The organism is Bacillus paralicheniformis (genome assembly GCF_001042485.2).
GTDB lineage: Bacteria > Bacillota > Bacilli > Bacillales > Bacillaceae > Bacillus > Bacillus paralicheniformis.
Map to the genome: position 1 here is coordinate 230,687 of NZ_LBMN02000004.1, position 57,671 is coordinate 288,357.

General features: G+C 46.3%; 56 protein-coding genes and 1 riboswitch (1 of these 57 cut by a window edge). Of the genes, 32 read left to right on the plus strand and 24 right to left on the minus strand.

Annotated elements, in window-relative coordinates; genetic code table 11:
• Nucleotides 1-149: 149 nt before the first annotated feature.
• Nucleotides 150-590, minus strand: coding sequence for an arginine repressor (gene argR / locus ACH97_RS03445; protein WP_048350098.1), 441 nt, complete (start codon nt 588-590; stop codon nt 150-152).
• A gap of 169 nt (nt 591-759) precedes the next feature.
• Nucleotides 760-866, plus strand: a riboswitch (guanidine-I (ykkC/yxkD leader).
• An 86-nt stretch (nt 867-952) separates the two neighbouring features.
• On the opposite strand from argR, the gene ACH97_RS03450 reads away from it, so the two are divergent.
• The 6 genes from ACH97_RS03450 (at nt 953) to ACH97_RS03475 (ending at nt 6,938) form a co-directional block, all read left to right on the plus strand.
• Nucleotides 953-1,789, plus strand: coding sequence for a YitT family protein (locus ACH97_RS03450; protein ID WP_020453462.1), 837 nt, complete (start codon nt 953-955; stop codon nt 1,787-1,789).
• A gap of 204 nt (nt 1,790-1,993) precedes the next feature.
• Entirely contained in the window at nt 1,994-2,551 is a 558-nt protein-coding gene (locus tag ACH97_RS03455) for a YfjD family protein (RefSeq protein ID WP_025810573.1), read from the plus strand.
• 272 nt (nt 2,552-2,823) lie between these two features.
• On the plus strand, nt 2,824-4,743 hold the full coding sequence (ltaS, locus tag ACH97_RS03460) for a lipoteichoic acid synthase (protein ID WP_048350099.1): 1,920 nt from the start codon (nt 2,824-2,826) through the stop codon (nt 4,741-4,743).
• 130 nt (nt 4,744-4,873) lie between these two features.
• Complete coding sequence (locus tag ACH97_RS03465; RefSeq protein WP_020453459.1) at nt 4,874-5,521, plus strand: hypothetical protein; 648 nt, start codon at nt 4,874-4,876, stop codon at nt 5,519-5,521.
• Nucleotides 5,522-5,665: 144 nt separating this feature from the next.
• Entirely contained in the window at nt 5,666-5,935 is a 270-nt protein-coding gene (locus tag ACH97_RS03470) for an excalibur calcium-binding domain-containing protein (RefSeq protein ID WP_048350100.1), read from the plus strand.
• 142 nt (nt 5,936-6,077) lie between these two features.
• A complete protein-coding gene (locus tag ACH97_RS03475) occupies nt 6,078-6,938 on the plus strand; it encodes a glycerophosphodiester phosphodiesterase (protein WP_048350101.1) in 861 nt (286 codons plus the stop codon).
• Between the two features lie 47 nt (nt 6,939-6,985).
• Here ACH97_RS03475 and cimH read toward each other — a convergent pair whose 3' ends face one another.
• On the minus strand, nt 6,986-8,338 hold the full coding sequence (cimH, locus tag ACH97_RS03480) for a citrate/malate transporter CimH (protein ID WP_020453456.1): 1,353 nt from the start codon (nt 8,336-8,338) through the stop codon (nt 6,986-6,988).
• A 605-nt stretch (nt 8,339-8,943) separates the two neighbouring features.
• Here cimH and ACH97_RS03485 point away from each other — a divergent pair.
• A complete protein-coding gene (locus ACH97_RS03485) occupies nt 8,944-11,202 on the plus strand; it encodes a glycosyltransferase (RefSeq protein WP_020453455.1) in 2,259 nt (752 codons plus the stop codon).
• An 18-nt stretch (nt 11,203-11,220) separates the two neighbouring features.
• On the opposite strand, the gene ACH97_RS03490 is transcribed toward ACH97_RS03485, so the two are convergent.
• Complete coding sequence (locus ACH97_RS03490) at nt 11,221-11,769, minus strand: pyridoxamine 5'-phosphate oxidase family protein (RefSeq protein WP_020453454.1); 549 nt, start codon at nt 11,767-11,769, stop codon at nt 11,221-11,223.
• Between the two features lie 91 nt (nt 11,770-11,860).
• Here ACH97_RS03490 and pdxR point away from each other — a divergent pair, with 91 nt between their 5' ends.
• Entirely contained in the window at nt 11,861-13,288 is a 1,428-nt protein-coding gene (pdxR, locus tag ACH97_RS03495; RefSeq protein ID WP_306419669.1) for a MocR-like pyridoxine biosynthesis transcription factor PdxR, read from the plus strand.
• 94 nt (nt 13,289-13,382) lie between these two features.
• Nucleotides 13,383-14,189: a polysaccharide deacetylase family protein gene (locus ACH97_RS03500; protein ID WP_173636669.1), complete on the plus strand. Its 807-nt coding sequence runs from the start codon at nt 13,383-13,385 to the stop codon at nt 14,187-14,189.
• 32 nt (nt 14,190-14,221) lie between these two features.
• Here ACH97_RS03500 and ACH97_RS03505 read toward each other — a convergent pair whose 3' ends face one another.
• The 7 genes from ACH97_RS03505 to ACH97_RS03535 form a co-directional block, all read right to left on the minus strand.
• The gene (locus ACH97_RS03505) at nt 14,222-14,473 is read right to left on the minus strand and encodes a hypothetical protein (protein WP_020453451.1); all 252 of its coding nucleotides are present in this window, start codon (nt 14,471-14,473) and stop codon (nt 14,222-14,224) included.
• Nucleotides 14,474-14,784: 311 nt separating this feature from the next.
• Nucleotides 14,785-14,979, minus strand: a complete 195-nt coding sequence (locus tag ACH97_RS03510) for a hypothetical protein (RefSeq protein ID WP_020453450.1) — start codon at nt 14,977-14,979, stop codon at nt 14,785-14,787.
• Nucleotides 14,980-15,090: 111 nt separating this feature from the next.
• Nucleotides 15,091-15,444: a YxeA family protein gene (locus tag ACH97_RS03515; protein WP_020453449.1), complete on the minus strand. Its 354-nt coding sequence runs from the start codon at nt 15,442-15,444 to the stop codon at nt 15,091-15,093.
• 6 nt (nt 15,445-15,450) lie between these two features.
• Nucleotides 15,451-17,319: an FtsX-like permease family protein gene (locus tag ACH97_RS03520; RefSeq protein ID WP_020453448.1), complete on the minus strand. Its 1,869-nt coding sequence runs from the start codon at nt 17,317-17,319 to the stop codon at nt 15,451-15,453.
• Entirely contained in the window at nt 17,294-18,067 is a 774-nt protein-coding gene (locus ACH97_RS03525) for an ABC transporter ATP-binding protein (protein WP_020453447.1), read from the minus strand. The genes ACH97_RS03520 and ACH97_RS03525 overlap by 26 nt, the downstream gene beginning before the upstream one ends.
• Before the next feature lie 406 nt (nt 18,068-18,473).
• Entirely contained in the window at nt 18,474-19,454 is a 981-nt protein-coding gene (locus ACH97_RS03530; RefSeq protein WP_023856939.1) for a sensor histidine kinase, read from the minus strand.
• Nucleotides 19,451-20,140, minus strand: a complete 690-nt coding sequence (locus ACH97_RS03535; RefSeq protein ID WP_020453445.1) for a response regulator transcription factor — start codon at nt 20,138-20,140, stop codon at nt 19,451-19,453. The genes ACH97_RS03530 and ACH97_RS03535 overlap by 4 nt, the downstream gene beginning before the upstream one ends.
• A gap of 205 nt (nt 20,141-20,345) precedes the next feature.
• Between ACH97_RS03535 and ACH97_RS03540 the strand changes: the two genes are divergently transcribed.
• On the plus strand, nt 20,346-21,392 hold the full coding sequence (locus tag ACH97_RS03540) for a lactonase family protein (protein ID WP_020453444.1): 1,047 nt from the start codon (nt 20,346-20,348) through the stop codon (nt 21,390-21,392).
• 86 nt (nt 21,393-21,478) lie between these two features.
• On the opposite strand, the gene ACH97_RS03545 is transcribed toward ACH97_RS03540, so the two are convergent.
• Nucleotides 21,479-21,826 (minus strand): helix-turn-helix domain-containing protein, encoded by a 348-nt coding sequence (locus tag ACH97_RS03545; protein ID WP_020453443.1) that lies wholly within the window; start codon nt 21,824-21,826, stop codon nt 21,479-21,481.
• Between the two features lie 218 nt (nt 21,827-22,044).
• Between ACH97_RS03545 and ACH97_RS03550 the strand changes: the two genes are divergently transcribed.
• The 4 genes from ACH97_RS03550 to ACH97_RS03565 all read left to right on the plus strand — a co-directional run bounded on the left by ACH97_RS03550 (nt 22,045) and on the right by ACH97_RS03565 (nt 27,490).
• Nucleotides 22,045-23,034 (plus strand): asparaginase, encoded by a 990-nt coding sequence (locus ACH97_RS03550; protein ID WP_020453442.1) that lies wholly within the window; start codon nt 22,045-22,047, stop codon nt 23,032-23,034.
• A 22-nt stretch (nt 23,035-23,056) separates the two neighbouring features.
• On the plus strand, nt 23,057-24,484 hold the full coding sequence (aspA, locus tag ACH97_RS03555) for an aspartate ammonia-lyase (RefSeq protein ID WP_020453441.1): 1,428 nt from the start codon (nt 23,057-23,059) through the stop codon (nt 24,482-24,484).
• Between the two features lie 242 nt (nt 24,485-24,726).
• Complete coding sequence (nhaC, locus tag ACH97_RS03560) at nt 24,727-26,124, plus strand: Na+/H+ antiporter NhaC (RefSeq protein ID WP_020453440.1); 1,398 nt, start codon at nt 24,727-24,729, stop codon at nt 26,122-26,124.
• 34 nt (nt 26,125-26,158) lie between these two features.
• Nucleotides 26,159-27,490 carry an NAD-dependent malic enzyme gene (locus ACH97_RS03565; protein ID WP_020453439.1) on the plus strand — a complete coding sequence of 444 codons (1,332 nt, stop codon included), beginning with the start codon at nt 26,159-26,161 and terminating at the stop codon, nt 27,488-27,490.
• 17 nt (nt 27,491-27,507) lie between these two features.
• Here the strand turns inward: ACH97_RS03565 and ACH97_RS03570 are convergent, their stop codons facing one another.
• The 3 genes from ACH97_RS03570 to ACH97_RS23345 form a co-directional block, all read right to left on the minus strand.
• A complete protein-coding gene (locus ACH97_RS03570) occupies nt 27,508-27,897 on the minus strand; it encodes a DUF1259 domain-containing protein (protein WP_023856940.1) in 390 nt (129 codons plus the stop codon).
• Between the two features lie 84 nt (nt 27,898-27,981).
• Entirely contained in the window at nt 27,982-28,770 is a 789-nt protein-coding gene (locus ACH97_RS03575) for a formate/nitrite transporter family protein (RefSeq protein ID WP_020453437.1), read from the minus strand.
• Nucleotides 28,771-28,933: 163 nt separating this feature from the next.
• Nucleotides 28,934-29,275, minus strand: a complete 342-nt coding sequence (locus ACH97_RS23345) for a hypothetical protein (RefSeq protein ID WP_155121659.1) — start codon at nt 29,273-29,275, stop codon at nt 28,934-28,936.
• A 284-nt stretch (nt 29,276-29,559) separates the two neighbouring features.
• Between ACH97_RS23345 and ACH97_RS03585 the strand changes: the two genes are divergently transcribed.
• The 5 genes from ACH97_RS03585 to ACH97_RS03605 all read left to right on the plus strand — a co-directional run bounded on the left by ACH97_RS03585 (nt 29,560) and on the right by ACH97_RS03605 (nt 36,458).
• Nucleotides 29,560-30,966, plus strand: a complete 1,407-nt coding sequence (locus tag ACH97_RS03585) for a cytochrome ubiquinol oxidase subunit I (RefSeq protein ID WP_020453436.1) — start codon at nt 29,560-29,562, stop codon at nt 30,964-30,966.
• The gene (gene cydB / locus ACH97_RS03590) at nt 30,953-31,969 is read left to right on the plus strand and encodes a cytochrome d ubiquinol oxidase subunit II (RefSeq protein ID WP_020453435.1); all 1,017 of its coding nucleotides are present in this window, start codon (nt 30,953-30,955) and stop codon (nt 31,967-31,969) included. The genes ACH97_RS03585 and cydB overlap by 14 nt, the downstream gene beginning before the upstream one ends.
• Entirely contained in the window at nt 31,969-33,693 is a 1,725-nt protein-coding gene (gene cydD, locus ACH97_RS03595; protein WP_023856942.1) for a thiol reductant ABC exporter subunit CydD, read from the plus strand. Before cydB ends, cydD begins: the two co-directional genes overlap by 1 nt.
• Nucleotides 33,690-35,441 (plus strand): thiol reductant ABC exporter subunit CydC, encoded by a 1,752-nt coding sequence (gene cydC / locus ACH97_RS03600; protein ID WP_023856943.1) that lies wholly within the window; start codon nt 33,690-33,692, stop codon nt 35,439-35,441. Before cydD ends, cydC begins: the two co-directional genes overlap by 4 nt.
• A gap of 165 nt (nt 35,442-35,606) precedes the next feature.
• Nucleotides 35,607-36,458, plus strand: a complete 852-nt coding sequence (locus tag ACH97_RS03605) for an NAD(P)H-hydrate dehydratase (protein WP_020453432.1) — start codon at nt 35,607-35,609, stop codon at nt 36,456-36,458.
• Nucleotides 36,459-36,495: 37 nt separating this feature from the next.
• Here the strand turns inward: ACH97_RS03605 and ACH97_RS03610 are convergent, their stop codons facing one another.
• The 4 genes from ACH97_RS03610 to katA form a co-directional block, all read right to left on the minus strand.
• The gene (locus ACH97_RS03610; RefSeq protein ID WP_020453431.1) at nt 36,496-37,521 is read right to left on the minus strand and encodes a pectate lyase family protein; all 1,026 of its coding nucleotides are present in this window, start codon (nt 37,519-37,521) and stop codon (nt 36,496-36,498) included.
• 335 nt (nt 37,522-37,856) lie between these two features.
• A complete protein-coding gene (gene hemH, locus ACH97_RS03615) occupies nt 37,857-38,810 on the minus strand; it encodes a ferrochelatase (protein WP_048350102.1) in 954 nt (317 codons plus the stop codon).
• 6 nt (nt 38,811-38,816) lie between these two features.
• Nucleotides 38,817-39,233 carry a Fur family transcriptional regulator gene (locus tag ACH97_RS03620; protein ID WP_020453429.1) on the minus strand — a complete coding sequence of 139 codons (417 nt, stop codon included), beginning with the start codon at nt 39,231-39,233 and terminating at the stop codon, nt 38,817-38,819.
• A gap of 114 nt (nt 39,234-39,347) precedes the next feature.
• Entirely contained in the window at nt 39,348-40,805 is a 1,458-nt protein-coding gene (gene katA, locus ACH97_RS03625; RefSeq protein WP_020453428.1) for a catalase KatA, read from the minus strand.
• A gap of 184 nt (nt 40,806-40,989) precedes the next feature.
• On the opposite strand from katA, the gene ACH97_RS03630 reads away from it, so the two are divergent.
• Both ACH97_RS03630 and ACH97_RS03635 read left to right on the plus strand, forming a co-directional pair.
• Nucleotides 40,990-42,588 (plus strand): catalase, encoded by a 1,599-nt coding sequence (locus ACH97_RS03630; RefSeq protein WP_020453426.1) that lies wholly within the window; start codon nt 40,990-40,992, stop codon nt 42,586-42,588.
• 306 nt (nt 42,589-42,894) lie between these two features.
• Entirely contained in the window at nt 42,895-43,326 is a 432-nt protein-coding gene (locus ACH97_RS03635; protein WP_020453425.1) for a hypothetical protein, read from the plus strand.
• A 19-nt stretch (nt 43,327-43,345) separates the two neighbouring features.
• Here ACH97_RS03635 and ACH97_RS03640 read toward each other — a convergent pair whose 3' ends face one another.
• A complete protein-coding gene (locus tag ACH97_RS03640) occupies nt 43,346-44,557 on the minus strand; it encodes an MFS transporter (RefSeq protein ID WP_020453424.1) in 1,212 nt (403 codons plus the stop codon).
• Nucleotides 44,558-44,710: 153 nt separating this feature from the next.
• Between ACH97_RS03640 and sigY the strand changes: the two genes are divergently transcribed.
• The 7 genes from sigY (at nt 44,711) to ACH97_RS03675 (ending at nt 48,991) form a co-directional block, all read left to right on the plus strand.
• Nucleotides 44,711-45,244, plus strand: coding sequence for an RNA polymerase sigma factor SigY (gene sigY, locus ACH97_RS03645; protein ID WP_023856948.1), 534 nt, complete (start codon nt 44,711-44,713; stop codon nt 45,242-45,244).
• The gene (locus ACH97_RS03650) at nt 45,241-45,564 is read left to right on the plus strand and encodes a YxlC family protein (protein WP_020453422.1); all 324 of its coding nucleotides are present in this window, start codon (nt 45,241-45,243) and stop codon (nt 45,562-45,564) included. Before sigY ends, ACH97_RS03650 begins: the two co-directional genes overlap by 4 nt.
• A complete protein-coding gene (locus ACH97_RS03655; protein WP_020453421.1) occupies nt 45,565-45,783 on the plus strand; it encodes a hypothetical protein in 219 nt (72 codons plus the stop codon).
• Entirely contained in the window at nt 45,780-45,992 is a 213-nt protein-coding gene (locus ACH97_RS03660; protein WP_020453420.1) for a PLD nuclease N-terminal domain-containing protein, read from the plus strand. The genes ACH97_RS03655 and ACH97_RS03660 overlap by 4 nt, the downstream gene beginning before the upstream one ends.
• On the plus strand, nt 45,992-46,879 hold the full coding sequence (locus tag ACH97_RS03665; RefSeq protein ID WP_020453419.1) for an ABC transporter ATP-binding protein: 888 nt from the start codon (nt 45,992-45,994) through the stop codon (nt 46,877-46,879). Before ACH97_RS03660 ends, ACH97_RS03665 begins: the two co-directional genes overlap by 1 nt.
• Complete coding sequence (locus ACH97_RS03670; protein WP_020453418.1) at nt 46,876-47,652, plus strand: ABC transporter permease; 777 nt, start codon at nt 46,876-46,878, stop codon at nt 47,650-47,652. Before ACH97_RS03665 ends, ACH97_RS03670 begins: the two co-directional genes overlap by 4 nt.
• Before the next feature lie 109 nt (nt 47,653-47,761).
• Nucleotides 47,762-48,991: a multidrug effflux MFS transporter gene (locus tag ACH97_RS03675; protein ID WP_020453417.1), complete on the plus strand. Its 1,230-nt coding sequence runs from the start codon at nt 47,762-47,764 to the stop codon at nt 48,989-48,991.
• Between the two features lie 40 nt (nt 48,992-49,031).
• On the opposite strand, the gene bslB (ACH97_RS03680) is transcribed toward ACH97_RS03675, so the two are convergent.
• Both bslB (ACH97_RS03680) and bslB (ACH97_RS03685) read right to left on the minus strand, forming a co-directional pair.
• Nucleotides 49,032-49,505, minus strand: coding sequence for a biofilm surface layer hydrophobin BslB (bslB, locus tag ACH97_RS03680; RefSeq protein WP_023856950.1), 474 nt, complete (start codon nt 49,503-49,505; stop codon nt 49,032-49,034).
• 226 nt (nt 49,506-49,731) lie between these two features.
• A complete protein-coding gene (gene bslB, locus ACH97_RS03685; RefSeq protein ID WP_020453415.1) occupies nt 49,732-50,316 on the minus strand; it encodes a biofilm surface layer hydrophobin BslB in 585 nt (194 codons plus the stop codon).
• A gap of 318 nt (nt 50,317-50,634) precedes the next feature.
• Between bslB (ACH97_RS03685) and ACH97_RS03690 the strand changes: the two genes are divergently transcribed.
• The 4 genes from ACH97_RS03690 (at nt 50,635) to ACH97_RS03705 (ending at nt 54,786) form a co-directional block, all read left to right on the plus strand.
• Nucleotides 50,635-51,297 carry a rhamnogalacturonan acetylesterase gene (locus ACH97_RS03690; protein ID WP_041817376.1) on the plus strand — a complete coding sequence of 221 codons (663 nt, stop codon included), beginning with the start codon at nt 50,635-50,637 and terminating at the stop codon, nt 51,295-51,297.
• 114 nt (nt 51,298-51,411) lie between these two features.
• Nucleotides 51,412-53,127, plus strand: coding sequence for an ABC transporter ATP-binding protein (locus ACH97_RS03695; protein WP_020453413.1), 1,716 nt, complete (start codon nt 51,412-51,414; stop codon nt 53,125-53,127).
• A gap of 144 nt (nt 53,128-53,271) precedes the next feature.
• The gene (locus ACH97_RS03700; protein WP_020453412.1) at nt 53,272-53,580 is read left to right on the plus strand and encodes a PadR family transcriptional regulator; all 309 of its coding nucleotides are present in this window, start codon (nt 53,272-53,274) and stop codon (nt 53,578-53,580) included.
• A gap of 12 nt (nt 53,581-53,592) precedes the next feature.
• Nucleotides 53,593-54,786: a chromate transporter gene (locus tag ACH97_RS03705; RefSeq protein ID WP_020453411.1), complete on the plus strand. Its 1,194-nt coding sequence runs from the start codon at nt 53,593-53,595 to the stop codon at nt 54,784-54,786.
• A 42-nt stretch (nt 54,787-54,828) separates the two neighbouring features.
• Here ACH97_RS03705 and prpB read toward each other — a convergent pair whose 3' ends face one another.
• The 3 genes in view from prpB to mmgD are tightly spaced (at most 36 nt apart) and all read right to left on the minus strand, a layout consistent with a single transcriptional unit that may run on beyond the window.
• Nucleotides 54,829-55,746, minus strand: a complete 918-nt coding sequence (gene prpB / locus ACH97_RS03710; RefSeq protein ID WP_020453410.1) for a methylisocitrate lyase — start codon at nt 55,744-55,746, stop codon at nt 54,829-54,831.
• A 12-nt stretch (nt 55,747-55,758) separates the two neighbouring features.
• Nucleotides 55,759-57,198: a bifunctional 2-methylcitrate dehydratase/aconitate hydratase gene (locus ACH97_RS03715; RefSeq protein WP_020453409.1), complete on the minus strand. Its 1,440-nt coding sequence runs from the start codon at nt 57,196-57,198 to the stop codon at nt 55,759-55,761.
• A 36-nt stretch (nt 57,199-57,234) separates the two neighbouring features.
• Nucleotides 57,235-57,671: the end of a citrate synthase gene (gene mmgD, locus ACH97_RS03720; protein WP_020453408.1), read on the minus strand. The gene runs 679 nt beyond the window's last position; only the last 437 of its 1,116 coding nucleotides appear in the window; its start codon lies beyond the right edge, outside the window; the stop codon is at nt 57,235-57,237.

Consider the following 57,671-nt stretch of genomic DNA (forward strand, 5'->3'; position numbering starts at 1 on the left):
AAGCAAAAACAAAAATGAATAATTATGATAAATCGAAAATGAGTCCTTGCAGGAGCAGAGAATAGAACGTATAAAACGTGTATATTTTTAAAGGGGATTTTTTGAAAAAATTTTTTTTGAGGGAAAAAAAGCTGATCCGGATGGCCGGATCAGCATAAGTGATCACAAAATGATTGGGCTGCCTCAGGCGATTGGGAAATCACAAGGCATGTATCGTTCCCGCATATACAGCCCAGCATTTCCGGGCTTCCCAGCTTATCAAGAAGGACGCCGATGGCATGGGCGTTGCCGGGCATTGTTTTAATAATGATCAAGTGGTCCGTCCGATGCACATGAAGGACAACGTCGGAGATTTTATCTTTTAATATTTTGGAAGGGTTGATGGATAAGGAAGCATTTGTCGTGTAGACAAGCTTTCCGTTTTCACCGGGCTGTTTCACAAGATACATTTCTTTAATATCGCGGGAAATGGTAGACTGCGAAACGGCGATGCCCCGTTTTTCCAGCAGGGATGCCAGCTGTTCCTGATTTTCTACCGGATGTTCGAGAATGGTTTGCTTGATGAGCCATTGCCGTTTTTGTTTGTTCATAAGAGCGCCTCCCAGGCAAAACACGTATATCTATTATTATAGGACGGTTTTATCGTCGGCAGATGGAAGCTATTTTACAAAAAAACAAATCTTTCAGTCTGTTAAAGGGGTTGATAGACCCCAAAATTTCACTTATAATGCTTGAAGATGACAAATTGATAACAAAGAAAAGGTGGTTTTCTAGGGTTCCGCAGTGGGTTCCGCGCTGGTCTGGTCCGAGAGAAAACACATAGCGAAGATATCGTTATGACACGGTGGGATAAAAGCCCAGGAGTTTTTGCTCTTAATCAAAGAGCTTCTCTCCGGGGCTTTTTTACTTTTTACAGGAAATCGACTACGAATAAGGAAGGGGATGCAGTTTTATGAAAAAGAAAGCAATGGATATGATCCTGATTGTTATAGGCGCATTTTTCTTTGCGTTAGCCGTGAATCTGTTCGCCATCCCGAATGACTTGGGAGAAGGCGGCGTCACGGGGATCACGCTGATTTTATACTACGTTTTTGAATGGTCTCCGGGCATCACAAACTTTGTGCTGAACGGCATTCTTCTGATTATCGGCTATCGCTTTTTGGATAAAAAAACGACGATTTATACCATCATTGCGGTGGCGGCCAATTCATTTTTTCTGCATGTTACTGAAGATTGGACGGTACCGGCTGATGAAGTGATCATCAGCACGATCTTTGCCGGGGTATTTGCCGGCGTCGGCATCGGCATGATCATCCGTGTCGGCGGAACCACTGCCGGGTCTGCGATTCTCGCGAGAATCGCCAATAAATATTTCGACTGGAACATCAGCTATGCCTTGCTGATGATCGATTTAGTTGTCGTGTTCAGTTCCTACTTTATCATTGGTGCTGAAAAGCTGATGTTTACGATTGTCATGCTGTACATCGCCACAAAGGTCATGGATTTCATTATCGAAGGGCTCAACACGAAAAAAGCGATCACGATCATTTCTGAGCATAAAAACGAGATCGCCGCGCAGGTCAATACCTTGATGGACCGCGGCGTCACGATATTAACGGGACGCGGACACTATACGGGCGATTCCAAAGAAATTCTATACATTGTCATTAATAAACAAGAGCTGTCCATGCTCAAGAAAATTATAAGAAGCACAGATAAAAAAGCATTTGTCATCATCCACGATGTCAGGGATGTATTCGGCGAAGGATTTGTTGATATTTCAAAATAGGGGAAGGCTGCCGGCAGATGGCCGGGAGCCTTTTTGTATTCATCGGGTCGTGATTAGGGACAGATCGTCTGCTGATTGGACGAATACGTGATCATTCACACTGCAAGTTTTATGCAGAAACCGGTTTCTGTGGTAAGGTAGATTGTGGCATGAATATCATTAATATAGAAATCCGCTTGCTGAAGTAAAGGAGGTCTATTATTTTTGGAACAGGAAGAAAAAAAACCAATTGATGTGAAAAGCCGAATGTTCTTTAGAGTATGGGCTTTTGCGGGGACGGCAGGTTTCGGATTGGTCGGATTGTGGCTCTTTTATGAAGCAATAAAACTCGAATCGAAATATTCATTGCTTTACCTGGGAGTCGGACTTTTCGGGATCATCTATGGTTTGATTACTTTTCTAATGATATTTCCGGCATTCACGAAAAAAGGAAACATCATCTTCAGCATGATCGAGGGAGAAGGCGGGCGGCTGTTCTCAGGGAAGAAATCTGTATTGTTCAAGGACATTAAAAGCCTTAAAATGGCGCAGCACCGCTTCAGCCCGAAAGGCATTTTCTTTATGGATATACTGATAGAGACGCGCGGGAACGGCATGGTGCGGATTCCGACGTACAACATTCTTCCTGAACCGGCATTTTATAAAGCGGTCGAGCTATACATTCTGCCCTATATGACGGAGGAAGCGCGTGCGGACTGGATCGGCCGGTTCACAGAAGCTCAAAGAAAAGCTTATTTAAATGAATTTCATAAAGATATTTAATCGTCCGGGAAAGAGCAATTTTCGAGATGAATGAAAATAACTGAAACCTTTGGGGAAATTCATTCGTCTTAATTAGAGGCCGTAGTCTTAAATGCGGAATTTTTTTACGCAGACGTGGACTGTTTGAGTGAGGGAAGCTGGGGGATTTTCATCGTGGACGTGCTTGAAAAACCGCCGAGACTTTTAGTAGAATGATATATTATCGTTTCCTCACGCTTCATTGACTGAAACAGAAAGCGGTCTGAAAAAAGTTTAAAAAGGTAGAGGTTATCATGAAAAAAATATTCTCTCATAAGCTAAGCTTTTTTGTGTTAGCTGTTGTTTTTGTATGGGCTAAAACCTATGCTTCCTACTTTTTAGAGTTTAATTTGGGTGTGAAAGGGTCTACGCAGCACATGCTGCTGTTTATCAACCCATTCAGCTTCACGATTGCTGCACTCGGTTTGGCTTTGTTTGCTAAAGGCCGTCGGTCGGCGATATGGATCATCATCATTGATGCTGTGATGACGTTTGCTTTATATGCAAATATCCTGTTTTACCGTTTCTTTGATGACTTTTTGACGTTTGCAAACTTAAAACAAGCCGGAAACCTCGGCAACATGTCGGATGGCGTTTTTGACATCATGGCATTTCATGACGTTATCTATTTCGTCGATTTGATCATTCTGATTGCATTATGTGTGAAGCTGCCTGAACTGAAGGCGGCACAACTGAAAAAAAGATGGGCTGCAACTGTCGTTATCGGCGGAGTGGCGCTGTTTTTCATCAACCTTGCAGTTGCTGAGACAGACCGTCCGGAGCTTTTGACAAGAACATTTGACCGAAATTATATCGTCAAGTATTTGGGGCCTTACAATTACATGATCTATGATGGTGTTCAGGCTGCCCAAAACGCGAGCCAAAAGGCATATGCGAGCAGCGACGACCTGACGAGCGTCATTAACTATACAAATTCGCATTATGCAAAACCGAATGACGAGTATTTCGGCGCAGCAAAAGGTAAGAACATCATCAAGATTCATTTGGAAAGCTTCCAGACGTTTTTGATCGATTATAAGCTGAACGGAAAAGAAGTCACGCCGTTCTTGAACAAGCTGGCGCACGGCCAGAATGACATGATGTATTTCGATAACTTTTTCCATCAGACCGGTCAAGGTAAAACCGCGGATGCCGAATTGATGATGGACAACAGCCTTTACGGACTGCCTGAAGGCAGCGCGTTTGTAACAAAAGGGCAAAATACGTACCAGTCCCTGCCGGCGATTCTGAACCAAAAAGAAGGCTACACAAGCGCCGTGCTCCACGGGGATTACAAGTCATTCTGGAACCGCGACCAGGTGTATAAACAAATTGGCTATGACAAATTCTTCGATGCCAGCACATATGACATGTCAGAGGAGAATCTCGTCAACCTTGGCTTGAAAGACAAGCCGTTCTTTGAAGAATCAATTCCGAAGCTGAAATCGCTGAAACAGCCGTTCTATGCGCATTTAATCTCGCTGACAAACCACTATCCGTTCATTTTGGATGAAAAGGATGCCACCCTTGAAAAGGGAACGACGGGAGACAAAACGGTAGACGGGTATTTCCAGACGGCGCGTTATCTTGACGAAGCGCTTGAAGATTTCTTTAAAGAGCTGAAAAAATCGGGATTATATGATGATTCCGTCATCGTCATCTATGGCGACCACAACGGAATCTCAGAGAACCACAACCGTGCGATGAAAGAAGTATTAGGAAAAGAGATTACACCGTATCAAAACGCGATGAATCAGCGCGTACCGCTTATGATCCGCGTTCCGGGCAAAAAAGGCGGAGTCAATCATACGTATGGCGGCGAAATGGATGTCATGCCGACACTTCTTCACCTGCAAGGTATTGACAGCAAAAAATACATCAACTTTGGTACAGACCTCTTTTCTAAAGACCACGACGAAACCGTGGCTTTCAGAAATGGAAACTATGTAACGCCGAAGTACACGATGATTGATACGACCGTATACGATACAAAGACAGGAAAAGAGATCAAAGGCAACCAGGAAACGGAAAACCTCAAATCACAGGTGTCCGAACAGCTGGATCTGTCCGACCAAGTACTCTATAAAGATCTGTTAAGGTTCCACGAAATTTCAGACTTCAAACCTGTTGATCCATCAACGTATCATTACGGAAAAGAAAAAAACGGCGAGTAAAAACGAAAAGCCGCCTGACTGCTTTATGAAGCGTCGGGCGGTTTTTTTGTGAGGCTGGTCCGCCGTTGTTCTAAGAAGCCGGCCCGGCACATAGATTGATAGGAAAGAGGACAGAACAAGGATAGAGGATGTGAGAACGTTGACCAAATCTCAGTATTTTTTTAAATTGCATCCTTTAATGGTGCCGGCCGGCTGGACAGTGAAAGAAAATCATTTGTATCAAAAGCCGATTCGCGATCCCCGCCGTACGCTCTTCACCTTGGAGAATGAAACCTCCGGTAAAATGGTACAAGTTGAATATGCTGGAGAACTGAAGTACGTTATCAGGATGCTAAATGCTGATCAAACGCTGGTCAGTGAAGATTCAGATACGCCGTATGAACAGCTGGTCGAACGGTTGGAAGATAGGATTCGCGCCTCTGGCGGCGCCCGCAATTTGCTGAGGCTTAGAATCCCGGCCGGTTGGACGGTTGTGCATCACTCATTAACCGATACAAACCCCGATGAATTGGCGCCTGACAGCAAGGCCTGGCGGTCAGATTTCAAACGGGATCTTTTGAAGCTGCGGCATGAGGAAGAATGCCTCCTCCTCGATATAGAGTGGTATCCCGAGTGCAGTCCGGCCGGCCATTATGCGCTGAAATTGATTAAGAACGGGAACTGGAACAGTCCTTTGGAAGACATGCTGTGCATCCATCCGAAGGAATTGGCCTATGAGATTCACGCTGTTTTGAAAAAGACTTGTGAACATCAATATGTTGATGAAGCCGGCGCATAACGCGGCCGGTTTTTTGTGTGAAAAGTCCTTTGTCCAATACATACTTTTTATTCAATAAAATGTCATATTTTTCTTGAGTGAATAAGAAAAATATTTTATTATGGTAAAAGATACATAAGAATTAGACGAAAGGGGTCAAACGGGATGAAAAAAATAGCAGCGGGTCTTTTGTCTGCCGGTCTTATCATCGGTTTTTCCTGGGGTGCCGGCGATGTGGCAGAAGCAAAAACGAAGGTAAAAACGTACAAAAACTGCAAAGCTTTAAATAAAGACTATAAAGGCGGCGTCGCACGTTCGAAGTCGGTCAAAAACAAAGGCGGAAAAACGAAGTACAAGCCGTATGTTTCAAAAGCGCTTTATGACGCCAATAAAAAGCTGGACTGCGATAAAGACAAAATTGCCTGTGAGCGCTGATATATCCAAAAAAAGATCTCTTGCTGAGGGGGTCTTTTTTTGTTTATCAGGAAATTTATGAAAATTAAAGACTGCTGAAACATAATCTTAACAGTGCGAACCTATACTTTGGCAAGAGAAGAGCAAAAGGGGAGTGGATGATGTGTCAGCTTTATTAAAGAAATTGATGTTATCTTCATTGATCGGGGTTTCTATCGGGTCAGCACTGTTTGCAACGGACGCGGGAGCGCAAGAGCCGGCGGCGAAGCCTAAAAAAGTGGCTGTCATTGCGCACAGAGGTGCTTCTGGATACGCGCCGGAAAACACGATGGCTGCCTTTGAAAAGGCGCATCAGATGAAAGCGGATTATATCGAGCTGGATGTTCAAATGTCCAAGGACGGGGAGCTTGTCGTCATTCATGATACAACTGTAAACCGTACGACAGACATCGGCTCAGTGCTGCCGGTCGCCGTAAAGGACTTGACGCTTGCCGAGCTGCGCAAGCTTGATGCTGGCAGCTACTTCGGGCCGCAGTTCGCCAGGGAACGCATTCCGACATTTGAAGAAGTGCTTGACCGGTATAAAGGAAAGATCGGAATGCTGATCGAATTGAAAGAACCTGCACGCTATCCGGGAATCGAAGAAAAAGTATCAGCGGCATTGAAAGAGCGGAGAATGGATAAGCCTAAAAACGGAAAAATCATTGTACAATCGTTTGATTTCAACTCTGTATACAAAATTCATCAGCTGCTCCCATCAATGCCGACAGGTGTCTTAACGTCAAAAACAGCGGACTTAACAGATGCAAAGCTCAAGGCATTTTCCGGCTATGCCAAATATGTGAACGCCAACTTAAAAAATGTGGCCGCTGATCCTACACTTGTGCCGAGAATCCATGCGTTCGGCATGAAAATTACGCCATGGACCGTCCGCTCCCGCGATGAAGTGCCTCCGCTTTTAAAGGCTGGCGTGGACGGGATTGTGACAGACTTTCCCGACTATGTTCCGAAAAAAGTACGCTAGATACTAAACAGAAGGCCTGCAGTTTGCTCTGCAGGCTTTTTCATTCATCAATAAAACTGGGCTAACAGCAGCAATGTCAGTGTAACGGTTATCGCTCCGCCGATTCTTGTGGATACCTGAGCAAACGGCATGAGCTCGAGGCGCTCGGCGGCGCTGAGAATGGCGATGTCCCCCGTTCCGCCCTGACCTGAATGGCAGGCATTGATAATCGCGGTTTCGATCGGGTACATGTTCAGCCACTTTCCTGTAAAAAAGCCGACGGCTATCATCGTGATCACGACAGATACGATCGTAATAATATTGGCAATATTAAAAGCAGCGATCAGCTTGTCCCACGGTGTCATGGAGACGCCAATGGCAAAAAGCAGCGGATATGTCACAGCAGTTGAAAAGAAACGTGACACGCCGTAGGCGCCGTTTTCCAAATTCGCCGGAGCCAAACGAAACAGTTTCACGGCAACAGCCAAGAGAAGCATCATGACGGGTGCTGGAAATCCGAACAAGTCATGTGAAAGCATACCGACCAAATATAATGAGACGGCAAGAATGCCTCCCGATGCAAAGTGGGAAAGGTTAAAAACGCTTTCTTTGTCTTTGTCGCGGCTTTCAAGCGGCAGTGCGTCCCCACTTTCGAAACGGTCGACTTTTCCGTTGCCTGTCCATTCAGGCTTTTTCTTCCCCATTACATTTAAAACCCCGGACAAAATGACAGCGCTTAAGCTTCCGAACATAATGGAAGGAATGACAAGTGCAAAAGCTTCCCCTTGTGACATGTGCATGATTTCCGAATAGCCGATGGACAGCGGAATGGCTCCCTCGCCAACCCCTCCGGCCATGATCGGAATCACAATGTACAGCAGCGTATGCTGAAATCCGAGGCCGAGCATTGTACCAACTGTCAGACCGACTGCCGCTGCGGCAATTGTCCCTGCGATCAGCGGAATGAAAATTTTAATGAACGCCCTGACCAGCGTTTCTCTTTTCATCCCTAAAATGCTTCCCACTACAATGGCTGAGATAAACAAATAAAGAAAGTTTGAGTTTTCTGTAAATTCAGTTGTTGATTTGATAATGTCATCGGGAATGAGATGGTAATAGACGATAGCTGAAGGAATAAATGTCGCAAGTATAGCGGCACCGCCGACAGAACGAAGAAGCGGCAGCGACTTTCCGATTTGGGCGAAGGTGAATCCGAAAAAGCCCGTAACCGCAATAGCAGTTAAAATGTCGCTTTTCAGATCGTGCATATAGACAAACGTCACAATCAAAGCGAAGAGCAGCAAGTATACGGGCAGCGGAATGATGCCGATTTTAACATTCATTGCTCTTGCAAAAAAATTTTCATCCGGTTCTTTCGTTGTTTGAATCGGTATATGTTGTACCTTTGGTTTTGCTTCCATTTTCTTTCCCCCATCCTTTTTGTTATCCCTTTGCTCTGAGTTATTTAACTAAATTAAGTATACTAAAAAAATCAAAATTCAGACAACCGTGCAGGAAGACCTAGCTGTTTTCACATGATGATCTAGAGCGGGTCCATTTGGTTAAAGACGTGTCTGGACACTGTTTAATGGCCTTGTGCAGGCTTTTTTTGATGCGGTAATTCCCGAATCTCCTTTTACTGGAATCAAAATCGACACAAAAAAGCTGTCAATCCGTCAAAAATAAATCAAACATTTAGGAGCAGAGACCTTTTTTCCTGTGTGAACCGTTGATACATTCAGCTCCCGTCTCCGAAGAGACAGAGGACGTCTGCGACAAAAGATTCAATCTTGAGGTGGCATATATGTGAAGGGTTATCAACGTGAGCCTTATGGATTTTTTGGAAGAGAGTCTATAGTCTTATATTTTTCGCGTTTAAAAGACAATTAGATATGTTTTTTTATTATTTTTAAGGAAATTTAGGTCTAAAGGTGGTAATATATTCGAGTGCAAAAGAATGAAATGAAGGAAAATTTTAGAGAAACCATTCCCGAAGGGTTTTTTATCAGCACATAAGGAGAAGAAAATGGAATTTATCTTACACTGCTATCCCGTCGCAATGATTGCCCTTATTCTCATCGGTTTTTTGGGATCTTGGATGAATCCGCGTTTCAAGAAATTTTTAATCATATTGTGTCTTATGACGAACGGCGTGTATATTGTTTGGCGGTTCGGCTATACACTGCCTGTCTCTCGCCCCGCCGACATCGTGATGGGCGTGATCCTGATTGCAACTGAATGTATCGGATTTTTACAGCTCTTGGTCTTTTATACGCTAGTATGGAAGGAAAGGAAGCGGGAGCCGGAAACGCTGGGCGATCAAGACCATTGGCCGAGCGTTGATATTCTCATTGCAACTTATAACGAGGAGCGCCATGTGCTGAAAAAGTCAGTGGCAGGCTGTCTGAGCCTCGACTATCCAAAAGAGCTTGTCAACATTTATTTGTGTGATGACGGAAGGCGGACGGATATTCAAAAACTGGCTGAGGAACTTGGCGTTCATTACGTTACAAGGCCAAACAATGAGCATGCAAAAGCGGGGAATTTAAACCATGCGATGAGCTGCTCGAACGGGGAACTGATTGTGACGATGGATGCCGATATGGTTCCGCTCCCTTCATTTTTGCAGAAAACTGTCGGCTATTTTAAGAAGGAAAAAGTGGCTTTTGTTCAAACGCCGCAGGCCTTCTATAATGAAGATCCTTATCAGTACAACTTATTTTCCGGTGCGAACATTCCGAATGAGCAGGACTTTTTTATGCGCAGGCTCCAGGCCGGGAAAGACCGTTTTAATGCCGTCATGTACGTCGGCAGCAATACGGTTTTCAGAAGAAGCGCTTTGGAGGAAATCGGCGGTTTTGCGACAGGCGTGATTACGGAGGATATGGCAACCGGAATGCTTTTGCAAACGAAATTTAAATCTGTTTTTGTCAAGGAAGTGCTTGCCGTCGGTCTCTCGCCGGAAACGTGGACGGATCTTTTGAAGCAGCGCGACCGCTGGTGCAGGGGAAACATTCAGTGCGGAAAGAAGTGGAATCCGCTTTTCTTAAAAGGTCTTACACCAATGCAGCGCATTCTTTATTTTGACGGTATTCTCTTTTGGTTTTTCGGCGTTTTTAAGATGGTTTACATCCTGGCGCCGCTCTTGTTTTTGCTGTTTGGCATACATAGCTTAAAGACCGATTTGTGGTCGATCACCTCGTTTTGGCTGCCTGCGTTTTTAGGTTCTTACCTTTCATTTAAAGCCGTTTCGGACCGGCAGCGCAGCATGAGCTGGAGTCATATTTACGATACATCGATGGCGCCGCACATGGCGATATCGGCTTTGTCGGAATTCATTTTTAAAAAGCGGTTTGATTTTAAAGTCACACCGAAGGGCGTCAACACAGATCGGCGAAAATTCAAATATACGACGGCGCTGCCGTGTGCGATTCTGCTTGCAATGACGCTGTTTGCTCTCGGGAAAATTCTTTATGAACTTTGGTTTCTGCATACTTTTGATATGAACGTCACATCGTATCATTTATTTTGGGCTCTCTATAATATGACGGGACTCATACTTGCGCTGCTCGTTGCCTTTGACAGGCCGAGATTTCGAAGCTCTGAACGGTTCACAGTCAACAAGCCGGCGGCTTTTTCCACCGTTTCTGGCGATGAGCACGAATGCGAACTGATCGATGTGAGCGACACGGGCGCGCGTATCAGGCTGCCTTATCAGGCTGATTTGCACATGTACTATCATGTGGACGGTCTGATCATAGATGCGGTCGGAAAAGTGCCGGCTAGGGTGATGTGGACGACAAAAGACGAGGCAGACATTGAAATCGGGCTGCACTTCAAAGAGATGGACAAGGAACTGTATGTGAAACTGATCGGTTTTATGTTTAATGAAGAAAATGCAAAAAAGGCCGACCGGGAAAAGCGGGCTGATACGTTGTCAACAGTGCTGCGCTTTTTCATGAAAACAGAAAAAAGCCCGGATGCATTCAAGAGAAAACACGTCCGCGAGGCCTTTCAAGGTCTGGGAACACTGCTGTTTCCCGATGATGCAGAGAAAGGCGCCCACGAGATCATGATTAAGGACATCAGCTTGTCAGGCTGTCAGATTGAATCCGGCGTCCCCCTTGAGATGAATGAACATGTGTTGGTTTCTATCAATGAGAAGGATCTGGATCAGCGGTTGGCGCTCGTCTGCTGGATAAAGAAGCGGAGAAAGCGGTACACAGCGGGAGTGAAATTTATAGATGGATATGCGGCACAATCCATAGGAGACCCGGTAGCATAAGCTGCGGGTCCTTTTTTGTCAACGGTCTTCCTGTACGGTCCGCCCGTTTTCGAATTTCATACTTTGATTCAGCATGTTTTCTTTAGCTGTTATCTCTCGGGGCTGAACTTTAAAAACAACGGTTTTGCTGCCTAAACTCGATCTGTACTTTTCGACATGTGTTTTGTGAAGCGGAGACCTGTAGTATCCTGGTACGTATTTGTCGAGAAGAGCCTGCATCGCGGATGTTGCTTCATCTAAGCCTGTGATGATTGACGCTGTGCCGAAAAGAATGACACTCATATAAGCGGTATCGGTTTTAGCGGGAATGGGATGAACCATTGTTCCATATTGTTCGCTGACTGTGAAACATACGTTAGGATTTTCTTGCAGCATGTCCATTTTCCGTCCCTCTGATGCACCGTGAAAGTAAATGTAACCGTTTTTCCAGACGAAATTCAAAGGGATGACATATGGATATTCATCTGTGGACATGCCGAGATAACCGGTTTGCGCTTCTGTTAAAAATTGATCAATCTTTTTTTCATCTGTGCAGACAAGCTGTTTTTGCCGAATGGAATGAGCCATCACATTCACGCTCCTTTTTATTATTAAACTGATTTTAAGTTGTTATTGTCCCTTTAAAAAGAGACAATAATAGAAAACTTGATGAGGTCAGATGATGATAGAGTTAACGCCTTTACTCAATAAACAGCTTAAAACACCTCTGTATATACAGCTTTACGAATATATCAAAAAAGAAATAGAGGCCGGCGGCATCCCAGCGGGAGCTCTTTTGCCGCCGATCCGCTATTTATGCGAACATTTGCATCTAAGCAAAAATACAGTTGAAAGCGCCTATCAGCAGCTCACTGCAGAAGGCTATACAGAAAGCAGGCCAAGGATCGGCATCAAAGTGCTTCCCTTGGAGAAAACACTGATGCCGCCTAGTCAATTGAAGATTCATACCAATCGGGAACAAAAAGACACAGGACAAGCTTCAGCGGCAACATATGATTTTAAATATGGTGATATCGATTTAAGCCATTTTCCATTCAAAACATGGAGACGTTGTCTGCAGAATGCAATGGACAGTGGAGATCATGACTTATTTTTGTATGGCGATCATAAAGGCGATTTCGGCCTTCGCACGGAATTGGCGAAGTATTTATTTCAGGCAAGGGGTGTGCGCTGTGTACCGGAGCAAATTGTGATCTGTTCCGGTACGCAGTATGCAGTCGGACTTCTTTGCCAGCTGCTCTCAATGCACGGCCGATTGGTTGCGGCGGAAAATCCGGGATATGATGGTGTGCGTTCCGTTTTCCTCAACCATGGATGTGAACTTCAGCCGATTGGTCTCGAGACAGACGGGATCAATTTGTCTCAGCTTGCTGCAAGCCGAGCCAAACTCGTTTATATTACGCCATCTCATCAGTTTCCGTATGGAATGGTCCTGCCGGTACAGAAGAGGCTGAAATTGCTTGAATGGGCAAGCCGTGAGAATGCCTACATTATCGAAGACGACTATGACAGTGAATTCCGCTATCAGGGCAGGCCTATTCCATCTTTAAAAGCGCTTGATAAAAAAGAAAAAGTCATTTATTTAGGGACTTTTTCAAAGTCATTTCTTCCGGCAGCGAGATTGAGTTATATTGTTCTCCCTTCAAAGCTGGCAGATGAATTTAAAGAAACGCTTGGCCGCTACAGCCAGTCCGCTTCACCCATCATTCAAAAAGCGATGTTTTTATTTATGAAAGAAGGTTTTTTCGAAAGACACATCCGTAAAATGAAAAAAGTATATCAAGAAAAGCACAAAACATTAATATCGGCCATTAAAACGCATTTCGGAAATGACATGGAAATCATCGGCGAAAAAGCGGGGCTCCATATTTTGATGAAGACAGACCGACATGCACAAGACCTCATACATAAAGCGGAAAAACTCGGTGTGAAAGTTTATCCGGTATCAGATTTCTGGTTTGAGCCACATAAAAGCAGCTCTTCCATCGTCATGGCGGGATTTGGGGGGCTTTCTGAAGCGGAAATTGAAGAAGGGATCAGCATACTGCGTAAAGCTTGGCTTTCATCATCAAAGCAGGAACGGTGAAAAATGCTCGTTCCGAAACCGATATTAAAAAGGATTCAATAGATAGAAAGCGGGAATACTTGTGAAAAAAACGAAACTGCTCATTTTGCTGCTTATGTTGATGGGAATGCTGTACGGGTGTTCCAGTCATGAAGCAAAAGGAGAGGAAAAAACAGAACCAAATACGGCTCAAAAAGCGGCAAAACAATCAAAACAGCAGGCGGAGCATGATCCATCCTCCAAGTGGATCAAAGTGAAGGGCCCCGCCCGCATTCCGATTCTCATGTATCACAGCATTTCCACAGGAAACAGCCTGCGCGTACCGGAGGCGGAGTTCCGCGGACATATGAAATGGCTGAAGGATAACGGCTATTACACACTGACACCTGAAGAAGCCTATATTGTCTTAACACAAGACAAAATGCCGAGTGAAAAATGCGTGCTGATTACGTTTGATGATGGTTATACAGATAACTTTGAAAAAGCGTACCCGATTTTGAAAGATTATGAGATGAAGGCGACAATTTTCATGATCGGTAAATCGGTCGGCAGAAAAAATCATTTAACCGAAAGCCAAATGAAAGAAATGGCCGAACACGGTATTGCTATCGAAAGCCATACGATCAATCATGTCGAATTGAACGGACTTGCTCCAGAGCAGCAGCTGAGTGAAATGACTCGTTCCAAAACATTGTTTGACGGCATGCTTCAGCAGAACACAACCATGCTGAGTTATCCAGTTGGACGCTATAATGCCGAAACGCTCAAACAGGCTGAGAAGGCGGGGTATCAAATGGCGGTGACGACAGAGCCGGGGGCGGCTGCTAGGGATCAGGGGATGTATGCGCTGCACAGGGTCCGCATCTCGCCGGGAATGTCGCCGGACGCCTTTGGAAGAATGGTGGAACACAGCATACAATAGGAAAGACGGCATTTATCATGATGCCGCTTTCTTTATTTTTTTTCATTTTGGTCCGTCGGGCTCATGACAAGCCGCAGATTTGGACGCATACCTTCAGAGGTTCGGCGGTTTACCGGCTGCCCGGGTGCGGTTTCGATGACCCTCAAAAATCCGGTCGGCGCAGCTGCCTGGCGGATCAATATTCTGCTTTTCGGTGCCGCTTTTGTATAAGATCTTTTGTTGCTCTTGTCAAAAAAGAATGAATACAAAATAAACAGAGCCAATAAAACCAGTAAAAAAATCATCTGGAAAAAACCCTCCTTATTGTGAATGTCTTCTTTTAATATCGAACAAGTAGGTGCAAAGTTTTATATATTTTGTAACAGAATCGATTAATTGTGACTTTTAAATCGTTTGAAGAGCGGGAATCTGCTGTCTTTACATCATTCCCAATCGGAAGTCTGGTTAAACAACTGGATTGATGATGGCGTATTTGGAGTTAGATGGTGAATGAATGATGAAGTGAGATGGCTGGAACATACCCGGCTGACTGCAGCAAGAACTGCATACAGCCTAAGGGTCCGAGCAGAAGATAGGGAAAGGCAGCCCGCGGGTCTTAACAGCCGCCGCCATCACCGCCGCCGCCACAATCTCCGCCGCCACCGAAATCACTTCCGCTGTCGCCGGATGAATCAGGACCCCCGACAAAGAAAGTTGAAGAGCTGCTGCCGCTGTTGTTTCCGTCGGACGGCGCCATGGCGGCGTAGAGGAAGAATCCCACCAGGATAAAACCGATCATTCCAACAATCATATGAAAACCTCCTAACCAATATGACTTCTGTTTTACTACGAACAACGGGCCAAAAAGTTTCGGAAATCTGTAAAATTATAGTAACACAAAAAACGGCTAGACGCCGTTTTTTTACTGCCTGATCAATTTGGTCCGAACTGCACTCGGCATACCGCCGGGCTGTACTTCTTCCCATGTCTCAACGTATTTTCCCTTCGCGTGTACCTTTAGGTAGGCGTTTTTTCGAAGGGAGGCGCTGGAGGAGAATGTAATTTCTTTTTCCTTCCCAGTGTCATTATATCCTTCCAGCGTGTACTCATAGCGGCCCGGACTCAAGTGCTTTCCGTCTTTGTTGATTTGGACATACACGCTTTCTTTCTTCACAAGTGGATTGAACCTGTCTGTCACCTCATGATGAATTAATAGAAATGCACCAATGCATACAACAGCCAAACCGGCTGTAATCAGAGAAATTGTTTTTTTCATGTTTTATCACCTTAAAAATCCTTTTAATTTTTTCAAATAGCTTTTTCGAATGATCATAAAGAATAATAGTTGGAAGGTCAGAAATCCGCCTATCGTCATCAACACCGGAGCTGCAAAATGACCAAGACTCTGCGCCTCGAGCGTCTTCATCGCAAAATACGTATGAACTGCTGCAAGAGCGAACGGAAAGAAGAACAGGATGGCCAATTGAATCGTCACACTCTGCGACATTTCCTTTTCGCTCAGGCCGATTTTTGCAAGCGACCGATAGCGCTGCTGATCTTCTTCAAGATCGGTAAACAGGCGGAAGTAGAGAAAACTTCCGGATGCCGTAAAAAAGAGAACCGCAATAAAAAGGCCGATAAACAGACTCAGGCTTGGAAGCTGAACAGTTTCAAAATAAGTACTGGCCTTTGCGTCAAATTGAAATCGGATATTGGGAGCTTTTTCTCTAAGATCTTTTTCCAGTGATTGGATCATATCAAGGCTCTCTTTCCAGCGGTTGTAGTTATAGCCATACAATGTGACGAATTCGCCTTGTTTTTTCAGCTTTTCGAAGGTTTTGCCGTTTACGACAACGACGCTGTTTAACAAAATGAGCGGTTTTTTAATACCTTTCACTTTTAGGCGTTCATTTGCCGGCTTCGAATCTTTGTTTAACATGTTCAAGGTCTTGGGAATTTCCGGCTTTTCTTTCGCCTCGATGGCGTTCGGATAATACATCGCCTCGCCGTCTTTCAGTTCGCCGGAATCTGACTTAAAGTGCTTTTGGAATTCGCCTTCAGAGGTCAGGAGCACCCAGGGTCCCTGGCTATAGCTCATATAAATTCCTTTTGTCACTTCCTTTTCATATGAAAAATGTCCGTCCTTCAACTTTTGTTCCATCAGCTTAACGTGTGTCTGTTCCTTTTGGTTCCCGCTGTATAATAAGTACTCTATCTCATATTGAGAATCCAATTTTCCGATGGAAGTCTTGGAAATCACCAATGTGCCAGTGGCGGTAAAGGCGACGGCTGAAATGATGCAAACGAGAAAGAACAGACGGGCATTATCGTTCAGCCGATAGACAAGATCGGATACCCAAAGCACGTTTTTTCCGCGCAAATAAAATGACTTCCGTTTTTTTAAGAGCCGCAGCAGCCAAATGCTGCTTTGGCGAAAGAAGAAATAAGTCCCGATGATCGTCAGAATTAAGATCGTGACGGCTTGGGGAAAATGGATGTCGGCGAACAATACGAGCCAGTAGCCTGAGCCGAGGCAGCCGATGCCGATGACCGAAAAGATAACAGACGGTTTTGGCTCAGGTTTTATTTTCCCTGTGCCTTTGATCAGCTTGGTAACGGTTTTTGATTTAATAAACAAAACCGTAAATTGCGACAGCAAAATAAACAGCATGAGAAAGCAGGCGGCTGTGAGAGCCAGCGCTTTCCAAGGCAGATACAATGGCAAAGCGTCCATTTCCAAAATATAAGCGCCGATCGTAAAAAATGTTTTTGCAAAAACCAGACCGCCGATGATCCCTGTAACGATCGAGAGCACGCCGATGATGATGTTTTCTGCGGTAATCAGCTTCCTCAATTGACCCGGAGCGATTCCCTGGATGGTGAGGATCCCGAATTCCCTGCTTCTCGACTTGAGAAAGGCGTTGACGGAATAAAGCACAAACAGAATGGAAAAGGCGAAAATCATCCATTCAGCCACCGATAATCCCCGCTTTGCAATGGTGTTTAAGTAGCCTTTCTCTAAAGCGGGGTGGAACAAAAGCATCGCAAATGTGAAAAAAACCATCACTGAAAACGCGCTGCTTAAAAAGAAGGCAAGGTAGGCTCTTTTATTCCGGACGACGTTTTTATAAGCGAACTGAAGAAAGGTCATTGGCGTTTCCTCCCAGCATGGACAGCACATTCAGTATCTCTTCATAAAATATTTGGCGGTTGGCGCCGCGGTGGATTTCGTTGAATAATGTTCCGTCTTTAATAAAAATGACGCGCCGGCAATAACTTGCGGCAACAGGGTCATGCGTGACCATCAATATCGTGGCATTGTCGTTTTCATTAAGATGCTGCATCGTTTCCATTACGTCTTTTGACGCCTTCGAATCGAGGTTTCCTGTCGGTTCGTCGGCGAGGATGAGAGCGGGCTGATGAATGACGGCTCTTGCGATGGCCGCCCGCTGCTTTTGTCCGCCGGATACTTCAAACGTCCGTTTATTCAGAAGTTGTTCGATGCCGAGTTTTTCAGCAATCGCCTGAAGTTTATCTTCCATGACGGAAAGCGGTTTATTTTCAAGCGTTAAGGGCAGCATGATATTTTCACCGATCGTCAGCGTATCCAGCAAATTAAAATCCTGGAATACGAATCCGAGCTGTCTGCGGCGAAAGTGGGCAAGCTTGGCCCTCTTCAGATGATGCGGATTTTCTCCGCGAATCAAAATGTCGCCGGAATCGGGGCGGTCAATCGTCGAAATGATATTGAGAAGCGTCGTTTTTCCGGAGCCGGACGGCCCCATGATCGCCGTGAACTCACTGCCCTCGACATTGAATGAAATATCTTTTAAAGCCTGATGAGAGACTTGTCCTTTATATGTTTTATTGATGTTTTTAACGATCAGCATGTCTGTCATGATATCCTCCTTTTGCGGTGCTTTTTAGGGGTGCCCGCTTCCAATATGTTGCGATTCTTCACATCCACTCCAGTGCCCATTCGGAATGCTGAATGGCCGGTGTGCAGAAGCAAAGTATGGCGGGCCTCGTTTTTTGTTCAGCGCGTCGATAATGACGAACAAAAAGGAAAAGATCATGTAGAAGCGCTGAACAAGTGACGTTTATTTGGGCGATCAGATGGCTGAGGGTCCGCCTGCCCTGAAGTCGATCATAAAAATGATTCCGCATAAAGCGTATCATCGATTGTGTCGATTCTTTTCATAAACTTGGATTGCAAATAAAAAATCCTCCTTGCCACGTTTGTTTGTGTAAACAAATCATATCAAGGAGGATATGGATGAGCTATGCGGTTTTATTAAAGAAGACTTACATTTTTGTAAGGAACGAAAATTGCACAGTCGTTCCTTTCCCTTCTTCTGAAGCGATGCTCACATCATGATTGAGCTTTTCCGCAATCTCTTTTACAAGGTAGAGGCCGATGCCCGTTGATTCCTGAAAGCGTCGTCCGTTTTCCCCGGTGTAATAAGGCTCAAATACCCTTTTCAAATCTTGTGAAGGAATTCCGACTCCGTAATCTTTGATTTCCAGGATGATGCGTTCGCCATTACGGAATAGCGTCATATCGATGCGTTCGCTTTTTCCTGACGAATACTTCACAGCGTTGGTGATAACCTGGCCAACGGCAAACTTGAGCCATTTGCGATCGGAGTAAATAACGGCGTCTTCAGCGGGAACCTGTTTATTTGGATAGACCCGATGCTGTATAAAATAGCGTTTATAGCGCTGAATCTGAGAATGAAGCAGCTCGCCAAGTGACACGGCTTCAATTTTAAAATCCTTTTCAAACAGGTCAAGCCTTGATGAATAGAGGAGTGTTTCCAGTCCGTATTCAATCTGCTGGACTTCTTTTTTGATTTGTTTAAAAACGGGTTCGTCCTCTTCCTGGATGATCAGATTGATGACGGAAAGCGGTGTTTTCACCTGATGCACCCATTGATTCATGTAGGTTACCCTGTCTTCCAGCTTGGACTCCATCTCATGTATTTTGCGGTGGTGGAGCCGGCTCAGCTCCATATGTTTTTCATAGAGCTCTGAGCAAAATTCAGCCGTCCCCAAAAAAGGAATTTCTGTATCTTTTTGTTCTGAGCCGAGCCACTGGTAGACTCTGTGTTCTTCATACCATTTGTACGAAAGATAAAGCGCCAGCGCCAAAAGCTGAACGCCGAGAATGTAAAAAAGGTGGGTGAAAGTCTGCATGCCGGCAAACCAATAGTAAAAAAACACGAATCCGCCCTGAAAAAGAAACAGAAGAATGAGAACGGCATGGTTTTTTAGGAACAGCTTCATGATTTCGCCCTCAGCTGATACCCTTCGCCCCGCACTGATTCAACTGAGAAGGGCACGTCCATGCTTCGCAATTTTTTGCGAATCCTTGTAATATAGACATTTAACGTGTTTTCATCTATAAATGTATCGGTTTCCCATGTCTTCTCCATCAACCGGTCTCTGCTTGTCACTTTTTCTCCTCTTTCAAGCAGCACTTCCAAGAGTTTGCTTTCCTTTTTTGAAAGCTCGAGCTTCTCATCCCGGCAGCGCAGCTCAAATCGTTCGACAAACAGCTGAACGCCTTCAAATTCAATCACTTTTTCTCCTTGCTTAACGGCGTATTCTCCAAATGCCCTGCGAATTTGGCCTTTAATTTTAGCGAGCACCACTTCATAGGAAAAAGGCTTTTCTATATAATCATCGCCGCCGTTTTCAATCGCCATGACCTGATCCATTTCTCCGCTTCTCGCTGAAATGAAAATGATCGGACAAGTCGAATGCTGGCGGATTTGCCGGCACCAGTAGTACCCGTCGTATGCCGGCAGATTGATGTCAAGCAATATCAGATCGGGCTTCTCTTGGAGAAACATTTCAAGGATAGAGGTGAAATCAGTAGCTGCAACAGTTTCGTATCCGTATTTTTCTAAATGATCGCATAAAAGCTTCCGAATGTCTTCGCTGTCCTCGACAATCATGATTTTCGTCATTTTGAACACTCCTATGAACAAGTCTCCGCTGCCGAAAATGAGCGATTCCATTATAAAAGCGGCAGTGAAGGTCTCTTAAGTTAAGAATATCATAAAAAATTTTTTTTCATGTGAGCGCTTAAGGTTTTTGCATACCAGATCATGATAATTCAGTTTCTGTGAGTTAAAATAGGAATGGACGACTGTCAAAAAAGGAGAGGATCAAATGGCAAAATACAGAGGCTATATCGGAACATATACAAAAGCAGACAGCGAAGGGATTTATACATTTGAGCTTGATACGGAAAAAAAGGCGTTAAGCACGCCAAAGCCGGCAGCAAAGCTGGGCAGTCCGACATATTTGAATATCGCCAAAGACAATGAAATGCTCTATGCAGTGGTCAAAGACGGCGATAATGGCGGGGTTGCCGCATACCGTGTTGACGGCTCCACAGGAGAGCTGACTTTCGTCAACCAGCAGGCCGGGGAAGGACCATCGCCTTGCCACGTCAGCGTCGATCAGAATAACCGCTATGTTCTGTCCGCCAATTACCACAACGGGACGATCATGGCATACCCTTTAAATGAAAGCCGCGGCTTGCTTGAGCCTTCAGCAAAAGTGCAGCATGAGGGAACAGGACCGCATGAGAGGCAGGAAAAAGCGCATACTCATTATTCCGGATTCACACCTGATGAGAAGTATGCAGTAGCCGTCGATCTCGGTACGGATCATATCATTACGTATCAATTGAAAGAGGACCGGCTTGAAGCGGTGAAAAAACACGCAACTGCACCGGGGTCAGGGCCGAGGCATATTGAGTTCCATCCGCAGGAAAAGTATGCGTATGTATTAACGGAGCTGAGCAATGAAGTCATCGTGTTGGAATACAATCCTGATTTGGGTGAATTCAGGGAGATTCAAGTCATTTCGGCATTGCCGGAAGGGTTTGACGGTGCAAGCCAGGGCGGCGCCATCCATGTCACTAAAGACGGCAAATTTGTATACGCTTCAAACCGCGGACACGACAGCATCGCCGTCTTCAGCATCAACGAGTATTCGGGCGAACTTTCCCTGGTTGAACACGTATCAACTGAAGGGGAATGGCCGCGCGACTTTGAGATTGATCCTTCAGAACAATTTTTAATCGCTTCCAACCAGGAAACAGGGACATTGACATTGTTTGAAAGAGACCGGACAACGGGCCGGCTGACGCATTTGCAGTCCGGAGTTCCTGCTCCTGAAGCGGTTTGTGTGAAATTTTTACATCAATAAAAGCAAAAAAACTTGACTGGCTAAAAAGGCCAGTCAAGTTTTTTTCTTTTTATAACACTTGCAGCATGCGGTTAACCGCTGTCATTTTACCCCGCATCCAGCTCTTTTTTGACCTTGATAAACGCAACCATCTGCTTGATTTCTTCTTCGGAAAGAAGCGTCCCGTCGACTGCCAGCTTGAGCTTATCCCATTCCGTCAGTTCAATGGCTTCGTTTTTAGCCTTTTCATCCCGGGGATCGTCAACTCTGCCAAGCAAAAAATCAGTGGAAGTATTGAATAAATCAGCGATTTCGATAAGCGCCTCTAAAGAAGGGCGGCGGTAGCCCGATTCATAGCCCGCGTAAGTGCTTTTCGCAATACCGAGGCGGTCGGCAGTATATTGCAATGACCATTTTTTATTTTTTCTCAGTGTTGTTAATCGATCTAAATTCATATCTTACGCTCCTTTTAATACACAGTGATTATAGCACATTATCAGCAAAAGTGTACGCGAAATGAATAAAGTTTCTTGATTATTTCACATTTGAGGACTATAATTGCATTGAAGGTACGCATAAAGCGTATACATTCCTGATGTATCAAGCCTTCTTCGTAAAAACAAAACATGCTTTATACTGTATAAAACAACTACTTCTTAAAGAGGTGTAGCACATGAAAAAGTTACTGCTGTTGACCACCGGCGGGACCATCGCTTCAGTAGAAGGCGAAAACGGACTGGCTCCGGGGGTTAAAGCGGAAGAGCTTCTCAACTATTTATCTGATGACCATTCTAATTATACGATAGATTGCCAATCTTTAATGGATATAGACAGCACCAACATGCAGCCTGAACATTGGGTGATGATGGCTGAGGCTGTATATGAGAATTACAGCAGCTACGACGGATTTGTGATCACGCACGGAACCGATACGATGGCCTACACCTCGGCGGCGCTTTCATACATGCTGCAGAATATTGATAAGCCTGTTGCGATTACAGGTTCCCAAGTTCCGATTACATTTAAGAAAACGGATGCGAAAAAAAATATTAAAGATGCGGTCCGCTTCGCGTGCGACGGTATCGGCGGAGTTTACGTCGTCTTTGACGGCCGCGTCATTTTAGGCACGAGAGCGATCAAATTAAGAACAAAAAGCTACGATGCATTTGAAAGCATCAATTATCCTTACGTTGCTTTCATTCATGACAAGGAGATCGAGTATAACAAACGGGTTCCCGAAGTGAAGCCAGGCGCTTTGAAACTCGATACCTCCTTAAATACCGATGTTTGTCTGGTGAAGCTTCATCCCGGATTAAAGCCTGAGTTTTTTGATTGTCTGAAAGGTTCATATAAAGGTATTGTGATTGAGAGCTACGGAAGCGGCGGCATTCCTTTTGAGAAAAGAAACATTTTAGAAAAAGTGAACGAGCTGATCGATTCCGGAGTAGTCGTAGCTATTACGACACAATGCCTTGAAGAAGGAGAGGATATGAGCATTTACGAGGTCGGCCGCAAGGTAAACCAAGATGCCATCATCCGCTCGAGGAATATGAACACCGAAGCGATCGTTCCGAAGCTGATGTGGGCACTAGGAAAAACCGGACAACAAGCTGAAGTCAAAAAGATTATGGAAACGCCAATTGCAGACGATATCATCATCTAAAAAAAGAAAGCAGGGTTAAAAAATGAAAACTGAAATGACATACCGGACGGAAAAGGATTTTCTCGGAGAAAAAAAGATTCCGGCCGATGTCTACTACGGTATTCAGACATTGCGGGCAGCGGAGAACTTTCCAATTACAGGATATAAAATCCACGAAGAAATGATCAAAGCGCTGGCAGTGGTGAAAAAAGCGGCCGCGCTTGCCAACATGGAGACAAAACGTCTTTATAAAGGCCTTGGAGATGCCATTGTCCAAGCCGCTGATGAGATCCTTGAAGGAAAGCTGCACGATCAATTCATCGTTGATCCGATTCAAGGCGGCGCAGGAACTTCAATGAATATGAACGCGAACGAAGTCATCGGAAACCGTGCACTTGAACTGCTCGGCCACAACAAAGGCGAGTATATTCACCTGAGTCCGAATACGCACGTCAACATGTCTCAATCGACAAACGACGTATTCCCGACGGCGATTCACATTTCAACGCTCAAGCAGCTGGAAAAGCTGCTGGACACAATGGAATACATGCTTGACGCGTTTAAGAAAAAAGCGCGCGACTTTGACCACGTCATTAAAATGGGCCGCACACATCTTCAAGACGCAGTGCCGATCCGCCTTGGGCAGGAATTTGAAGCTTACAGCCGCGTGATTGAACGCGACATCAAACGGATTAAACAATCGCGTCAGCATCTGTATGAAGTCAATATGGGCGCTACCGCGGTTGGAACGGGATTGAACGCGGATCCGCGCTATATTGAAAATGTTGTCAAGCACTTGGCTGAGATCAGCGGTCTTCCGCTAGTCGGCGCTGACCATCTGGTGGATGCGACGCAAAATACGGACGCGTACACTGAAGTTTCGGCTGCATTAAAAGTATGCATGATGAACATGTCGAAAATCGCCAACGACCTTCGGTTGATGGCATCAGGTCCGCGTGCAGGACTTGCTGAGATTTCTCTTCCGGCAAGACAGCCGGGTTCATCCATCATGCCGGGGAAAGTCAATCCGGTTATGGCCGAGCTGATCAACCAAATCGCATTCCAAGTCATCGGAAACGACAATACGATTTGTCTCGCTTCTGAAGCCGGACAGCTCGAACTGAATGTGATGGAGCCAGTGCTCGTCTTTAATCTCCTGCAGTCCATCAGCATCATGAACAACGGATTCCGTTCGTTTACCGATCACTGTGTAGCAGGAATCGAAGCGAATGAAAAACGCTTAAAGGCATATGTAGAAAAAAGCGCAGGCGTCATTACTGCGGTCAACCCGCATCTTGGCTACGAAGCAGCTGCAAGAATTGCAAGAGAAGCGATTTTAACAGGGCAATCCGTCCGCGATCTCTGTCTTCAAAACGATGTGTTGACAGAAGAAGAGCTTGATCTGATTTTGAATCCTTATGAAATGACAAAACCGGGGATTGCCGGGGCTGAACTTTTAAATCGGGATTAAGCTGAAAAAACAGTACGCGAAAACACTCTGAAGCATTTTACCGGGATAGAAACACAGAGTGTTTTCGCTTTCCTTCAATAACTTTATGAAGAGAAAGGACAACAGCGGTGAAGTGGTACCGCGTCAGCCTTTTTCGTGGTATACTGTTCGTTGTTAGTTAAATTTTTAAGAAAAAATTGAAGCAGATTGCTATTTTTATGTAGCTTATTTTGAAAGCGTTTCAATAATAAGGGGGATTTAGGTTGAAAACAGCACGGTTGCCATCAATGTTGGAAATCATTTGTGTATTAGGTGCATTTTTAGCGATAGTTTGTTCATTTACAGTCAAATTTGATCTGCCGATTCAGCTGGCATTGTTTATTTCATGGTTTTTAGTGATTTTGCTCGGTCTGCGCCTGGGGCACCGGTATGAAGATTTGCAAAAATCGATTACAAACGGAATTTCAAACGGACTCGAAGCGATATTGATCCTGATTGCCGTCGGCGCTCTGATCGGTACATGGATAGCCGGCGGTGTTGTGCCGACTTTGATTTATTACGGGCTTGAGTTTATCCATCCGAGCATATTCCTGCTTGCCACGCTCATTATTTGTTCGATCACCTCTGTGGCCACAGGTACGTCTTGGGGTACTGTAGGAACGGCCGGGATCGCCATGATGGCAATCGGTGAAGGGCTGGGGCTACCGCTTCCGCTTGTAGCCGGAGCCGTGCTGTCCGGCGCCTATTTCGGAGATAAATTATCACCGCTTTCCGATAGTACAGTGCTTGCGTCATCCCTTTCAAAGGTCGAAGTGATTACCCATGTCAGAGCGATGTTGTATTTGTCGGTTCCCGCCTATTTGATCACGGCGGTGTTGTTCACCATTACCGGATTTATTTACGGTAGTAAAAATGTCGATTTGCAGAAAGTCGAATTTTTGAAAACTTCTTTGCAAAACACGTTTGATATTCATATTTGGATGCTTGTTCCGGCTGTTATCGTTATCGTTCTTTTGGCCATGAGAAAGCCGTCTGTGCCGACGATCGCGATCGGCGCACTTTTGGGGGCGATCTGGGCTGCGGTCTTCCAAGGCATGAATTTTGCGGATGCACTTGGTACGGCATACAACGGCTTTTCCATCGACACCGGGATCAAATTTATGGACGAGCTCTTAAACCGCGGAGGAATTCAAGGCATGCTCGGTTCGGTCGTCGTTATCATTCTCGGTCTGGGCTTTGGCGGCCTTTTGGAGCACTTAGGCGTTCTAAAAGTGATCGTGTCCAAATTCCAGCAAAAGCTGACTTCTGCCGGCAACGTCACATTCTCGACGATTATCGTCGCTTTCCTGGCGAATGTGTTCGGCTGCGCGATGTACGTCTCGCTCATTTTAACACCGAAAATTATGGAGAAAAGCTATGACAAGCTCGGAATTGACCGGAGGGTGCTCTCCAGAAACGCGGAAGTCGGCGGTACGATGACGTCAGGCATGGTGCCGTGGTCAGACAACGGTATATATATGGCGGGGATTCTCGGCGTGTCAACCTTCTCTTATCTGCCGTTCATGTGGCTGAGCTTTGTTTCAATCGGCCTTGCGATTTTGTACGGATACACAGGTAAATTTATTTGGTACACCGATAAAAAAGACTCGCCGGTTCAGTAGCCGATTTTAAAACAATTGATGGAGGTATTCTGTTATGAATGGCAACAATATTATTCGGAATTTGATGCTGGAAATCCCTTCAGCACCAGGAAACCTTGGAAAGGTGACAACGGCGATCGGCCTTGCCGGCGGTGATATCGGAGAGGTTGAAACGATCAAGGTGGGGCCGAATTATACGATGCGGAACATTACGGTTCAAGTTGAGCATGAAGAACAGCTTACCGAGATCCTTGAAGTGATCCGCAACTTAAAAGAAGGCATCCATCTTCATACCGTTTCAGACGACGTACTGGCTGCCCATGAAGGCGGCAAGATCCGCGTGAAAAGCAAGATGCCGATCCGCTCGCTCGCTGATCTGCGGCGGGTGTATACGCCGGGTGTCGCGAATGTGTGCGAGCTTATTAAAGAAGAGCCGCAAAAAGCGAATATCTATACAGGCATCGGCAATTCGGTTGCAATTGTAACGGACGGTACGGCCATCCTAGGCTTGGGAGACATTGGGCCTGTGGCGGGAATGCCTGTTATGGAAGGGAAGGCCGCGCTTTTCGACCAGCTTGCAGACATCAGCGGAGTTCCGATTCTGCTTGATACGAATGATCCTGACGAAATCGTGCGGACGGTTAAAAACATTGCGCCCGGATTTAGCGGTATTTTGCTTGAAGACATCGGTTCACCGCATTGTTTTGAAATCGAAGAGCGCCTGAAAAACGACCTGAATATTCCGGTCATGCATGACGACCAGCACGGTACTGCGGTGGTGACACTGGCGGCCGCCATTTCAGCCGCCAAGAGTGCAGGGGTCGATCTGAAGCAGGCCCATGTCGGCCAAATCGGCCTGGGTGCGGCAGGGGTCGCGATCTGCAGAATGTTTATGGCATATGGGGTAAAACGTGTCATCGGAACGGATAAATCGCTTGAGGCGATGGCGCGTTTAGAGAACTATGGCGGCCATGCGGCTGAAAGCATCGAAGAATTGATGGAAAGCTGCGATATCATCGTCGCGACAACCGGCGTTCCGGGATTGATCAATAAGAAATGGGTTCGGGAAGGCCAGGTGATTTTGGCTCTGTCCAATCCGAAGCCGGAGATTGAGCCTGAGGATGCGCTTGAGGCCGGGGCAGCCTACGCTGCGGATGGACGGTCTGTCAACAATGTGCTGGGGTTCCCCGGTATTTTCAGGGGCGTGTTAAATGCCGGAGCGGAATCGATCAGCCACCCAATGCTGGTCGCGGCCGCCGAAGCGATCGCATCCTGCACAAAACAAGGCGATCTTGTGCCTGATCCGCTGAATCCTGATGTTCACGAGATTGTGGCCAAAGCAGTCGAAAGGGTCGCACTTTCAGAAATGGGAAAAATGAACGGATAAAGAAAACAGCTGCTGCTTTATCGCAATACGGATAAAGCGGCAGCTGTTTTTCTTGCGAATGTTAACGGCGGTTCTACAGATTGAAAATGAATATATAAAATATTCGGTTTTGTAAAAATCCAATGATTGTGGAGAGCGCTGATGATGATGCCTTGATCGACAAGCTTTTTTGTAAACAACGGAATTTCTTCAGGCAAAATGGCAACTTCGGCCATATTCAAGGCGATTCCGTTTTGATCGAGCGACTCGAACATGACTTCTTCCATGCCGACTCCACGGCTTGGCCTTCCTTGAATCGTGACGCGCAAATTCCGTTTGATGCTGACAGAACAGACACCGTGTTCAATGTGCGGCTCCCAATTTAAAATATGTCCAAACTGCTGGCAAAGCGAATGAAAACTTTGCATCTGCTGAACCTCCATTTTTAAAGTTACCACGATTTTATGAAGGGAACCTGCATATTTAGAATCCTTTAAAAATGGACAATCTTTTTATTTGATGATTTCTTCACCGCCCGGCTTGTTTGCATAGTGGTACATGAAGCCCATCATAAACGCGCCTCCGATCAGGTTCCCGAGGGTTACCGGAATCAAGTTATGGATTGCGCCTGCAATCGAAATCGTATCCGGATGCTCGGTGACCAGAGAGACGGCAAAAGTGGCCATGTTCGCGATGCTGTGTTCATAACCGGAAATAAAGAAAGTAAAAACAAACAGCATCATAGAGAACATTTTCGCTCCGTCTCCTTTTTGCGCCATCGGAACAAAGAACGCAAGGCAGACTAGCCAGTTACACAAAATCGCTTTGAAAAACAATTCGGTCACCGGCGTATTCATTTTATGTTCCGCCACGCTAAGTATAAAGCCGGTGGAAGAAGGATCCTTAAATAAACCGGTCGCAAAGATGAGGCCTGCGAAAAACACGGCGCCCATTAAATTTCCTGCATAGCTGAACATCCACAGCTTGATAACAGCGGGCCAACGCATTTTTTTACGAAGCGCAGCCAATGTATAATAAAATGTATTTCCCGTAAATAAATCTCCTCCGCCATAGACGATCAGAATGATGGCGCCCCCGAATGTGATTGCTGCAATTGGATATGTGAACGGAGAATGTTCAACATAAAATAGATTCCCCGTTTTAAACGCTACAATGACTCCGAACCCGATAAACATACTGGCCAGCATAGCTCGTAAAAGATAACGAAGCGGGCTTTGCATAAAGATGCTTTGCTTTTTTAAGGCAAGCTCTTCGACTAGAACAAGTGATTTTGATTCCATGTTTTCCACCACCATCAAGTGTTTACTTAAGAAGTATCTATCATAAATACAAACTAAGTATAGCAGGATATTGTGAAACATTTCACAAATTTTGTGTATTTTGTTTGAACAAATGTATGGTTCGATTTTCATAGAATAAACAGGGTATCGTTATTGTTTATTTTCAAGTAATAAATATTCCATCCATTCGTAAAAGCCTGAGGGAGCGATGTTTCAAAAATAGCTCGACAGGGAGGGATACGGCAGCAAGCAGGTAAATGCGCAGTGTAATCAGCAAGTGCTGCATGAAGGCATAGATGAAGGACGTGCGCAAAAGGCTGAGGGAAGATTTCACAGATTGGACAAAATAGCAGGACTTTCCGTCAGGCGTTTTCAAGCTGAAGGAAAGCGCCGAATTTGTTTGATTGCATATAACGGTATTCTTTTGATCCGCAAGGCTTTGCGCAGAGAATCGCAATCGTTGAATGACGAAATGCTCCGCGGGAATGAGGGGCATTTTTCTCATGCTGATTTAGTTCTTGTTAACCACAGTGTCACAAAATAGCTATAATTTCTTCGGATAATTGTCACAATGACATCCATAAATTAGGGAATATGTACTTTATTTAAGAAGGGATTCGCGGTAAAGTACAGGTATAAATAACCATCCGGATAATAACGGAACATCAATGTGGGCCAAGGTCACCCTTTTGTCTGTGATCATATTCATAAGATTCATGTGAAACTTTGAGCAAGGGTGATGCCATTCGGCAACGGTCCGGCTAGAACAAAGAGGAGGAGACTGGAACAGTGGACGAACTCATTTTGGCAAGATTTCAATTTGCTTCAACAACGATCTTTCACTTTATTTTTGTGCCGATGTCAATCGGGCTTGTCTTTATGGTTGCTTTAATGGAAACTCTATACGTCGTAAAGAAAAAAGACATTTACAGAACGATGGCTAAATTTTGGGGGCACTTATTTTTAATTAATTTTGCAGTCGGTGTGGTCACCGGGATTCTACAGGAATTTCAGTTCGGAATGAACTGGTCGGAGTACTCCCGCTTTGTCGGTGATGTATTCGGCGCTCCGCTCGCGGTGGAGGCGCTGCTTGCTTTCTTTATGGAATCGACGTTTATCGGTTTGTGGATATTTGGCTGGGACCGGCTTCCGAAGAAGATTCATTTGCTGTCCATCTGGCTTGTTTCGCTTGGAACGATCATGTCGGCGTTTTGGATTTTAGCGGCCAACTCGTTTATGCAGGAGCCTGTCGGATTCGCGATCAAAAACGGCCGCGCGGAAATGACCGATTTCTTTGCGATTATTAAAAATCCGCAGCTATGGGTTGAATTTCCGCACGTCATTTTCGGTGCGCTTGCCACCGGAGCGTTTTTCATTGCCGGTGTCAGCGCGTATAAAATGCTGAAAAAACAGGAATTGCTCTTTTTTAAAAAATCCTTTCAAATCGCGATGATTGTGGCGCTTGTTTCCGGCATCGGCGTAGCGTTCAGCGGACATGAGCAGGCCCAGCATCTGATGAAGAGCCAGCCGATGAAAATGGCTGCCAGCGAAGCGCTTTGGGATGACAGCGGCGATCCTGCAGCTTGGACGGTGCTTGCGAACATTGACGCGGACAAGCAGGAAAACAAATCAGAGCTCAGCATCCCGTATGCGCTCAGCTATTTGGCTTATAAACAATTCAGCGGCGATGTGCCCGGAATGAAGACGCTGCAAAAGCAATATGAAGAAAAATACGGAGAAGGAAATTATATTCCGCCGGTGAAAACGACGTTCTGGAGCTTCAGAATCATGGCCGGTTCAGGACTTTTAATGATCGTTGCCGCTTTGACTGGCCTCTATCTCAGCTTCCGTAAAAGACTTGAAACAAGCAAATGGTTTTTGCGGACGATGGTGGCTTTAATCGCCTTTCCATTCATTGCAAATACGGCGGGGTGGATCATGACTGAAATCGGACGCCAGCCGTGGACGGTGTTCGGTATTTTGACAACGGCGCAGTCCGTGTCGCCGAACGTATCAGCGGGAATGCTGCTGTTTTCCGTCATCGCGTTTACAGCGATTTATCTTGTACTGGCGCTCGTTCTTGTCTACTTGTTTGTGCGGGAGATTAAAAAAGGGGCTGCACACCATGACCACCATCATGACGATTCCGTATCGACAGACCCGTTTGATCAGGAGGTTTACCATGGTATCTCTTAATGAACTTTGGTTTATATTAGTCGCTGTGCTGTTCATCGGTTTTTTCTTTCTTGAAGGTTTTGATTTCGGCGTCGGAATGGCGACCCGGTTTCTCGGGCGCAACGAGCTTGAACGGAGGGTGATGATCAATACGATCGGCCCTTTCTGGGATGCCAATGAAGTCTGGCTGCTGACTGGGGGAGGCGCGATTTTCGCGGCTTTTCCAAACTGGTATGCCACGATGTTCAGCGGATATTACATTCCGTTTGTCTTTGTTCTTCTTGCATTGATCGGACGCGGAGTCGCGTTTGAATTTAGAGGGAAAGTCGAAACCGCAAAATGGAAGAAAACATGGGATTGGGTCGTATTCTTCGGCAGCATTCTGCCCCCGTTTTTGTTCGGTGTTTTATTTACCAGTATTTTGCGCGGTATGCCGATTGATGCCGATATGAATCTGCACGCCGGTTTTACTGACTATGTGAACGTCTATTCCGTAACAGGGGGAGTCACCGTTACACTTCTCTGCCTGCTGCACGGCCTGATCTTTATTACGTTGAGAACGGAAGCCGATTTGCGCGACCGGGCAAGACAGCTGGCTAAAAAAGTCGTATTCGCCGTTTTGGCGGCGCTTGTTGCCTTTGTTGCTTTATCCATTTTTGAAACGGACTTGTTCACGGGCAGGGGACATGTGACGATACCTCTTGCGGCTCTGATTGTCGTTTGTTATGTGCTGTCGATCGTATTTATGAAACAAAAACGCGACGGCTGGACATTTGCTATGACAGGGGCTGGGATCGCCCTCACAGTGGCGACGATTTTCACTGCGCTGTTCCCGCGCGTCATGATCAGCTCGGTCAAAAGCGCATATGATTTAACGGTTTATAATGCTTCATCAGGAGACTATTCTTTAAAAGTGATGACGATCGTCGCGCTGTCACTGCTTCCGTTCGTGCTGGGCTATCAGATCTGGAGCTACTATGTTTTTCGAAAACGGGTCAGCAGTAAGGAGCCAATGATTTATTAATGGGAAAAGATCTTTTGCAATATAAAGGAATGAAGCGAATTCTTGCAGCACTCACCGTACTGACATGCATGCAGGGCGCAGCTATTATCATGCAGGCCGAATGGCTTGCTGAAGCGGTGACCCGCCTTTTTAACGGCGAGCGGGTCGGTTCGCTTGTTCCGCTGATCATCTTATTTACCGCCGCTTTTTTATTCCGCCATGCCGTGACCCTTGTCAGGCAAAGGCTGATTTTTGATTATGCCGCCAAGACGGGGGCCGACCTGCGGAAAAAGTTTTTGGAGAAGCTTTTCCAATCCGGCCCCGGACTGGCGAGAAAAGAAGGAACAGGTCACGTCGTCACACTCGCGATGGAAGGAATTGCGCAGTTTCGCCGCTATTTGGAGCTGTTTTTGCCAAAAATGATCAGCATGGCTGTTATACCGCCGGCGGTTGTCTGTTATGTCTTTTTTAAAGACACATCCTCCGCTGCAGTCTTAATGATTACGCTGCCGATTTTAATCGCATTTATGATCCTTCTCGGCTATGCGGCAAAGAGAAAAGCGGACAGCCAGTGGAAGACGTATGAGATGCTTTCAAATCATTTTACTGATTCCTTGCGCGGCCTGGAAACATTGAAAGTGCTGGGCATGAGCCGTTCACATACGAAGAATATTTTTCATGTGAGCGAACGGTACAGGAAAGCGACGATGGGCACGCTTAAAATTGCCTTTCTGTCTTCGTTTGCACTGGATTTTTTCACCATGCTGTCCGTGGCAACCGTAGCCGTTTTTCTCGGTCTCGGTCTTGTTGACGGCACTATCATACTGGAGCCGGCGCTAGCCATTCTGATTCTTGCGCCTGAGTTTTTTCTCCCTGTCCGGGAAGTCGGCAATGACTATCATGCTACGTTGAACGGACGGGAAGCCGGTAAAGCGATCAAGGCGATATTGGAGTCGCCCGGTTTCAAGGATGAGGCGCCTTTGGATCTTGAGCGATGGTCAGACAACGATCAAATCGAGTTCAAGGATGTAGAGGTGCGGCATGATGAGGAGGAAAACTCCTCATTATCCGGCATTTCTCTATCGTTTAAAGGAAAGAAAAAAATCGGAATCATCGGAGAAAGCGGTGCCGGAAAATCTACGCTTATCGATGTGCTCGGCGGTTTCTTGGAAACGAAAAGCGGCGTGATCAAAGTCGGGGGAAAAGAGAGGACGCATTTGCAGACAGACAGCTGGCAAAATCAGCTCCTGTATATTCCGCAGCATCCCTATATCTTTCCGGATACGCTCGGAGCCAATATCCGTTTTTATCATCCCGGCGCTTCTGACGAAGAAGTTGAACAGGCAGCAAGAGCCGCCGGGCTGACGGAGCTGATTGATCAGCTTCCGTCCGGCTTAGAGGAGCGGATCGGTGAAGGCGGGAGGGCATTAAGCGGCGGACAGGCGCAGCGCACAGCCGTTGCCCGGGCTTTCCTAGGCAACCGTCCGATTCTCCTTTTAGATGAGCCGACCGCTCACTTGGATATCGAAACAGAATACGAATTGAAAAAAACGATGCTGAAATTGTTTGAAGACAAGCTGGTTTTTATGGCAACTCATCGTCTTCACTGGATGCTTGATATGGATGAAATTATCGTGCTGAAGAATGGACAGGTGGCTGAAACCGGTACACATCAAGAATTGATTGAAAAGCGGGGCGTTTATTACGAGCTTGTGCAGGCGCAGTCGTTTGGAGGTGCATCATGAACAATGAAGACGGGTGGATTCTGCCCTATATCAAGAAAAATATAAGGCTTTTGATCATTGTCGTGTTGCTTGGCGGATTGACGGCATGCTCGGCTGCAGCTCTCATGTTTACCTCCGGTTATTTAATATCCAAAGCGGCTACGCGTCCGGAAAATGTTTTGATGATTTATGTCCCGATCGTAGCGGTCCGCACCTTCGGGATTCTGCGCTCGGTGTCGCGCTATGTTGAGCGATTGACCGGACACCATATCATCTTGAAAATTTTATCCGATATGCGCGTCAGGCTTTACAGGATGCTGGAACCTCAAGCTTTAAAATGGCGTGAACGCTTTCGGACGGGGGATATGCTCGGCATTTTGGCCGACGATGTTGAGCATTTGCAGGACATGTATTTGAGAACGGTATTTCCCGGGCTGTCGGCGCTTCTTTTATATGGCGTATTCATCACTGCTATTGGCTTTTTTTCATGGCCTTTTGCAGGGCTGATCGCGATCTATGCAGCGGTTTTCGTGTTTCTTGTTCCGCTTGTTTCCCTGCTTGTGACAAGGGCGAAAAATGTTGCGCTGAAAAGAGGACGAAGCCTCTTGTACCGTCAGCTGACAGACGCGGTCATGGGCGTGAGCGACTGGGTGTTCAGCGGCCGGCAAAACGACTTCGTCCATGCGTATGAAGCGGCAGAGCAGGAATGGCTGGCGATCGAAAAGAAACGGATGCGCTTCAGTCGTTGGAGGGACTTTGCCATGCAATGCCTGGCGGCAGGACTTGTTCTTCTGATGTTAATATGGGCGGGCGGACAAAGCGCGGAAGGCGCCCTGGCTCCTGTGTTTATTGCAGCGTTTGTCCTTGTTGTGTTTCCTTTGACAGAAGCTTTCTTTCCGCTTTCAGACGCAGCGGCGTCAATCCCTGAGTATCAGGATTCTTTAGAAAGAATGGACGGGCTTGAGCCGCCGAAAAGGGAAGAAATTGGAGGCGCTGTTCAGCAGGAACGGGCGGAGGCTGTAGGTTTGGACGATGTCACGCTTCGCTTTGAAGATGTTTGTTTTTCTTATGAAGAAGGCCATCCGGTGTTGGACGGTGTTTCATTTATATTAAAGCAGGGGGAAAAGACCGCTTTGCTCGGGCCGAGCGGCGCTGGTAAATCGACGATCTTGTCGTTAATACAAGGGGCGCTCGCTCCTTCTAAAGGAAACATTACATTGAACGGCATTTCTGTGCAGTCTCTTCAGGGAGAAATCTCACGCGCAGTCTCCGTTTTTAATCAGCAGCCGCATCTGTTTGATACGACGGTTTTGAATAATATCAGGCTCGGAAACCCTGACGCGAGCGATGAGGACGTGTATTGGGCGGCGCGCCAGGTGAAGCTTCACGATTATATTCAGTCTCTACCCGAAGGATATCATACATCTGTTCAGGAAACGGGCATTCGTTTTTCAGGCGGAGAACGTCAGCGGATTGCATTGGCGCGGATTCTGCTGCAGAATGCGCCAATCGTTGTATTGGATGAACCGACTATAGGTCTTGATCCTAAAACAGAGAAAGAGCTTCTATCAACGATGTTTCAAGTGCTTGATGGAAAGACGGTTCTATGGATTACACACCATTTGGCAGGAGCCGAAGCGGCCGACCGGATTCTGTTTTTAGACAAAGGGAAGCTTGCAATGGCAGGGAGCCATCAGCAGCTTTTGGAAAACAATCCGCGCTATTCAAGACTTTATCGTCTGGATGCGCCTGTCGGCCGGCTTTCTTAGTAGAAAACCGCAAAAGACAGCTTCAAGTCGAGAAGCTGTCTTTTTTTATATGGCCCGCTCATCAACTGCTTTTATTTTGCATGTTAAAGAGCGGTGAAGGGTATGATTCAGTTAGTATTTAATTAAACGTTTGTTTAAACTTTGTATTGAAAGGTGTGATCCGGGATGTCTGCAGAACAATTGCCGATATGGACGAAAGACTGTGTGAAGGGCTCATTGCCGAAAAGGGGGAATGGAAGTCATAAAGGAACTTATGGAACCGGCCTTTTGCTCGCGGGAAGCGATGATATGCCGGGAGCGGCTCTCCTTGCAGGAATTGGGGCGATGCGGAGCGGTCTTGGAAAGCTTGTCATCGGAACGTGCGGAAGTGCCATTCCGTTGATCGTCCCCGTTCTCCCTGAAGCGACGTATTGGCGGGACGGCTTAGAAAAGGCGGCGTCCGGCGAGATTGCCGAACCTTACCGGGCGATTGCGATCGGGCCGGGGCTGCCGCCTTCGCAAATGACTGAGCAAGCGGTCCGGAATGTATTGACGAAAGACTGCCCGGTTGTCCTTGATGCGGGTGCTCTTTCAAAACGAACGTATCAAGAAAGGGAAGCACCGGTGATATTAACGCCGCATCCGGGGGAATTTTCGAAAATGACAGGCTTGTCCATTCAAGAAATTGAGACGAACCGGGCCGGTTATGCTCGAGATTATGCAGAGGAACACGGTGTTACTCTTGTATTGAAAGGCAATGAAACGATCATTGCTTTCCCGGATGGCAAGTGCTGGAGGAATGTAACGGGAAACGGGGCGCTGGCAAAGGGAGGAACCGGAGATACGTTAACCGGGATGCTTCTCGGAATGCTGTGCTGTCATGAGAATCCGAGAGAAGCGGTGTTGAATGCTGTCCACCTGCATGGCGCATGTGCTGATGCATGGACAAAGACCAGATCGGCCCATACGCTTCTCGCACATGAACTTTCCGATCTGCTGCCTACGGTTTGGAAAGCGTATGAGGATGGAAATGAGTGAAACGCTCGGAATGCCTCCGAACGTTTCACCTCAAAGTTTATGGATTGACTTTGCCGACTCCGGCATTTTGTTTGATGATTGATTTTACATTGTCGACATTGTCGAGTGAGTAGCTGTATGGCGGATTATAGGTTGTAGTAGAGGTAGTCGGCATGCTGCCCCTGGAGTTTATAAATTTGTTGTTGGATACATGCCAATAGCCTGGTGAACTGCTGTACCAAGAGACAATTGGATCTTTGGCGTTTTCAAAAAGGTTGTTCTCAATTTTGATACGTGCGCCCATTCTCGAATTAATTCCGCTGTCGATGATCTTATTGAAATAGTTGTTGTAAATGTGGCCCTCTCCGAAACGGAATGACGGCACCCGCGAATTCAGATTTTCGAACCAGTTATGGTGGAATGTAATCGTCCGGTTGTAATTGTCGCTGTCCGATGAGCCCATCAGCATGGATTTCCAGCCATCGTGCACATAGTTCCAAGAGAATGTAATATATTCGGCGTCTCTTTTGACGTCAAATAATCCGTCATAGTAATCTTTGTCAACGTTCAGGCTGTGGTAAAGCTCGTTATGATCAACCCAAATGTTTTTAGAAGGGCCTTCAATGCCGATCGCGTCTTTATCGCCGGAAGCTACTTTGTGAATTTTTAAGTTGCGGATGATGATGTTGTTGGCGCGCCATACTTTAATGCCGATGCCTTTGAGTTCGCCTTTGGTCCCTGACCCGACAATCGATACGTTTGACACGTCTTTGACGTCAATCTTTGATGTAGATGTATTTGAGGTTGTAATGGTGCCGTTGACATAAATTTTTAATGGCGTATTTGCATTCTTATTTTTTAATGCCGCAATGAGCTGATCTCCCGTTGTTACGGTTACCGTCTGACCGCCTTCTCCGCCTGTTGTTCCGCCGTTTAGTGTCGCGAAGCCTTTTAAGCTGAAATCGGCAAGCGGATTTACTTTGCCCGAGCTTAACGAAGAAGCTGCTTCTGCCGAAACCGCCGCTGTCAAAGACCCGATAACCCCTAATACAAAGATAAAGATGATGCTGATTAATTTCTTCACATTCATTCCTCCTATTCTTTTTTCATTCCGCCGCTATATAGGAAGCGCTTACAATTACGGCGGATGCCAAGTGATGGACACTGATGATCCCTCCCTTTTATTGGAATCAGAGAGAGCATAGCATACGTTTCTGAATAATCTGAATAATCATGATGTGAGTTGGATTTGCGCATAAGCTGGTGATTATGCCAAATGACACGAATCTGAGAATAAGCGCATTTTTAGTTGAAGGTCTTTCATCATAATGGTGCAAAAAAAAGAATCTATGGAAATGAATAGCCATAGATTCTGCTTCTAAATCATGTTTTCTTCAGTTTTTCATTTTTCGGAGCGATTTACAGTCCCGCTTTCTCCTGTTCTGTGCTGTTGTATGTTCGCTCAACGACTGCGGCAAGCGTATCGATGAAGCGCGGATCGGTGTTCGGCATAGGCGGACGGTGATAGCTTGCGCCAAGCTCGTCCGTAACCGCTTTACACTCATAGTCGTTGTCATACAGCACTTCCAAGTGGTCAGAGACAAATCCGACCGGTGCGTAAATAAATGACCGGAAGCCTTCCTGATACAGTTCTTTTGTTAAGTCTTGGACATCCGGACCAAGCCACGGATCGGGTGTGTTGCCCTCACTTTGCCAGCCTACGGCGATCTGGTCAAACGACAGTTGTTCTCCGATTAGTTGGGCCGTTTTCTCGAGTTGATCCGGGTATGGATCTCCATGCTCCTTGATTTTTTCCGGCAGGCTGTGTGCTGAGCATACAAGAACCGCTTTTTTTCGTTCTTTTTCAGACATGCCGTTTAAAATGCTGCCGATTTCTTCAGACCAATAGCGAATAAAGCCTTCTTCCTGGTACCATTCGTCAATCGATGCGATCCGGGAGCCGCCGATTGCTGCTGCGGCCTGTTTGGCGCGCCGATTGTATACTTCGGTACTGAAGGTGGAATAGTGGGGAGCTAAGACGACGGAAACGGCCGCTTCAATTTGGTCTTTTTTCATTTGTTCAACCGCATCCTCGATAAACGGAGAGATGTGTTTTAAGCCGAGATACATCACGTATTCGACCTCATCTTGGCGCTCGTTCAACGTTTTTTCCAGCTCTTTTGCCTGAGCGAGCGTAATTTCCGCGAGCGGAGAGATTCCGCCGATATGCTTGTAGCGTTTTTTCAAGTCTTCAATCATATCATCGGACGGCCGTTTTCCATGACGGATATGCGTGTAATACGGAATGATATCTTCTTCCTGATAAGGGGTTCCGTATGCCATGACTAACAGGCCGACTTTTTTTCGGTTCATATGTCTTCACCTCTGCTGCTGTTCTTGGCATGTTGTACAGATTCCGTAAATCCCTAAATAATGCGAGTTCACTTTAAAGTTCGTCAATTGTGCTGCTGCATGCTCAACCTCTTTGAGGTGAGGATAGTCCAGATCAGCGATTTTTCCGCATGATTTACAGACAACATGATAGTGCTCTGATGTAAATAATTCATATTTGCTTTTTGCGTCTCCGTGGGACAGCTCTTTTAAAATGCCGAGCTTCACAAATAATTTCAAGTTGCTGTAGATTGTCGGGAGACTCATGTACGGCAATTCCCGGTGAATGTCTTCCGCCGATGGGTGGCCGCCCAGAGAAGCAATCGTTTTTAAAATCAGGACGCGCTGAGCCGTTATTCGTAAACCCCGCTTCTTTAAGAAAGGGACGAGCTGTTCGTCTTCCACACGTAACATCCCCTGTCGTTCTTTGATTAAGGTCAGGCACCCGCATGCTTAAGAAGACGGGTGCCTGTACCTGAGAAAATGAGAATATTCATTGAGAATGATTGTGATTTAGCCTTAAACTTCCTGCGGAACGGACAAGCCCAATCCTTCGGCAACTCGTGTGCCGTACTCCGGATCTGCTTTATAGAAATGCTGAATTTGCCGAAGCTTGATTTCGTCTTTTGTCACCTGCTTCATCGAACCTACGATATTGCTGACAAGACGAGTCCGCTCTTCTTCGCTCAAGAGGCGGTAAAGATCGCCAGCCTGTGTGTAGTGGTCGTTATGGTCGTAAGAAGTGCTGTCCGCCGAACCAGACACCGGATAAGCCGTTGTTTTGTTTTCAGGAGATTCCTGAGGGCCTCCGAAGCTGTTCGGTTCATAGTAGACAGAGCCCCCGCCGTTTGAATCAAAGCGCATTTGTCCGTCTCTTTGATAATTATGGACGTCCGCTTTCGGACGGTTGATCGGCAGGCTGTTATGGTTTGCGCCGACGCGGTAGCGGTGCGCATCCGCATATGCGAACAGGCGTCCCTGGAGCATTTTGTCGGGAGACGGTTCAATGCCGGGCACCAATGTTCCAGGGGAGAATGTAGCTTGTTCAACCTCTGCGAAATAGTTTTCCGGATTGCGGTTTAGAACCATGCGGCCGAATTCAATCAGCGGATAATCTTTTTGCGACCATACTTTTGTAACATCGAACGGATCAAAACGGTACGTATCCGCATCCTCCAGCGGCATGATTTGAACGTACAGCTTCCATGCCGGGAAGTCTCCTTTTTCAATCGCCTCATACAAGTCCTGTGTATGATAATCGGGGTTTTCACCTGCAATCTTTGTCCCCACTTCTTCGGTCAGGTTTTTAATGCCTTGTTCTGTTTTGAAGTGGTATTTGATCCAGACGCCTTCTCCTTCGGCATTCACCCATTTGAATGTGTGGGAACCGAAACCGTGCATGTGCCGGTAAGTGGCGGGGATGCCTCTGTCAGACATCAGGATGGTCACCTGGTGAAGGGACTCTGGAGACAATGACCAAAAATCCCATACGGCATCCGGGTTTTTCAAATGTGTGACCGGATGGCGCTTTTGTGTATGAATGAAATCAGGGAATTTAATCGCATCGCGAATAAAGAAAACAGGTGTGTTGTTTCCGACGAGATCATAGTTCCCTTCCTCTGTATAAAATTTAACAGCAAATCCGCGCGGGTCGCGGACGGAATCGGCTGAACCGTTTTCGCCTGCAACAGTGGAAAAACGGACGAATAACGGTGTGCGTTTTCCGACTTCTGATAAAAATTTGGCTTTTGTATATTTGGAAACGTCATTTGTGACTTCAAAGTAACCGTGCGCACCGGCGCCTTTTGCATGCACAACTCGTTCAGGCACACGCTCTCTGTTGAAGTGGGCGAGCTTTTCGAGCAAGTGGACGTCCTGAATCAGCGTCGGTCCGCGTGAACCAGCTGTCATTGAGTTTTGGTTGTCTCCAACGGGAGCGCCCCAGCTGGTTGTTAGGTTGTTTTTATTTGTCGTCATCAAAGGATCACCTCGCGTAAATTTTAATTATAAAACAATGATAACATTTCTCAAGAAAAAAACAATATTTATTTATAATAATTATAAAGAAAAATTCATTATCGTTGATTAAATATATTAAAACTGAATAACTCCCTTCATTTGGGATAAGTTATTATTAATTCCAAATAAAGGAGGTACGGAGATGGATCAGCATTCAAACGAGCAGAAATCTGACATGGAGACGGATGAGACGTTAACGAACCGGCAGGGCCACCCGATCACAAACAATCAGCATATCAGGACCGTGGGCAACCGGGGGCCTTCCACATTGGAGAACTATGATTTCTTGGAGAAGATCAGCCACTTTGACAGGGAGAGGGTTCCCGAACGGGTCGTCCATGCCAGGGGGGCCGGAGCGCACGGCTATTTTGAAGCTTATGGAACAGCAGGCGATGAGCCGGTCTCAAAATATACGAGAGCAAAACTGTTTCAGGAAAAAGGGAAGAGAACCCCGGTGTTTGTCCGTTTTTCGACGGTGACCCACGGGATATCTTCACCGGAAACGCTTCGCGATCCCCGCGGATTTGCCGTTAAGTTTTACACGGAGGACGGGAACTGGGATCTAGTCGGAAACAACTTGAAGATCTTCTTTATCCGCGATGCGGTGAAGTTTCCTGATTTAATCCATGCATTTAAGCCGGACCCGGTTACGAATTTGCAGGATGGCGAAAGAATCTTTGACTTCATTTCCAACACGCCTGAAGCCATGCACATGATCACATTTTTGTTTTCTCCTTGGGGCATTCCGGCAAACTACCGGCAGATGCAGGGGTCCGGTGTCAACACGTACAAATGGGTAAACCAAGAAGGAGAAGCCGTCCTTGTGAAGTATCACTGGGAACCGAAGCAGGGCATAAAAAACTTGACGCAAAAAGAGGCGGAAGAAATTCAGGCGAAGAACTTCAATCACGCTACACAGGATTTATACGAAGCGATTGAGCGGGGAGACTATCCCGAGTGGGAGTTGTTCGTTCAAATCATGAGCGATGATGAGCATCCTGAACTCGATTTTGATCCGCTTGACGATACGAAGCTATGGCCTGAGGAGCAATTTCCTTGGCTTCCTGTCGGCAAAATGGTATTAAACAAAAATCCCGAAGACTACTTTACAGAAGTCGAGCAAGCGGCATTTGGAACAGGGGTTCTTGTCGACGGACTTGATTTTTCCGATGACAAAATGCTTCAGGGACGTACGTTTTCCTACTCTGATACACAGCGATACAGGGTAGGGGCCAACTATCTGCAGCTGCCGATCAATGCGCCGAAAAAAAGGGTGGCAACCAATCAGCGGGGCGGCCAGATGCAGTACAAGGTCGACTTAGGCAAAAATCAAAGCCCGCACATCAACTATGAACCTTCAACTATCAACGGGCTGAAAGAAGCGAAGCAGGACGGCAAAGAATATACACCGCATGTCGAAGGAAATCTGGTGCGCGAAAGTATCGAAAGGCAGAATAATTTCAAGCAGGCCGGGGACACGTACAGGCATTTCGAAGACTGGGAAAAGGACGAGCTGATTACGAATCTGGTCAATACACTTGCCCCCTGCGATCAAAGAATTCAAACGAAAATGATCGAGATGCTCAAGCAATGCGACAAGGAATATGGCAGCAGGGTCGAAGAAGGATTAAAAAACGCTTCCAGCCAAAATACATCCAGCCGGGAGCCGATCGGGGCAGAAGGCGCCGAAGATGCGCCGAGACAGGCGGAAGAAAAAGGCCATAGTGAAGATCCTTATTAAAGGATCTTCATTATCTATTCAAACTGATATTAAGATATGGATGCGCTTCAGCGTATCCTTTTTATTTTGGAATAATGGAGACAATCGGTTCAGCAGTGGAGGAAAAAGAAGAATACAGAAAGAGGTTTAGGGTGTTCGCTCCAATTTGTCGAGAAAATAACGAGCAAAAGAAGCTTATCCCCGCTTACTCCCTTTTACCAATATTTCCCTATATTCAACAAATGTACAAATCCACAACAAAGAAGCAAACGGAAAATATGGTAAAATTAAACATGTATAAAGAGTTGAAAAAAAGGAGGAGTTTTCATGTTGAAAAAGTTGGCAGCGGTCGTTTTCATGTTGGGAATCATGCTTTGCGGTGCTGGCGGAACGTCTATTTTGGCATACGGAAAGTCAATTTCTCAGGAATCGATTCATCCCTACAGCACGGCCTATACAGATGTCAAGGTGGTTGGCAAAACAGTCCGCTTTTATATTAAAGGATTGGAGAGTCCGTTTAATCAGACTTATTATGAAAGAGTCGCATGGACAAGCACTGATGAGGAGCCTGATACATTAAAGGACAACATTTTATCTGTGAAAATACCGGCAAAAACGGGAAGCAGGTATGAGGCAAACTCAAGCGAAAGGCTTGAGCTGATCAGAGAAAAGGTCAATTCAGGTGATATGGTTTACGGATGGGCAAAAGCGCAGAATGGCAATTGGTATCCTGCCGGCTCTGCTAAAATATCTTATTGAGCAAGGCAAAAAGCAGGCATCATCCCCGCCTGCTTTTTGTACGTATCGAAAACTGCTTTGAAACGAGCATCACTCCTGCCCCTGCTAATGACAAAGCCCCGGCAAACCAAAAAACCTCCCGCAGCCCGAACAGTTCAGCCGTTTTTCCCGCCACAACCGGTCCGAGAAAAAAACCGAGCGCATAAAAAGATTGATAGAAACCCATCACAGACATTTTGAGCTGAGGCGTACCAAGCTGGACGACTTTGCTGACCAAAAGCGGAAAAATAAACCCCAATGTCAGTCCTGTCACGGCGTGGATCACACACACTGCGAAAAGGTTCTCGGCAAACGGCAGCAAGGAAAAGAAAACAGCCGTTATCACATAAGATATCCATATCAGTGCATCGGCGGCCTTTACTTTGTAAAAGATACACCACACGGAAGCCAGCGTTTGCGGAACAAAAAAAGCGCACATAATCCAAATCAGCTGCTTCTCATCAATGCCGACCGATTCCGCGTAAATCGGCGTGAACCCGAACACGGTCATAAATAGCACGGCATGGGCTAAAAACGATAATGTTGTAATCGCTTTTAAATTAGGAAGACGCAACGTCTGTTTAACATAGTCTGACAAAGCCATCCCTTTGGCCGTATGGCGGGGGCAGTTATCTTTAATGTAAAATGACAGAATCAGCCCGATGCACGAAACGGCAACACCGATCCAAAACGGAAACATCCAGCCGAACAAATGGACGAGGTATCCGCTGACAGCCATGCTGACAAATTGGGGGAGAACCGTTAAAAACTGCAGGATGCCCATCGCTTTTGACGATTGATCTTTTGTGAAATACTGCGAGTATAAAACGGTTGCCATCACCCACATCGCCGCAGTCATACCGGCGAGCAGCCTGGCCGTGATCACCATGATGAACGAATCGGACAACAGAAATATGCAGCAGCTCAACAGAGACATTGCAAAGCCGCTGATCAACAGCTGTTTTCTAAGCGGCGAAAGAACATCTGACAGGATGCCGAACGGAAACCGCAGTAATATCTGGGTGACGCCGTAGCTTCCGAGTATTATTCCTATCGCTGAATATGAAAATCCGATGTTGTCTAAATATAATCCGAAAACAGGGACATAGATGTATGTAGCAAACCAGAAACAAAAGACGGCACCCCAAAAGATGATATGATCTTTCCTTAAAATTTGTTTTTCTTCATAGACGATTTGTTTTTGCAGTTCCATCCCTTTTTACTCACACCCCTTTAAATTCCAGTACATCATAAACCCCGCTCGGAAAACAAGATGATTTTTTATCTTATTGAAATACAATTGAACGGTTTGCTTGCAGCCGTCGTCCTAGATACAGAGACAAAAAGAAAGGGGGTAGGCGTTTTAGTGGATCAAGCAGATGAAAAAGAACTGATCATACGGGCAAAAGACGGGGAAGATGAGGCTTTTACGATACTGTTTCAGCTTCACTATCCTTTTGTATATCAATATGTTCTGAAATTAACGCTGAACCCAGATCTCACAGAGGACTTGGTCCAGGAAACGATGCTGAAAGCGTATGTCAGCCTTCATCAGTTTCAAGGCAACGCGAAATTTTCAACATGGCTGATTTCAATTGCTTCCCGGCTGTTTATCGACCATCAGCGCCGGAAAAAACGCGAAAACCGCAAAACGCAAGCAGCAGGAGAGGAAGCCTTGCGAAAAATGAAATGGAAGTCTGCCCTTCACGGCCACGAATGGAGCGAATACTTGGAGCTTTTTGCTGCTCTTGAGCCAGAGTTCAGAATGCCAATCTTGTTAAGGCACTATTACGGGTTTACTTATCCTGAAGTGGCAAACATGCTGAAAATAAAAGAAGGTACCGTCAAATCGCGCGTGCATCATGGATTAAAGAAGATTCGAAAGGAGTGGGGACAGTGAACGACCGAGACGAAAAAGAAACGATTACACAGTTGAAACGCGAACTCGAAAGAATGGATGATACTTTTGTGCCGCCGGTTCCTCAAGTATTTGAACTGAATCAGCGTTTAGCGCGGTTTAAGCAAGAACGCAAGCGGGCGCTCAAAAAGGAATTGCTTTGTTTTATCGTCATGGCGCTGGTGATTTTATCGGCTTACTTGACGATTTCCGTTCAAGTGCCGGCTGTTTTTATCATGGTGCAGGGTGCGGCGCTTATATTTCTGCCGGCGCTCGCCTTATTAGAAAAAAGGCGGCGTGCGGCTGACGGGGAGGCTGATTAAATGAATCTTGATATGACTCAGGAAAAATTGATGCTGCTGCTTTACATTTCACCGCTTTTATTTGCGCAGAGTATCTTTCTATTTCTTAATGCGAAGAAAAAAGGAGCCAATGCGTGGTTTTGGGGCATATGGGGCTTGATCCAAACACCGATGCCTTTATTATTCTATTATTTATTTGTTGTAAGGCCGTTTCATAAGAAAAGGAGGCCGTCATCATGACTGAAACAGATATACCTTGGGCGCTGCTCGCTCCTTTCATTGTTCTGTATTTCATTTTAGCAGTGTCCGCATTGGTCAATTGCATCAAACAGGAGAAAACGAATGGCCCAAAGTGGATGTGGATTTTGATCATTTTCGGGATCAGTTTTGTCGGTCCCGTCTCTTACTTTATCATCGGTAAAAAAACATATGAGAGGAGGCGGGTGTGATGCTGTCCGTCAATGGTTTAACAAAAATGTATCAGCAGCACCAAGCTGTCCGAAATGTCAGCTTCGACCTTGAATATCAGCAATGCGTTGCCCTTCTCGGGCCGAACGGAGCGGGAAAAACGACGACATTGCAAATGCTTTCCGGTTTATTGGCGCCTACATCAGGAGGCATCCGCTTTTTGGGGAGGGAATCGATAAACAGGCTGGAAATCGGATATTTGCCTCAGCATCCTGCGTTTTTTTCATGGATGACAGCTTTGGAATATATGGTGTTTGCTGCAAGACTTTCTAAAATGAAACGTCGTGAAGCCCTGGAAAAGAGTCGAACCGCTTTGCGCTATGTCGGTCTGGAAAAGGAAGAAGACCGGAAAATCAGCGGTTTTTCAGGAGGAATGAAGCAAAGGCTCGGGCTTGCGCAGGCTTTGGTTCATGAGCCGAGCCTGTTGATTTTGGATGAACCTGTTTCTGCGCTCGATCCGGCGGGGCGGCGCGAAGTCCTTGATATGATGAAAGAATTAAAAAAGAAGATGACAATTCTATTTTCGACTCATGTGCTGCATGATGCCGAAGAGGTGTGCGATCAAGTGATCATGCTGAAAGAAGGGGCTGTCAAATGGTCAGGTCCGCTTCACAGATTGAAGAATCGGCATTTAAAGCCATCTTATATCCTGACAGCTGAAGAGAGCCTTGAAGGATGGCTGGAACACCTGCCTTATGTCAGCAAAGTCGTGTATCATAAGCCTTCACAAGCTGAATTTTATTTAACAGATCGGTCTGACAGCCGCCGGCTGTTAGCTGAATGCTTGAGCAGGCAAGTATCGATTGTTCGTTTTGAACAAAAAACGATGTCCTTGGAAGATATGTATTTGAAGGTGATGGGGCTATGAATTCATTTTTTATGTTATTTCAAAAAGAATGGACGGAAAGCTGGAGGGACGGAAAGCTGCTTTGGCTGCCAGTCATTTTGATCCTTCTGGGCTTGATTCAGCCGCTCACCCTGTATTATATGCCTCAGATTATCGATATGGCCGGGAATTTGCCTGAGGGAGCTGTGATCGACATACCAAAGCCGGGAAGTGAAGAGGTGATGGCGAGCACCTTGTCCCAGTTCGGCACGATTGGTACTGCAATTTTCGTTTTCAGTGTGATGGGCAGCATTGTCCACGAACGAAACCAAGGATCCCTTTCATTGGTGATGGCGAGACCTGTCAGCCCGCTGCAGTATATCGGCAGCAAGTGGCTTCAGCAGGTGCTGCTCGTATTGGTTTCGTTTGCTGTGAGCTACGGGTTAGCTTTTTATTATACAAACCTTCTATTCGGAAAGGTTGAATTTGACCGGTTCTTATTTAGCTTATTCGTGTACAGTATATGGATTGTATTTGTCATGTCGGTCACGATGTTTTTCGGTGCCCTGTTTCGTCATATCGGGGGGATTGCCGGCATGAGCATCAGTTCCATCGCCTTCGTTTCACTGGCGGGTTCCTTATTTCCCCGTTTTACCGAATGGATGCCTGATAAGGCGAAAAGCCAGGCTGACTATTTTATCATGCATGGTTCATGGGATAATGCTTTCGGCTGGATGGTGTTTTCGTCTTTGGGAATTGTGCTTCTTTTGTTCATGTGCACCGTTTTTGTTTTTAAAAGATATGAATCTTACTAATCAGCCGGGCTTGCCCGGTTTTTCTAATTGTTATCTTCATAGCTTAAGGTGTACAATACATTGAAAGGTTTCGAGGGCGTATTTCAAAATATAAAAAAGGAGTGATCCAATGGGTACGCTTAACAGCCAGGCAGATCTTGCGGCTCAGTCAAAAGCTAAGCCGAACAGGGTATGGATCGCTGTCATATTGGGTATTTTATCGGGAATCGGTCCGGTTGTGATCGATTTATATTTGCCCGGCCTTCCACAGATGGCATCTGATTTACATACGAATGCTTCCGTCGTTCAGCTCAGTTTAACATCGTGTTTACTGGGGCTGGCAATCGGCCAAATTGTCATCGGTCCTTTCAGCGATGTCCTTGGAAGAAGGCTCCCGCTGATCGTTTCGCTGTCCGTTTTTGCCGCGGCCTCATTTTTATGTGCTATGACATCCTCTGTATGGGTCTTGATTGCGATGCGCTTTATTCAAGGTGCAGCGGGTGCAGGCGGCATTGTCATATCACGCGCGATTGCCCGTGATCTATATTCTGGTACAGAATTGACAAAGTTCTTTTCGCTCTTGATGCTGGTTAACGGGATTGCGCCTATCATATCCCCGGTAGCGGGCGGCCAGCTGATGAAATGGACGACTTGGAACGGCGTATTTTTCATTATCGGCCTTTTTGGCTTGCTGATGATTTTGTCCGTGATATTCGGAGTTAAAGAATCACTGTCTCCGGAAAACCGCACGGCAGGCGGGTTCAAAGAGACGTTTGTATCATTTGGAAGGCTCTTCGGCCAGCGCACATTTATGGGATACGCTTTGGCGCAAGGGCTGATCGTAGCGGGGATGTTCGGCTATATATCGGCCTCTCCGTTTGTTTTGCAGGACATTTACAAATTGTCGGCGCAAGCCTTTAGTTTTTGTTTCGCATTAAACGGCTTGGGCATCATTATCGCAGCCCAGATTACGGGCAGGCTTGCCGGTCGGTTCGGCGAAGCTTCCCTTTTGCGGAGCGGTTTGCTGCTGTCTTTTACCGCAAGCGTTGTTTTATTTGTTTCTGTCTTTTTCAAAGCACCGCTGATTCTGATTTTAATTCCGCTGTTTGTCGTGGTTTCCTGCATCGGAATCGTGACGACGACCAGCGGATCCTTAGCGATGCAGAGCCAGGGTAAATCGGCCGGAAGCGCATCTGCGCTTTTAGGACTGCTTCCGTTTATTTTAGGAGCTGCCGCGGCGCCGCTCGTCGGTATTGGCGGAAGCCATACAGCTTTACCGATGGCAGTCGTCATTCTGTTTTGCAATATCAGCGCGCTCGCTTGTTTTAACATGCTGGTTCGGCGGGCAGCGCTTAAATGAAAAAAGCCTGCCGGTTCTTTTGCCGGCAGGCTGAAATGTTTTAGCGTGGCAGGATATCAACTGTAGCTTCAGCGTGGTTGTAGTTTCGTCCAAACTTTTGCAGCTCCGCAGTGACTCTGTGGGTTCCTGCGTTTGGCAGCGTTTTCCGAACCATGACCAGTTTGAACGCAGAAGAGCTGAAAGCATAAACCGGCACTCTGACGGTTTGCCCGTCATTTAAAATTTGTGTATAGTTCAGTGTTCTGCCGTTCAGCGAATCTCTTGTGTTCGCATGGAAGCGGTATGGAAAGTTAAATTCAACATAGCTTGCACCGACAAAAGAGTTCGGTTTGTAAGTGACTTCAATGTCTGAGGTCGTCCACTCTTTGTTGCTGTCAACCGTTTCGACATGAAGCGTCGGAGCATTTCTGAAAAAAGTGGCGCTCGCTTCCTCCGTCGGAAGAATGAAAGAAAACAATGCTGCCGAAGTTAATAGCCCGACTCCCATTTTACCGATAAATTTACGTTTTAACATGTACTTCCCCCTCCTAATGAATGTTGTTAAAAAAGATGAAAAAGGAAAAAATAAGTTCATCATCTACTATATTCCTTTTCCTGCCCCATCAATCTATCACCGTTTACCATTCAAGTAAATATTTTTTGAGGAAAATTCTAAAAACTTTTAAAAAATGCATGATATGTAAAGGGAAATACAGCAGAACAGCTGCCGGCAAATTGATGCCGGCAGGCCGAACATTGATTTAACGAGGAACAATCTCCAAAGTTGTTTCAGCATGGTTGATGTTTTTTCCATTTTGTTGAAGTTCAGCAGTAATTCTGTGAGTCCCTGCATTTGGGAGCGTTTTCCGAACCATCACTAATTTGAACTCAGAAGAGCTTAAAGCATAGACGGGAACTCGGACCGTTTGTCCATCATTTAAAATTTGTGTATAGTCAAGTGTTTTTCCATTTAGTGTATCTCTTGTGCTTGCATGAAAACGGTATGGAAAATGAAATTCAACATAGCTTGAACCCACAAAAGTGTTTGGTTTATAAGTAATTTCGATGTCAGAAGTTGACCACTCTTTATTGCTGTTAATGGTTTTTGCCTCAAGCACAGGCTTCTGAGTCGGGTTATCCGGTTGCGGATAATCCGGCTGCGGTTTTTGAGGCGGCTGCGGCTTAGGCCACGGCTTGAATGGCGGCGGACAAAAGATCGGTCCTCTAAAATGATTTGTTTTCACCTCTTGGGCATTTGCCCCTTGGGTAGGAATGATAAATGAAAACAATGCTGCAGAAGCTAATAGAGCAACACTGATTTTGCGAATGAATTTTCGTTTAAGCATCGATAAGTTCCTCCTAAATGCAATGTTAAAGTTAAAAAATAGAGGACGTCCTATTATTTTCAAGAAAAGGTAGAAACGAGATCGCGATCAACTATATTCCTTTTCTTGTTTACTTAATCTATCACCATTTACCATCCAAGTAAATATTTTTAGATAAATTTCTAAAAAAAATTAGTATAAATTGATAGTTTTTTATCAATTTATAGCCTTTTTTATAAAAAGGAGTCGTATAAAGAACAAAATGGGCAAATATGTATGTTGGGTTGCGGTTCTTTGAGGGGCGTTTTAATATAAAACAAAAAGGAATGAGGGGGATGGATAATGAGAGACGTTCAGTGGTTTTTGGCCGGGGATTCAACGGTTTGCGATTATGATAGCGACAGGGCGCCGCGTGCAGGCTGGGGACAGAAAATTGGCGCGTTTTTAAGCGACGGTGTTTTGATCCGCAATGAAGCGGCATCAGGGAGAAGTTCAAAAAGCTTTATTGAAGAAGGCAGGCTGGAGCGAATCATGACACAGATCCAAAGCGGCGATTATTTGTTTGTCCAGTTTGGTCATAACGACCAAAAGCCGGATGATCGCTATACAGAGCCATATACGACTTACAAGCAGCACTTGCGCCGGTATATAGATGACGCCCGGTTAAAAAAAGCCAATCCGGTCCTCATTACACCGGTCCAGAGAAGATCATTTGAAAGCGACGGCCGGTTCAAAAATACCCACGGCGACTATCCTGATGCGATGATACAGCTTGCTGAAGAGCTTCGGGTGCCGCTCATCGATCTCGCCTCCAAAAGCCGTCAATTGCTTGAATCGCTGGGCCCGGAAGCTTCCAAAAAGCTGTTTTTATGGCTTGAACCGGGGGAACAACCCAACTATCCGGACGGAGCCAGGGATGACACCCATTTTTGCGATTTCGGTGCAAATGAGATGGCTAAGCTTGTTGCACAGGGAGCAAAAGAAACGGGAATTCCTTTATAAAACAGTCTACTTGAGAATAATTTTCAATTATTTTTCAAAATTTTTGCACTTCCGATGCCAAACTGTGATACGATCAATCTCGTAAAGATTCTCAAAAGGAGTGCACATCATCTTATGATACGCCGCTTTTTTTCATACTATAAACCTCATAAACGTCTGTTCTTCATCGATTTCAGCAGTGCGATCATCGTCGCAGTGCTTGAGCTGGCTTTTCCCCTAGTCGTTCAGTGGTTCATCGATACGCTGATTCCCGGGGGAGACTGGCTTGAAATTGTCTGGGTAAGCATCGGCCTCTTACTGATTTATTTGCTCAGCACGGGCCTGCAATACATTGTCAATTATCTCGGGCATAAGCTCGGCATCAATATTGAAACGGATATGCGCCAAGAGCTTTTCCAACATGTACAGCGCCAATCTTTCCGATACTTTGACAATACAAAAACTGGACATATCATCAGCCGCATCACAAATGATCTGTTTGATATCGGAGAGCTGGCCCATCACGGACCGGAGGATTTGTTCATCGCCGTGATGACCTTTTTCGGTGCATTTTGGATCATGCTGACGATTAATGTGAAGCTTGCCTTGGTTGCTGTTCTGTTTGTGCCGTTATTGATTATTTTAATCACTTATTCAAATATCAGGATGAACCGCGCTTGGCGCCAGATGTACAGCGAAATCGCCGATGTTAACGCCAGGGTTGAGGACAGCGTCTCAGGCGTTCGCGTCGTTCAATCTTTTACGAATGAACGCTTTGAGATTTCCCGGTTTTTAAAGAACAATCAAAAGTTCCGCAAGGCGAAGCTGAAAGGCTACAAAACGATGGCTCTCACGACTGCGGGGACCTTTTTGATGACGCGGCTGATGATTCTGGCAGTGCTTGTGTACGGAGCTTGGCTCAGTTTTTCCGGGAATATGTCCTACGGGGAATTCGTCGGGTTTGTTCTTTATGTCAACGTGTTGTTTAAGCCGATTGATAAAATCAGCGCCATTTTGGAGCTTTATCCGAAAGGAATGGCAGGATTTAAGCGGTTTACGGAGTTGATCGGTACAAAGCCGCAGATTGTCGACCGCAAAGATGCGATTGATGTTCAGCTGTTGGAAGGAAACATCGTCTTCAAGAATGTGACGTTCGGCTATGAAAAACATAAACCTGTCCTGCAAGGCGTCGATCTGTCAATTACAGCCGGAGAAACGGTCGCTTTTGTCGGTCCTTCGGGAGCGGGCAAAACGACGATCAGCTCGCTGATTCCGCGTTTTTACGATATAGACGGCGGAGCCATCACAATTGACGGCATCGATATTCGCGACATGACAAAACGTTCTCTCCGTTCGCAAATCGGCATCGTCCAGCAGGATGTGTTTCTTTTTACGGGGACGCTCCGCGAAAACATCGCCTACGGAAAACTGGATGCGACAGATGAAGAGATTCAGCGGGCCGCCAAAATGGCGCATTTAGAACAGCTGATCGAGTCGCTCCCGGACGGTTATGAGACCCAAGTCGGCGAAAGAGGGCTGAAGCTGTCAGGGGGCCAAAAGCAAAGGATCGCAATCGCCAGGATGTTTCTTAAAAATCCGCCGATTCTCATATTGGACGAAGCCACATCAGCACTTGACACAGAGACGGAGCAGGTGATTCAAAACGCTTTGACAGAGCTCGCAAAAGACAGGACGACGCTTGTCATTGCTCACAGACTTGCTACGATCCGCAATGCCGACCGGATTGTGGTCGTGACAGAAAACGGAATCGCAGAAGAAGGAACACATGATGAACTGGTTGAGCGCGGCGGTATTTTTGCGAATCTTCATCGTGTACAGTATCAGTCGTAAATGTTTGAAACAGGCAAGCCCATGTTTGGGCTTGTTTTTTTAAGGGCAAAAGACCTTGAAAAGAGAGAGAACCGATGCTACACTTTCGTTATAAACTGTCGATATCGGATTTCGATATTGAGTTTCGTTAAAGGGGGTGCGGTATTGGAAGATAAAGTATTGCGAAAGCTATTTCTGGGATTTATTCAAATTCATATTTTGCACCACGCCAGCGAACATCCGATTTTCGGCTTGTGGATGCTTGAGGAATTGAAAGAGCACGGATATAACATCAGTGCGGGAACGCTGTATCCGATCCTTCATTCAATGGAATCTGACGGACTTCTTCGAAAAGAAGAACAGAATGTGGACGGGAAAATCAGAAAATACTACTCAACTACGGAAAAAGGAGCAAGCGTACTGAAGGAAGCAAGGTTGAAAGCATATGAACTGTTTAAAGAAATTAAAGAATAGAGGAGTGAAATCATGACAAAGCATAAAGCGGACCGAAGCTTGAGGTCGCTGCTTGAAATTCTATTCGTTTCAACCAGGCTTGGATTGACATCGTTCGGAGGGCCGATCGCCCATTTGGGATATTTTCATGCTGAATATGTCCGCAAAAGAAAATGGATGGACGAAAAAAACTATGCCGATCTGGTCGCTTTATGCCAGTTCCTGCCCGGCCCTGCCAGCAGCCAGGTGGGGATCGGAATCGGCGTCATGCGAGCCGGCATCATTGGAGGCATCTTAGCGTTCATCGGGTTTACTCTCCCATCTGTCATAGCACTCGTATTATTTGCTATGATTCTGCAAGGCTTCGATATCGGGACAGCCGGCTGGATTCATGGGTTGAAAATCGTAGCCGTAGCCGTAGTCGCCCATGCTGTTTTGGGGATGGCGCAAAAGCTGACACCTGATAAAAGGCGCAAGGCGATCGCGCTGTTTGCTCTAGTCGCCACCCTTCTCTGGCAGACGGCTTTTACACAGGTCGGAGTCATCCTGCTCGCCGCTTTCGCCGGTTATCTCATCTATAAAGAGCAAGTTGAGACAGATGATTCTGTCATGCGATTTCCAGTGTCGCGCCGTTTTGCGGCGGTTTGTCTCAGCTTGTTTTTCGGGCTTCTCATACTGCTGCCGATGCTCAGAGAACTGACATCTTCCAGCTGGATTGCCATGTTTGACAGTTTTTACAGGTCGGGTTCTTTAGTCTTCGGCGGAGGGCATGTGGTCCTGCCGTTATTAGAACGGGAATTTGTACCGACGGGCTGGTTAAGCGAAGAGGCTTTTCTAGCCGGGTATGGAGCCGCTCAAGCTGTCCCGGGGCCTTTGTTCACATTCGCTGCATATCTTGGTGCGGTGATCAGCGGCTGGCAAGGCGGAATGCTCGCCACAGCGGCGATTTTTCTGCCGGCGTTCCTGCTGATTTTGGGGACGCTGCCCTTCTGGGATACGCTGCGCCGCAATCCTAAAGTGAAAGGCGCTTTAATGGGAGTGAATGCAGCCGTTGTGGGAATATTGATTTCCGCATTTTATCATCCGATCTGGACCAGCTCGATATTGGCGCCGGTTGATTTTGCATTCGCCGCGGTTTTATTCAGCCTGCTTGTCTACTGGAAGCTTCCGCCATGGATCATCGTTGCAGCCGGTGCTGCCGGCGGTGCATTGATGCAACTGCTGTAAATGGAGAAGGCTGCCGACAATTCGGCAGCCTTTTTTCTCGTATTAACGATGTTCTTTTCCGATTTCGGGAAGCACCGTTTTGGCGATATTTTCGTCCAATTTTTCATAGTCGTAGTATTGAATCGCATCATATAATTCTTCGCGCGTCTGCATGTCATCGAGCACACCCTTTTGCGTGCCTTTTTCGAAAATTTCTGCGAAGACCCGTTCATAAGCTTTTGCGGCAGCGCGCAGGGAGGTTACCGGGTAAATAACCATGCTGCAGCCGAGCATTTGGAATTCGTCAGCCGTGTAATAAGGCGTTTTTCCGAATTCGGTCATATTGGCGAGGAGCGGCACTTTAATGGATGAGGCCATTTCCTTGAACTCAGCTGCGTTCGTTAATGCTTCCGGAAAGATGGCATCGGCTCCCGCGTCGGCATATAAATTGGCGCGTCTGACGGCGGCCTCCATTCCTTCCGCTGCTTTTGCATCCGTGCGTGCCACAATGACGAGTGAAGGGGCGGTTTCTTTTATCGCTCTAATTTTTGCGATCATGTCTTCTGCCGGGACAAGCGTCTTTCCATTTAAATGTCCGCATTTTTTAGGCAGCTGCTGATCTTCGATTTGAACGGCTGCGACCCGGCTTTCAGCCATTTCGGCCGCCGTGCGCGCCGCATTTAGGACACCGCCGTAGCCGGTGTCGATATCGACCAAAAGCGGAAGATTTGCGGCTCTCACAAGTTCGCTGGCTTTTTCAGCGATTTCCTGGGAATGAATCATTCCGAGGTCAGGGAGTCCGCGGCTTGCCGTGTAGGCTGCCCCGGAGAGGTAGAGCGCTTTGAAGCCGATGTTTTTTGCGGTAATGGCTGCCATCCCGTCATGAACGCCTGGTATTTTCAAAATATCAGGCGCTTTCATCAGCTTTCTGAATGTATTGGCCAGTTCTTCCTGAGTTGATTGTTTCGAGACAATCCACATATTCAAAACCTCCTAAATCACAAACAATTCCATAAAGTCCGGCACAGGTGTACCGCTTAATTGGCGAGGGTCATTCAGCAGGGCGTTGATTCGCTCCGCTTGCCCCGCCGGAAAGCGCGTTTTTAAGTTATTGGTGAACTTTTCTTTTAACAGCGGGATGCCTTCGTTGCGGCGGCGCCGATGACCAATCGGGTATTCGATCGCGATTTTTTGCGATTGTGTGCCGTCTTTGTAAAACACTTGAACAGCGTTGGCGATCGAGCGTTTTTCCGGGTCGAGATAATCGGTAGAATACTGTTTGTTTTCGACTGTGGTCATTTTTTCGCGCAGTCTGTCGATTTCCGGATTTTGCGCGGTTTCGTCTTCGTAATGGTCAGCGGTAATATCGCCGTAGATCAGCCCGATCGCTGTTATATACTGAAGGCAGTGATCACGGTCAGCCGGATTGTGTAATTCTCCCGTTTTGTCGATAATCCGGATGGCCGATTCGTGCGTCGTGATCACGATTTGATCAATGTTATCAAGTCTGTTCTTCACTTCAGGGTGAAGCTTGATCGCGGCTTCAGCAGCCGTTTGTGCGTGGAATTCCGCCGGATACGAAATTTTAAAAAGGACATTTTCGATGACATAAGAGTCGAGCGGTCTGGCGAGCGTCAATTCTTTTCCGCCGAATAAGACATCCTGAAAACCCCACATTGGAGCGGACAAAGCGGTTTTATATCCCATTTCGCCCTTCAAGGTCATCATTGCGAGCCTCACGCCGCGGCTTGTCGCATCACCGGCAGCCCAGGACTTTCGCGAACCGGTATTCGGAGCGTGACGGTACGTCCGCAGGCTTGAATTATCGACCCAGGCTTGGGAGACGGCATTGACAACATCCTGTTTTGTCCCCCCCAATAGTGAGCATGCCACAGCAGTGGAGGCGACTTTTACAAACAGCACATGGTCAAGCCCGTTTCTGTTTAAGCTGTTCTCGAGAGCAAGGACGCCTTGGATTTCATGAGCCTTCACAATTGCCGTTAATACATCGTGAATGGTGAGCGGTTCCTTGCCCGCCGCGAGCCGCTGCCTGCTGACATAGTCAGCGCAGGCTAAAATCGCTCCAAGGTTATCTGACGGGTGGCCCCATTCGGCTGCCAGCCATGTGTCATTATAATCGAGCCAGCGAATCATGCAGCCGATATTGAAGGCTCCGTGAACAGGATCGAGCTCAAATTGCGTTCCCGGGACGCGGGTGCCGTTCGGGACGACGGTACCCGGGGCAATCGGGCCGAGATGTTTGGCGCATTCCGGGTATTTGAGCGCCAAAATGCCGCAGCCCAGTGTATCCATTAAGACGTAACGGGCGGTTTCAATCGCTTCTTCGCTTGAAATCTTGGCATTTACCGTATAGTCTGCGATCTCTTCCAGCAATTGATCGCAATTTTGGAGCGTTTGACTTTCTGTTTTCATAACATTTATCTCCCTTCTTTCTGAATCAAAGGCGAACTATGGATGAAGATGACGCGGTCCGGTATAGTGAACTCTCGGGCGGAATAGCCTGTTGTCTTCGTGCTGTTCAATGACATGCGCGCTTAGACCGACCGAACGTGCCGCGAAAAATATCGGAGTATAGAGATCGATCGGTATGCCGAGCAGGTAATAGACCGGAGCCGCATAGTAGTCGAGGTTCGGATACAGGCCTTTTTCTTCGCGCATCAGCTTTTCACCGGCATCACACATCTCATATAAATCCTGTCGGCCGGTTTTATGAGATAGCGAATAGAGCGCCTTTTTCAGCAGGGCTGCGCGCGGGTCCATTTTTTTCATATAGACGCGGTGGCCGAAGCCCATGATTTTTTCTTTTCTGCTTAACTTATGCTCAATCAGCTTGCAGAAGCCCGATTTTGTTTCTCCTTCGAGCAGCATGTACATCACTGCTTCAT

What these genes read in the sequence shown, in the direction of transcription:
- argR (WP_048350098.1), bottom strand. Translation starts at nt 590, where the DNA reads ATGAACAAACAAAAACGGCAATGGCTCATCAAGCAAACCATTCTCGAA.
- ACH97_RS03450 (WP_020453462.1), top strand. Translation starts at nt 953, where the DNA reads ATGAAAAAGAAAGCAATGGATATGATCCTGATTGTTATAGGCGCATTT.
- ltaS (WP_048350099.1), top strand. Translation starts at nt 2,824, where the DNA reads ATGAAAAAAATATTCTCTCATAAGCTAAGCTTTTTTGTGTTAGCTGTT.
- ACH97_RS03470 (WP_048350100.1), top strand. Translation starts at nt 5,666, where the DNA reads ATGAAAAAAATAGCAGCGGGTCTTTTGTCTGCCGGTCTTATCATCGGT.
- cimH (WP_020453456.1), bottom strand. Translation starts at nt 8,338, where the DNA reads ATGGAAGCAAAACCAAAGGTACAACATATACCGATTCAAACAACGAAA.
- ACH97_RS03485 (WP_020453455.1), top strand. Translation starts at nt 8,944, where the DNA reads ATGGAATTTATCTTACACTGCTATCCCGTCGCAATGATTGCCCTTATT.
- ACH97_RS03490 (WP_020453454.1), bottom strand. Translation starts at nt 11,769, where the DNA reads ATGGCTCATTCCATTCGGCAAAAACAGCTTGTCTGCACAGATGAAAAA.
- pdxR (WP_306419669.1), top strand. Translation starts at nt 11,861, where the DNA reads ATGATGATAGAGTTAACGCCTTTACTCAATAAACAGCTTAAAACACCT.
- ACH97_RS03500 (WP_173636669.1), top strand. Translation starts at nt 13,383, where the DNA reads ATGTTGATGGGAATGCTGTACGGGTGTTCCAGTCATGAAGCAAAAGGA.
- ACH97_RS03505 (WP_020453451.1), bottom strand. Translation starts at nt 14,473, where the DNA reads ATGATTTTTTTACTGGTTTTATTGGCTCTGTTTATTTTGTATTCATTC.
- ACH97_RS03510 (WP_020453450.1), bottom strand. Translation starts at nt 14,979, where the DNA reads ATGATTGTTGGAATGATCGGTTTTATCCTGGTGGGATTCTTCCTCTAC.
- ACH97_RS03515 (WP_020453449.1), bottom strand. Translation starts at nt 15,444, where the DNA reads ATGAAAAAAACAATTTCTCTGATTACAGCCGGTTTGGCTGTTGTATGC.
- ACH97_RS03520 (WP_020453448.1), bottom strand. Translation starts at nt 17,319, where the DNA reads ATGACCTTTCTTCAGTTCGCTTATAAAAACGTCGTCCGGAATAAAAGA.
- ACH97_RS03525 (WP_020453447.1), bottom strand. Translation starts at nt 18,067, where the DNA reads ATGACAGACATGCTGATCGTTAAAAACATCAATAAAACATATAAAGGA.
- ACH97_RS03530 (WP_023856939.1), bottom strand. Translation starts at nt 19,454, where the DNA reads ATGAAGCTGTTCCTAAAAAACCATGCCGTTCTCATTCTTCTGTTTCTT.
- ACH97_RS03535 (WP_020453445.1), bottom strand. Translation starts at nt 20,140, where the DNA reads ATGACGAAAATCATGATTGTCGAGGACAGCGAAGACATTCGGAAGCTT.
- ACH97_RS03540 (WP_020453444.1), top strand. Translation starts at nt 20,346, where the DNA reads ATGGCAAAATACAGAGGCTATATCGGAACATATACAAAAGCAGACAGC.
- ACH97_RS03545 (WP_020453443.1), bottom strand. Translation starts at nt 21,826, where the DNA reads ATGAATTTAGATCGATTAACAACACTGAGAAAAAATAAAAAATGGTCA.
- ACH97_RS03550 (WP_020453442.1), top strand. Translation starts at nt 22,045, where the DNA reads ATGAAAAAGTTACTGCTGTTGACCACCGGCGGGACCATCGCTTCAGTA.
- aspA (WP_020453441.1), top strand. Translation starts at nt 23,057, where the DNA reads ATGAAAACTGAAATGACATACCGGACGGAAAAGGATTTTCTCGGAGAA.
- ACH97_RS03565 (WP_020453439.1), top strand. Translation starts at nt 26,159, where the DNA reads ATGAATGGCAACAATATTATTCGGAATTTGATGCTGGAAATCCCTTCA.
- ACH97_RS03570 (WP_023856940.1), bottom strand. Translation starts at nt 27,897, where the DNA reads ATGCAAAGTTTTCATTCGCTTTGCCAGCAGTTTGGACATATTTTAAAT.
- ACH97_RS03575 (WP_020453437.1), bottom strand. Translation starts at nt 28,770, where the DNA reads ATGGAATCAAAATCACTTGTTCTAGTCGAAGAGCTTGCCTTAAAAAAG.
- ACH97_RS23345 (WP_155121659.1), bottom strand. Translation starts at nt 29,275, where the DNA reads ATGAGAAAAATGCCCCTCATTCCCGCGGAGCATTTCGTCATTCAACGA.
- cydB (WP_020453435.1), top strand. Translation starts at nt 30,953, where the DNA reads ATGGTATCTCTTAATGAACTTTGGTTTATATTAGTCGCTGTGCTGTTC.
- cydD (WP_023856942.1), top strand. Translation starts at nt 31,969, where the DNA reads ATGGGAAAAGATCTTTTGCAATATAAAGGAATGAAGCGAATTCTTGCA.
- cydC (WP_023856943.1), top strand. Translation starts at nt 33,690, where the DNA reads ATGAACAATGAAGACGGGTGGATTCTGCCCTATATCAAGAAAAATATA.
- ACH97_RS03605 (WP_020453432.1), top strand. Translation starts at nt 35,607, where the DNA reads ATGTCTGCAGAACAATTGCCGATATGGACGAAAGACTGTGTGAAGGGC.
- hemH (WP_048350102.1), bottom strand. Translation starts at nt 38,810, where the DNA reads ATGAACCGAAAAAAAGTCGGCCTGTTAGTCATGGCATACGGAACCCCT.
- katA (WP_020453428.1), bottom strand. Translation starts at nt 40,805, where the DNA reads ATGACGACAAATAAAAACAACCTAACAACCAGCTGGGGCGCTCCCGTT.
- ACH97_RS03630 (WP_020453426.1), top strand. Translation starts at nt 40,990, where the DNA reads ATGGATCAGCATTCAAACGAGCAGAAATCTGACATGGAGACGGATGAG.
- ACH97_RS03635 (WP_020453425.1), top strand. Translation starts at nt 42,895, where the DNA reads ATGTTGAAAAAGTTGGCAGCGGTCGTTTTCATGTTGGGAATCATGCTT.
- ACH97_RS03640 (WP_020453424.1), bottom strand. Translation starts at nt 44,557, where the DNA reads ATGGAACTGCAAAAACAAATCGTCTATGAAGAAAAACAAATTTTAAGG.
- ACH97_RS03655 (WP_020453421.1), top strand. Translation starts at nt 45,565, where the DNA reads ATGAATCTTGATATGACTCAGGAAAAATTGATGCTGCTGCTTTACATT.
- ACH97_RS03660 (WP_020453420.1), top strand. Translation starts at nt 45,780, where the DNA reads ATGACTGAAACAGATATACCTTGGGCGCTGCTCGCTCCTTTCATTGTT.
- ACH97_RS03665 (WP_020453419.1), top strand. Translation starts at nt 45,992, where the DNA reads ATGCTGTCCGTCAATGGTTTAACAAAAATGTATCAGCAGCACCAAGCT.
- ACH97_RS03670 (WP_020453418.1), top strand. Translation starts at nt 46,876, where the DNA reads ATGAATTCATTTTTTATGTTATTTCAAAAAGAATGGACGGAAAGCTGG.
- ACH97_RS03675 (WP_020453417.1), top strand. Translation starts at nt 47,762, where the DNA reads ATGGGTACGCTTAACAGCCAGGCAGATCTTGCGGCTCAGTCAAAAGCT.
- bslB (WP_023856950.1), bottom strand. Translation starts at nt 49,505, where the DNA reads ATGTTAAAACGTAAATTTATCGGTAAAATGGGAGTCGGGCTATTAACT.
- bslB (WP_020453415.1), bottom strand. Translation starts at nt 50,316, where the DNA reads ATGCTTAAACGAAAATTCATTCGCAAAATCAGTGTTGCTCTATTAGCT.
- ACH97_RS03695 (WP_020453413.1), top strand. Translation starts at nt 51,412, where the DNA reads ATGATACGCCGCTTTTTTTCATACTATAAACCTCATAAACGTCTGTTC.
- ACH97_RS03705 (WP_020453411.1), top strand. Translation starts at nt 53,593, where the DNA reads ATGACAAAGCATAAAGCGGACCGAAGCTTGAGGTCGCTGCTTGAAATT.
- prpB (WP_020453410.1), bottom strand. Translation starts at nt 55,746, where the DNA reads ATGTGGATTGTCTCGAAACAATCAACTCAGGAAGAACTGGCCAATACA.
- ACH97_RS03715 (WP_020453409.1), bottom strand. Translation starts at nt 57,198, where the DNA reads ATGAAAACAGAAAGTCAAACGCTCCAAAATTGCGATCAATTGCTGGAA.